This is a genomic window from Arthrobacter oryzae (genome assembly GCF_037911235.1).
Lineage (GTDB): Bacteria > Actinomycetota > Actinomycetes > Actinomycetales > Micrococcaceae > Arthrobacter > Arthrobacter oryzae_E.
In genome coordinates, this window is sequence record NZ_JBBLYW010000001.1 from 1 (window position 1) to 57,671 (window position 57,671).

At 63.1% G+C, this 57,671-nt stretch carries 50 protein-coding genes and 4 pseudogenes (1 of these 54 running past the window's edge); 23 read left to right on the forward strand and 31 right to left on the reverse strand.

All coding sequences use genetic code 11. The annotated features are described in order from the left end of the window. On the forward strand, positions 1 to 624 hold a 624-nt coding region (locus tag WMN78_RS00005; protein ID WP_340531267.1), incomplete at its 5' end, for a hypothetical protein. A gap of 542 nt (positions 625 to 1,166) precedes the next feature. Here the strand turns inward: WMN78_RS00005 and WMN78_RS00010 are convergent. After that, a pseudogene (locus WMN78_RS00010) lies at positions 1,167 to 1,852 on the reverse strand (aldehyde dehydrogenase family protein). A gap of 162 nt (positions 1,853 to 2,014) precedes the next feature. Here WMN78_RS00010 and WMN78_RS00015 point away from each other — a divergent pair. Beyond that, positions 2,015 to 2,989, forward strand: coding sequence for an amidohydrolase family protein (locus WMN78_RS00015; RefSeq protein WP_340531269.1), 975 nt, complete (start codon positions 2,015 to 2,017; stop codon positions 2,987 to 2,989). A gap of 377 nt (positions 2,990 to 3,366) precedes the next feature. On the opposite strand, the gene WMN78_RS00020 is transcribed toward WMN78_RS00015, so the two are convergent. The 6 genes from WMN78_RS00020 to WMN78_RS00045 all read right to left on the reverse strand — a co-directional run bounded on the left by WMN78_RS00020 (position 3,367) and on the right by WMN78_RS00045 (position 9,853). Then, a complete protein-coding gene (locus WMN78_RS00020) occupies positions 3,367 to 4,074 on the reverse strand; it encodes a VOC family protein (RefSeq protein ID WP_340531271.1) in 708 nt (235 codons plus the stop codon). A 636-nt stretch (positions 4,075 to 4,710) separates the two neighbouring features. Then, complete coding sequence (locus WMN78_RS00025) at positions 4,711 to 4,914, reverse strand: hypothetical protein (protein WP_340531272.1); 204 nt, start codon at positions 4,912 to 4,914, stop codon at positions 4,711 to 4,713. Between the two features lie 144 nt (positions 4,915 to 5,058). Continuing rightward, positions 5,059 to 6,072 (reverse strand): inositol 2-dehydrogenase, encoded by a 1,014-nt coding sequence (gene iolG / locus WMN78_RS00030; protein ID WP_340531274.1) that lies wholly within the window; start codon positions 6,070 to 6,072, stop codon positions 5,059 to 5,061. Between the two features lie 44 nt (positions 6,073 to 6,116). After that, the gene (locus WMN78_RS00035) at positions 6,117 to 7,001 is read right to left on the reverse strand and encodes a sugar phosphate isomerase/epimerase (protein ID WP_340531275.1); all 885 of its coding nucleotides are present in this window, start codon (positions 6,999 to 7,001) and stop codon (positions 6,117 to 6,119) included. Next, on the reverse strand, positions 6,998 to 8,080 hold the full coding sequence (locus WMN78_RS00040) for a Gfo/Idh/MocA family oxidoreductase (RefSeq protein ID WP_340531277.1): 1,083 nt from the start codon (positions 8,078 to 8,080) through the stop codon (positions 6,998 to 7,000). The genes WMN78_RS00035 and WMN78_RS00040 overlap by 4 nt, the downstream gene beginning before the upstream one ends. A 147-nt stretch (positions 8,081 to 8,227) precedes the next feature. Beyond that, the gene (locus tag WMN78_RS00045; RefSeq protein WP_340531280.1) at positions 8,228 to 9,853 is read right to left on the reverse strand and encodes an IclR family transcriptional regulator; all 1,626 of its coding nucleotides are present in this window, start codon (positions 9,851 to 9,853) and stop codon (positions 8,228 to 8,230) included. Between the two features lie 304 nt (positions 9,854 to 10,157). Here WMN78_RS00045 and chvE point away from each other — a divergent pair, with 304 nt between their 5' ends. The 8 genes from chvE to WMN78_RS00085 all read left to right on the forward strand — a co-directional run bounded on the left by chvE (position 10,158) and on the right by WMN78_RS00085 (position 20,059). Further along, a complete protein-coding gene (chvE, locus tag WMN78_RS00050; protein ID WP_340531282.1) occupies positions 10,158 to 11,315 on the forward strand; it encodes a multiple monosaccharide ABC transporter substrate-binding protein in 1,158 nt (385 codons plus the stop codon). An 84-nt stretch (positions 11,316 to 11,399) separates the two neighbouring features. Beyond that, complete coding sequence (mmsA, locus tag WMN78_RS00055) at positions 11,400 to 12,938, forward strand: multiple monosaccharide ABC transporter ATP-binding protein (RefSeq protein WP_340531284.1); 1,539 nt, start codon at positions 11,400 to 11,402, stop codon at positions 12,936 to 12,938. Positions 12,939 to 13,039: 101 nt separating this feature from the next. Continuing rightward, complete coding sequence (gene mmsB / locus WMN78_RS00060; protein WP_340531370.1) at positions 13,040 to 14,176, forward strand: multiple monosaccharide ABC transporter permease; 1,137 nt, start codon at positions 13,040 to 13,042, stop codon at positions 14,174 to 14,176. A gap of 79 nt (positions 14,177 to 14,255) precedes the next feature. Then, complete coding sequence (locus WMN78_RS00065; RefSeq protein ID WP_340531287.1) at positions 14,256 to 15,335, forward strand: maleylacetate reductase; 1,080 nt, start codon at positions 14,256 to 14,258, stop codon at positions 15,333 to 15,335. A gap of 133 nt (positions 15,336 to 15,468) precedes the next feature. Next, on the forward strand, positions 15,469 to 16,410 hold the full coding sequence (locus WMN78_RS00070) for an aldo/keto reductase (RefSeq protein ID WP_340531371.1): 942 nt from the start codon (positions 15,469 to 15,471) through the stop codon (positions 16,408 to 16,410). A 94-nt stretch (positions 16,411 to 16,504) separates the two neighbouring features. Further along, complete coding sequence (locus tag WMN78_RS00075; RefSeq protein ID WP_340531372.1) at positions 16,505 to 17,416, forward strand: intradiol ring-cleavage dioxygenase; 912 nt, start codon at positions 16,505 to 16,507, stop codon at positions 17,414 to 17,416. 182 nt (positions 17,417 to 17,598) lie between these two features. Further along, on the forward strand, positions 17,599 to 18,309 hold the full coding sequence (locus WMN78_RS00080) for a substrate-binding domain-containing protein (RefSeq protein WP_340531289.1): 711 nt from the start codon (positions 17,599 to 17,601) through the stop codon (positions 18,307 to 18,309). A 187-nt stretch (positions 18,310 to 18,496) separates the two neighbouring features. After that, positions 18,497 to 20,059, forward strand: a complete 1,563-nt coding sequence (locus WMN78_RS00085; RefSeq protein WP_340531291.1) for an IclR family transcriptional regulator — start codon at positions 18,497 to 18,499, stop codon at positions 20,057 to 20,059. A 167-nt stretch (positions 20,060 to 20,226) separates the two neighbouring features. On the opposite strand, the gene WMN78_RS00090 is transcribed toward WMN78_RS00085, so the two are convergent. Then, on the reverse strand, positions 20,227 to 20,589 hold the full coding sequence (locus WMN78_RS00090; RefSeq protein ID WP_340531292.1) for a hypothetical protein: 363 nt from the start codon (positions 20,587 to 20,589) through the stop codon (positions 20,227 to 20,229). Positions 20,590 to 21,463: 874 nt separating this feature from the next. Here WMN78_RS00090 and WMN78_RS00095 point away from each other — a divergent pair. After that, entirely contained in the window at positions 21,464 to 21,979 is a 516-nt protein-coding gene (locus tag WMN78_RS00095) for an SDR family oxidoreductase (RefSeq protein WP_340531293.1), read from the forward strand. A gap of 68 nt (positions 21,980 to 22,047) precedes the next feature. Next, positions 22,048 to 22,708, forward strand: a pseudogene (locus WMN78_RS00100) (aldo/keto reductase). A 257-nt stretch (positions 22,709 to 22,965) separates the two neighbouring features. Here the strand turns inward: WMN78_RS00100 and WMN78_RS00105 are convergent. The 7 genes from WMN78_RS00105 to WMN78_RS00135 form a co-directional block, all read right to left on the reverse strand. After that, positions 22,966 to 24,111 (reverse strand): alpha/beta hydrolase, encoded by a 1,146-nt coding sequence (locus WMN78_RS00105; protein WP_340531295.1) that lies wholly within the window; start codon positions 24,109 to 24,111, stop codon positions 22,966 to 22,968. Between the two features lie 185 nt (positions 24,112 to 24,296). Next, positions 24,297 to 25,436, reverse strand: a complete 1,140-nt coding sequence (locus WMN78_RS00110; protein ID WP_340531297.1) for a PQQ-dependent sugar dehydrogenase — start codon at positions 25,434 to 25,436, stop codon at positions 24,297 to 24,299. 56 nt (positions 25,437 to 25,492) lie between these two features. Beyond that, on the reverse strand, positions 25,493 to 26,767 hold the full coding sequence (locus WMN78_RS00115) for an MFS transporter (protein ID WP_340531300.1): 1,275 nt from the start codon (positions 26,765 to 26,767) through the stop codon (positions 25,493 to 25,495). Between the two features lie 48 nt (positions 26,768 to 26,815). Further along, entirely contained in the window at positions 26,816 to 27,355 is a 540-nt protein-coding gene (locus WMN78_RS00120) for a cyclophilin-like fold protein (RefSeq protein ID WP_340531302.1), read from the reverse strand. 102 nt (positions 27,356 to 27,457) lie between these two features. Beyond that, on the reverse strand, positions 27,458 to 28,219 hold the full coding sequence (locus tag WMN78_RS00125; protein WP_340531304.1) for a glucose 1-dehydrogenase: 762 nt from the start codon (positions 28,217 to 28,219) through the stop codon (positions 27,458 to 27,460). Positions 28,220 to 28,283: 64 nt separating this feature from the next. Beyond that, positions 28,284 to 28,922, reverse strand: a complete 639-nt coding sequence (locus WMN78_RS00130) for an SDR family NAD(P)-dependent oxidoreductase (RefSeq protein ID WP_340531305.1) — start codon at positions 28,920 to 28,922, stop codon at positions 28,284 to 28,286. Between the two features lies 1 nt (position 28,923). After that, complete coding sequence (locus tag WMN78_RS00135; RefSeq protein WP_340531306.1) at positions 28,924 to 29,820, reverse strand: helix-turn-helix transcriptional regulator; 897 nt, start codon at positions 29,818 to 29,820, stop codon at positions 28,924 to 28,926. A 475-nt stretch (positions 29,821 to 30,295) separates the two neighbouring features. Here WMN78_RS00135 and WMN78_RS00140 point away from each other — a divergent pair, with 475 nt between their 5' ends. Together WMN78_RS00140 and WMN78_RS00145 are read left to right on the forward strand one after the other, a co-directional pair. Next, complete coding sequence (locus WMN78_RS00140) at positions 30,296 to 31,024, forward strand: DUF6152 family protein (protein ID WP_340531307.1); 729 nt, start codon at positions 30,296 to 30,298, stop codon at positions 31,022 to 31,024. Between the two features lie 10 nt (positions 31,025 to 31,034). Further along, positions 31,035 to 31,517, forward strand: a complete 483-nt coding sequence (locus WMN78_RS00145) for a hypothetical protein (RefSeq protein WP_340531309.1) — start codon at positions 31,035 to 31,037, stop codon at positions 31,515 to 31,517. A 159-nt stretch (positions 31,518 to 31,676) separates the two neighbouring features. Here the strand turns inward: WMN78_RS00145 and WMN78_RS00150 are convergent, their stop codons facing one another. Then, on the reverse strand, positions 31,677 to 31,991 hold the full coding sequence (locus tag WMN78_RS00150; protein ID WP_425341089.1) for an aldo/keto reductase: 315 nt from the start codon (positions 31,989 to 31,991) through the stop codon (positions 31,677 to 31,679). Positions 31,992 to 32,470: 479 nt separating this feature from the next. Between WMN78_RS00150 and WMN78_RS00155 the strand changes: the two genes are divergently transcribed. The 4 genes from WMN78_RS00155 to WMN78_RS00170 all read left to right on the forward strand — a co-directional run bounded on the left by WMN78_RS00155 (position 32,471) and on the right by WMN78_RS00170 (position 36,906). Then, positions 32,471 to 33,163 (forward strand): histidine phosphatase family protein, encoded by a 693-nt coding sequence (locus tag WMN78_RS00155; RefSeq protein ID WP_340531311.1) that lies wholly within the window; start codon positions 32,471 to 32,473, stop codon positions 33,161 to 33,163. Between the two features lie 24 nt (positions 33,164 to 33,187). Then, on the forward strand, positions 33,188 to 33,742 hold the full coding sequence (locus tag WMN78_RS00160; protein WP_340531314.1) for a DUF3090 domain-containing protein: 555 nt from the start codon (positions 33,188 to 33,190) through the stop codon (positions 33,740 to 33,742). Further along, a complete protein-coding gene (locus tag WMN78_RS00165; RefSeq protein WP_340531316.1) occupies positions 33,742 to 34,509 on the forward strand; it encodes an SCO1664 family protein in 768 nt (255 codons plus the stop codon). Before WMN78_RS00160 ends, WMN78_RS00165 begins: the two co-directional genes overlap by 1 nt. A 1,383-nt stretch (positions 34,510 to 35,892) precedes the next feature. Further along, positions 35,893 to 36,906 (forward strand): DUF808 domain-containing protein, encoded by a 1,014-nt coding sequence (locus tag WMN78_RS00170; protein ID WP_340531318.1) that lies wholly within the window; start codon positions 35,893 to 35,895, stop codon positions 36,904 to 36,906. 2,079 nt (positions 36,907 to 38,985) lie between these two features. Here the strand turns inward: WMN78_RS00170 and WMN78_RS00180 are convergent. The 12 genes and pseudogenes from WMN78_RS00180 to WMN78_RS00225 form a co-directional block, all read right to left on the reverse strand. Further along, on the reverse strand, positions 38,986 to 39,630 hold the full coding sequence (locus WMN78_RS00180; protein ID WP_340531320.1) for a hypothetical protein: 645 nt from the start codon (positions 39,628 to 39,630) through the stop codon (positions 38,986 to 38,988). A gap of 78 nt (positions 39,631 to 39,708) precedes the next feature. Further along, positions 39,709 to 40,275, reverse strand: a pseudogene (locus WMN78_RS21090) (amidase family protein); the annotation flags it as partial. 102 nt (positions 40,276 to 40,377) lie between these two features. Next, entirely contained in the window at positions 40,378 to 40,596 is a 219-nt protein-coding gene (locus WMN78_RS21095) for a hypothetical protein (protein WP_425341090.1), read from the reverse strand. A gap of 1 nt (position 40,597) precedes the next feature. Further along, positions 40,598 to 40,960 (reverse strand): hypothetical protein, encoded by a 363-nt coding sequence (locus WMN78_RS00185; protein WP_340531322.1) that lies wholly within the window; start codon positions 40,958 to 40,960, stop codon positions 40,598 to 40,600. Positions 40,961 to 41,189: 229 nt separating this feature from the next. Then, the gene (locus tag WMN78_RS00190) at positions 41,190 to 41,519 is read right to left on the reverse strand and encodes a hypothetical protein (RefSeq protein ID WP_340531324.1); all 330 of its coding nucleotides are present in this window, start codon (positions 41,517 to 41,519) and stop codon (positions 41,190 to 41,192) included. Further along, complete coding sequence (locus WMN78_RS00195; protein WP_340531326.1) at positions 41,516 to 42,274, reverse strand: prolipoprotein diacylglyceryl transferase; 759 nt, start codon at positions 42,272 to 42,274, stop codon at positions 41,516 to 41,518. Before WMN78_RS00195 ends, WMN78_RS00190 begins: the two co-directional genes overlap by 4 nt. A 489-nt stretch (positions 42,275 to 42,763) precedes the next feature. Then, positions 42,764 to 43,009 (reverse strand): annotated as a pseudogene (locus WMN78_RS00200) (IS3 family transposase); the annotation flags it as partial. Positions 43,010 to 43,142: 133 nt separating this feature from the next. Continuing rightward, complete coding sequence (locus WMN78_RS00205; RefSeq protein ID WP_340531328.1) at positions 43,143 to 43,829, reverse strand: hypothetical protein; 687 nt, start codon at positions 43,827 to 43,829, stop codon at positions 43,143 to 43,145. 505 nt (positions 43,830 to 44,334) lie between these two features. Next, entirely contained in the window at positions 44,335 to 44,517 is a 183-nt protein-coding gene (locus tag WMN78_RS00210; protein WP_340531329.1) for a lmo0937 family membrane protein, read from the reverse strand. Between the two features lie 507 nt (positions 44,518 to 45,024). Next, complete coding sequence (locus tag WMN78_RS00215; protein ID WP_340531331.1) at positions 45,025 to 46,047, reverse strand: alpha/beta hydrolase; 1,023 nt, start codon at positions 46,045 to 46,047, stop codon at positions 45,025 to 45,027. A 299-nt stretch (positions 46,048 to 46,346) separates the two neighbouring features. Continuing rightward, a complete protein-coding gene (locus tag WMN78_RS00220) occupies positions 46,347 to 46,988 on the reverse strand; it encodes a hypothetical protein (protein WP_340531333.1) in 642 nt (213 codons plus the stop codon). Between the two features lie 409 nt (positions 46,989 to 47,397). After that, a complete protein-coding gene (locus tag WMN78_RS00225; RefSeq protein WP_340531335.1) occupies positions 47,398 to 47,814 on the reverse strand; it encodes an SRPBCC domain-containing protein in 417 nt (138 codons plus the stop codon). Between the two features lie 484 nt (positions 47,815 to 48,298). On the opposite strand from WMN78_RS00225, the gene istA reads away from it, so the two are divergent. Together istA and istB are read left to right on the forward strand one after the other, a co-directional pair. Beyond that, positions 48,299 to 49,516, forward strand: coding sequence for an IS21 family transposase (istA, locus tag WMN78_RS00230; protein ID WP_340531337.1), 1,218 nt, complete (start codon positions 48,299 to 48,301; stop codon positions 49,514 to 49,516). Continuing rightward, positions 49,516 to 50,304, forward strand: coding sequence for an IS21-like element helper ATPase IstB (gene istB / locus WMN78_RS00235; protein ID WP_340531340.1), 789 nt, complete (start codon positions 49,516 to 49,518; stop codon positions 50,302 to 50,304). The genes istA and istB overlap by 1 nt, the downstream gene beginning before the upstream one ends. A gap of 280 nt (positions 50,305 to 50,584) precedes the next feature. On the opposite strand, the gene WMN78_RS00240 is transcribed toward istB, so the two are convergent. After that, complete coding sequence (locus WMN78_RS00240) at positions 50,585 to 53,323, reverse strand: LuxR C-terminal-related transcriptional regulator (protein WP_340531342.1); 2,739 nt, start codon at positions 53,321 to 53,323, stop codon at positions 50,585 to 50,587. Positions 53,324 to 53,464: 141 nt separating this feature from the next. On the opposite strand from WMN78_RS00240, the gene WMN78_RS00245 reads away from it, so the two are divergent. The 3 genes from WMN78_RS00245 (at position 53,465) to WMN78_RS00255 (ending at position 55,093) form a co-directional block, all read left to right on the forward strand. Then, on the forward strand, positions 53,465 to 54,169 hold the full coding sequence (locus WMN78_RS00245) for a hypothetical protein (RefSeq protein WP_340531344.1): 705 nt from the start codon (positions 53,465 to 53,467) through the stop codon (positions 54,167 to 54,169). A gap of 54 nt (positions 54,170 to 54,223) precedes the next feature. Beyond that, complete coding sequence (locus WMN78_RS00250; protein ID WP_340531346.1) at positions 54,224 to 54,463, forward strand: hypothetical protein; 240 nt, start codon at positions 54,224 to 54,226, stop codon at positions 54,461 to 54,463. 132 nt (positions 54,464 to 54,595) lie between these two features. After that, positions 54,596 to 55,093 (forward strand): hypothetical protein, encoded by a 498-nt coding sequence (locus tag WMN78_RS00255; RefSeq protein ID WP_340531348.1) that lies wholly within the window; start codon positions 54,596 to 54,598, stop codon positions 55,091 to 55,093. An 824-nt stretch (positions 55,094 to 55,917) separates the two neighbouring features. Here the strand turns inward: WMN78_RS00255 and WMN78_RS00260 are convergent. Next, positions 55,918 to 56,346, reverse strand: coding sequence for a GlcG/HbpS family heme-binding protein (locus WMN78_RS00260; RefSeq protein ID WP_340531350.1), 429 nt, complete (start codon positions 56,344 to 56,346; stop codon positions 55,918 to 55,920). After that, positions 56,343 to 57,671, reverse strand: the 3' portion of a protein-coding gene (locus WMN78_RS00265) for a malate synthase G (RefSeq protein ID WP_340531352.1). The gene runs 852 nt beyond the window's last position; the window shows 1,329 of its 2,181 coding nt (coding positions 853-2,181); its start codon lies beyond the right edge, outside the window; it ends in the stop codon at positions 56,343 to 56,345. Before WMN78_RS00265 ends, WMN78_RS00260 begins: the two co-directional genes overlap by 4 nt.

The following is a 57,671-nucleotide window of genomic DNA, read 5'->3' on the forward strand; positions in this document are numbered from 1 at the left end:
AACCTCTACCAGGAGGGGGACTTCGTGCCGCAGTACACCTTTGAGTGGTGTGTGGCGGCGAGCATCCAGATGATGCACAACCTCATCGACGAAACGGGGACCGTCACGTGGGCTGATCGCGTTCACCAGGGGGAGCTGTGGGAGATGGCCCGGGCACGTTCGTTTAACTCGTTCAACGGTGCCAACCCTTTGGGTTGGGCGGAAGTGCTGACCGAGGTCGGGATGGGGCAGTACGCCGTCGTGAGCATCGCAGACTACGGGGAAGCGCTGCGGACCGCGGCGCGCGCCATCGCCGACACGGACCGGCCGGTCGGGCTAGTCATGTGGCGTGGTCGCCACGTTTGGGTGATGAGCGGCTTCGAATCACTCGGGGATCCCGCCCAGTTCCCGGAGTTCTCGGTCACCGGCATCCGCGTCCAGGATCCGCTCTACCCGTACGGCGACGGGCAGTGGGGCCCGTCCCCCGCGCCCAACGCCCTGCTCACACCCGAGCAGTTGGCGACGCAGTTCGTCGTCCGCGAGCCGCGACGCTGGAGCAGCAATCTGCCGACCGGCTACATGCTGGTGCTGCCCCTCGCCAAGGCTTCATCAGACCTTCGGACTAGTCGCGCGTTCGTGCATTAGCGCATCACTAGCTGCGCAGAAATTTCGTAGATCCCATAGCCGGGATTGCTGGCGAGCCGACAGCGGGACGAAGGCCCGGTACGAGGCGGAGCTCAGGTCCGGTCTTCTCTTCCGGGGCGCATTTGTGATCACTTACGTCGTGAAGACGGTTTGTGTAGCTGCCGTCAGGCGCCGCACGGCAAGTAGGGTTGCAGACGCTGGACTACAGCTCCTCCCTTGAGCTGCTTGGGTCTTTCGCGACTTCGCAGTCGAAGCCAGTATGGTTCCTCCGTGGCCCAGGCTTCGTAAAACTCAGCCTTCTCGAAGAGCCTGCGGTTCTGTGCCGGGGGCTGCAGCCAAAGGATTTTTCCGTTATCGGTGACCGCATCGACATGTCCGCTGCAGACGGGGGTCCCCTGCTGCCGGATCTCGACGCTGGCCCCGGTGAGGAGAGTCCAGTCTGTGACGCGTTTCAGTTCCATGGGCCCTGTCGTCCTTTTCTAGGTATAAATGACCGTGCACCCCCGAACCCGGGGTGCACGGTCAGCGGCCATAAAGCGACGTCAGCCGTGGTTGTACATCACGTGTTTCGTGCGGGAGAAGTCTTCGAGGGCGTAGGCGGAGAGGTCCCGGCCGTAGACGGTTTCGTTGGCCCGCGCCACGGCTTCCTCCTCGGTGCTGAACGTCTCCACCGACACCACCGGGCCGAAGATCTCGGTGCTGGTGATCGCGGCACCGGCAGGCACGTTGGTTACGACGGTGGGTTCGATGAAGTAGCCCGGACCCTCCACGGCTTGCCCCCGACGGCGATCGTCAGTCCGTCCTTGCGGACGTCTTCGAGCGCGGCGAGGACCCTGTCGTAGTGGGCTTTTGAGATCATGGAACCGATTTCGACATCGCCCGCGCCGGGCGTGCCGACAGTGATGCCGCTGACCTCCCGGACCAGCAGTTCAGTGAACTTCGCTGCCACTGATTCATGGACGAGGACACGGCATGCCGAACCGCACTCCTGCCCGCCGTTCCAAAACCCGCCCGAGCGGACGCCTTTCGCGGCGGCTTCCAGGTCGGCGTCGTCGAACACGACGACGGGTGCTTTGCCGCCCAGTTCCAGGTGCACGCGTTTGACGGTGGAGGCTGCGCTGGCGGCGACCTTCTGGCCGCTGCCCACGCTTCCGGGGAGGCGACGAGGTCCACACCGGGGTGCTCCGAGATCCGGTCTGCACTGGATGTTCGAGCTCAGCTGAATCACACTGGCTCCGCCCCCTCAGCGACCACTTGCACGTAATCCCTGTCACGCCCCGCGCCGGCAAAACCCGGTATGCGCCAGAGGCCGGATAAGCGAGTAGATTGTCCATATCCGCTGATCTTTGTCGCGCCGATCAGCGAAACGAACGCGTGGACAAGGATCCGCATGGGTCGGCCGTACCGCATCGACACTCACCAGCACATGGTTCCCCCGGGGTATGCGCGCTGGATACATGAAAAAGGCATCCGCCCCGGCGGTTTAGACCTGCCGTCGTGGTCCGAGCGCTCCGCGTTGAAGTTCATGGACAGGCACGACGTGCAGACCGGCATCCTGTCCCTGTCCACGCCTGGTGTGTATTTCGGGGACGCGGCGGAGGCGCGGCGGCGGGCGCGGGAGGTCAACGAGTACAGTGCAGAGGTGGTGGCCGCCCGGCCGGAGCGGTTCGGGTTCTTCGCGACGCTCACGCTGCCCGACGTACAAGGCGCTCTGGCGGAGGCCCGGTACGCCCTGGACACCTTGCTCGCGGACGGAATCGTGTTGTTGGCCAACAACGACGGCCGATATCTGGGTGATCCCGGCTTTGAGCCTCTGCTGGAGTTTCTGCACCACCGCCGGGCCGTGGTGTTCATCCACCCCGGTGAACTGCCCGCTCCGGCGGTGCCGGGCATACCCACCTTTGCCGCAGATTTCTTGCTAGACACCACCCGCACTGCTATCAGTCTGATCCTGTCCGGTGCGATGGAGAAGTTCTCGGGAATCAAGTTCATCCTGGCCCACGCCGGCGGCTTCGTGCCTTACATCGCCAATAGGATCCTGCTGACGATGCTCAACGATAAGGACCTGGCCCTCAGCGCGCTGGCGGCGCTGGGAGATAAGAAGCAGTCCATCTTGCGGCGGTTTTACTACGACGTTGCCCTGTCCGCGAGCCCGGCGACCCTGCCCAGTCTGCTCGAGGTAGCTGACCCGGGCCGCATTACATACGGCACTGACTTCCCATTCGCCCCCTCGGTGGCGATCGATTTCCTGAACATGCAGTATGAGAATTATCCGCTGGACCCCTTCGTGCGCACGGCGATAGACCGCGGCAATTCCGAGGCGCTGTTTCCCCGCCTGAAGCCTGATCAAAAATTAGGTCAGTAAGCGCCTTGGGGCCACATGGAAGGCACTTACCGGTACACCGTCCTGCACCGGGTTCGGTTATTGCCGCCAAGGTCCCGTGCTAAACATCCATCTCCGGATCGCCCCGGGCGTCACCGTCTGCAGCTACGGCGTTGCGCCACAGGCAGTGCCTATTCTGCACGACCCGTCCACCCCGAGCCGCGGAGCCGCAGTGCTGCGCGTGATGCGTCTTGCGCAACCTCGCCTGACGCCACCGATTCTGCAAGATAGACAGCGCGATGACGTGCAATCTTCACTGCATCTCGACAGCTGGCCAGCCCGGAGAGCCGTTCACCATATTCGATCCCGCGGGCCGAAGTGAACCGCGGCCGGGCGCCGCGGGTCAACCGAATTGGCGTTCAATCCTTCTTCGCAGCGGACACGTCGGTGCATACGATTCCCCTGTTGCCGTCCTGGTCGGCGATCACGGTGAGCGAGGGCGCGTTGCTGTCATCCACGACGGTCCCGCCCGCGGCGAGGGCGGCGGCGATCCGTTGCTCGGCCGCCTCGGGCGCCACATAGACCTCGATGTGGAACCGCTGACGCGAGGTCTCGTGCTCGTCGGCGTCCCCGAACCACAGGTTCGGCACCCGTCCCGTGGCGTCTCGGATTTCGTCGCTGGGGGACCCGCGGCCCTGGGCCTCGGCGCTCCCGGTCAGCAGGGCGGCCCACACTGGGGCGATGGTCGCGGAGCGCGCCGTGTCGAGGCCGAGCTCTATGTCGCTGACCGAGGCCGGGTCGGCGTCGACCTTGTGGTCGGCGGCGATCTCGGTGATTCGTCGCGCTAGGTCGACGTCCTGCTGGGTCACCCATTCAACGGCATGTTCGGTGCCCTCGCCGTCGCGGTAGATGGCGTCGTCTGTGATCAGCTTGAGATCGACGTACCCATTGCCGATCGACACGCGCGGGTGGTGTCCGAGCGGGTCGCCCGCCTCGCCCACCGCGGCGACGAACCGTGCGCCGGTGCCGAAGTCGTCGATCAGGTAGCGGGCATGCAGTCCCTGGGCCAGTTTGCGCCAGTCGGTCAGGTTGGCCGCGGCGATCTGTTCGCCCTTCAGCATGTCCATAGACGGGGATCCTACCAAGGTCAGTTCAAAGTTGGTACGGCTGTAACTGGTGTGACTCGCTTGTGATCCAAGAAGTCGGGCTCTCCGTAACCCCTGCCACCATTGGTCGCCGACGCACTCGGCTACTGCTGCCAAGTCGCCTTCCTCCACGCAGATGCCGCAGGAGAGGCCCGCAAGCCCCTGAACGTGGAAGACACGTGCCCGAGGTGGGACTCGAACAGCATTTCCTACCCCAGCCAACACTGGAGTCCCGCGGAAACATTCGGGATCCGGCCCGATCCGACCGGTGTACGGCCCAGTCCAAAGCCACGAGTGTGGACATTGTCCACACGCTCTTTTGCCCCATTCCAAGCAACTCCGAACGACCGCCGCGCTCCCCACAGAGGCAAACTGTTGGTGCAGGTTGTTGACGGCAGCGAGCCACATCACTGCATAGCCTGGTGAAATTAAGGGCCATCAGGGTCCGATAGGAGTAGCTAGGGTCAGCGAGAAAGGCAGATGAGGAGTTGCCCCCGCTTCGCTTGGAGTTATGCCGTCTCCAGGCCTTGGTCGGTCGTAATCAAGTCGCGTCTATAAAGAAGGCACCGCCCTGGCTCTTTCACCGACACCAACCGACATCCATCACCGGAGGCGTCACTAGTGGTCGCGCCACGATACTTCCGGGACGAGATCCGACATCAGAAGTATGCGTCGTTCCCCGAGTTCATTTTCGCGGATCCACACGACACCGATCTCCGGTGCTGCCTGCTCCACTTCCCCGCGAACCGTAGACCCGCCTTCTTTTGCGCTAGCAACAAAGTCGCCTTTTTGGACCTTGTAGGCCCATCCTTTGGCTGTCATGCGTCTCCTATATCTCAGATGCGATGCTGGGCCATCTTGAATGATGGGCGGTGATCTGATCGAACGTTCAATCCGTGGGACGGCGGCCTCCTGGGACGGAGGCTTCCCTTGCAGGGGCTCAAGGAAAGCCTCCGTCCGGCAGGACTAGAATTCCACGACGCTCACGGACTTTCCGGTGGCGGCAGACTCGGCCGCCGCGTTGGCCAGGAGCAGGGCGGACACTCCGTCCGCGAAGCTGGGTGAGCAGGGCGATCCCGTGCGGATGGAGTGGGCGAAGGCCTCCAGTTCCGCGTAATAGGCCTGGGGGTAGCGCTGGAGGAAGAACGGGAGGTAGGGGTCTGCTTCGTCTGTTCCTGCGGCACCGGACTTCCGCACGGTTGTCGGTGTTACGTTACCGGCGGAGAGCATGCCCTTAGCGCCGAAGGCTTCCAGCCGCTGGTCGTAGCCGAAGGCGCAATGGCGGGAGTTCGTGATGGTGATCAGCTCTCCACCGCTGCCGCGTAGTGTCACCACCGCGGAATCGAAGTCGTTGAGCTCAGCGATGTCTTCGCTGAAGACGTTCGATGCTACGGCCGTGACCTCGACGATGTTCGGGATGAAGGAACGTGCCATGTCCAGGTCGTGGATTGTCATGTCCCTGAAGATGCCGCCGGAGCCGGCGATGTAGTCGCGTGGGGCGGGTTCCGGGTCGCGGCTTGTGATGGTGAGCTGCTCGAGCTTGCCGATTTCGCCCGCCTCGACCCGGTTCCGTACGGCGGCGAAGGAAGGATCGAAGCGTCGGTTGAATCCGAGCATGATTGGAACGTTGGAGTCTTTGATCTGTTCGCGGCATGCCAGGACCGTGTCGATGTCCAGGTCGATGGGCTTTTCGCAGAGGACGGCGAGGCCCTTGGCGACCGAGCGTGAAATAAGGTCGACGTGTGTGCTGGTGGGCGAGCCGATGATGACACCGTCGAGTCCGGTTTCGGCGAAGACTTCCTCGGGGTCCTGCACCGCCCGCGCGCCGGTGTCCTCGGCCAGCCGGCGTGCCCCGTCAACGAAGGGATCGGCGATGAGGACGAGGTCGATGTCCGGGTGGGCTGCGATGTTGCGGGCGTGTACCTGCCCGATGCGGCCGGAGCCGAACAGGGCCAGACGCAGGCGTCGGTCTTTAGACATGGTGTGTAAACCTTTCAAGATGATTGGTGAGGCGAGCTGGGTTGTCAGCGCTGGTGCTGTGCGCCGGGAAAGCAGCCGATCGCGGTTTCGTAGGCCCGCTTGAGGCCTTCGGTGAGGGGGAGGCTGCGGTGTTCTGCCGAGATGATCTCAACGCCCCACGGACCTTGGTACCCGGCGTCGAGGGTCCGCTGGATGAACGTGCGGGTGTCGAAGTCACCCTCGCCGCAGTAGGCTCGGTTGTTGATTGTGTCCTCGAAGAGGGTGCCGACGACGTCCTTGTAGCCGTCGTCGATCTCAACAGCGGCAACCCTTTCCATGGGTACGACGTCCCACAGGTCGTTGTGCGACAGGCCGCCCCTGTAGGTGTGCCAAATGTCGATCATGAGTCCAGCAGCGGGGCTGTCGGACTGGGTGGCTACTTTGACCGCTTCCTGTGTGGTGCGCAGGTGGGAGAAGGGCGTCGCCTCCAGTGCCAGGCGGATGCCGGATTCGGCGGCCTCATCTGCGAGATCGGAGAAGGCGCTGGCAATGGTCGAGAGCGGAAGCGGGTCATCCGCCATGCCGGCGCCGACCTTGATGTGCCGGGCGCCCAGGGCGCTGGCGGCCTCGAAAAGCTCTGCACGGTGGATGTCGGATTCGGCGCGTTCAGCTCCGGTGGCCCACCAGCCGTTGAGGAACTCGACCTCCACGATGTCGATGCCTGCCTCCCGGATCAACCGCGAGAGTTCGGCGTACCCGATGGTGTCGCGGGCCTGGACTAGGTCTGCATGAACGAGTCCGACGCCGGACCATCCGGTCTGCGCGATCGAAGCGATGCGCTCGGCGATCGGTAGGGGGCTGCGTTCGTCGGGGCGCCCGGGCGCGGCATCGCCGGCGCTGATCCAGCAGGATGCAATCAGCTGCGGTGTCATCGTGTTCTCCTTGGTCATGCTGATTCCACCTCGATGGAGGCTCCCAGCTCTTTTTCCGAGCGGTAGCAGGCGTCGACAATCTGGGCGACGGCCAGTGCATCCGCGACAGGTGCGACAACCGGAGAACCGGTGCGGATACTGTCGACCCACCCGCGCATTTCGGGGTGGAAGTTGCTGATGTTCTCCAGCTCGGGCAGCTCGGAGAACTTATTCGACTCGGTGCGGGCAAACGGGGGCGTGAAGTAGCTTTCGGTCCATTCAGTCCAGCCGGCCTTCCATCCTGCTCGGTCCTGGTCGACATAGACGCGAAGTTTCTGGGGGAGGATGCCGATCTCGATCATGCCGGCGGTGCCGTACACGGAAATACGTGAGCTCTCGAACCACTCAAGACGATCGTGACCGTCGAAACTGAACGTCACGGACATCTCCGGGTAGTTCAGCAGGACAGCTGCGGAGTCCTCGCGGCTGGTTTCGTCGGAGAGGCGGGCTGACTTGTGCACGCGGGCGTTGACGGAGTCCGGGGCGCCGAACATGTGCACCAGGGAGTCGAGCATGTGGCATCCGATGATCCACAGCGCCCCGCCCATGTCCGCCGGCTGGTTGAGGTGTGCGGTGAGATGTTCGCCCACGAGCGCGGCTCCTCGGGCAGAAACACTGACCACATCCCCGATCAAGCCGGCCTCGATCAGCTCCTTTGCCTGGCCGATGGACCGGGCCAGCCGCACGTTGTAGCCCACCTGCACGACCAGACCGGGCCCGGCCTGCGCTTCGGCCTGGGCCAGCTGCAGAAGGTCCTCGACGGTACCGCCGCCGGGCTTTTCCACGACGACTGATTTCCCGGCTGCCAGTGCCCGGAGTGCATGCGGGACCATGTCTTTGCTTTTCGAGTGAACCATGACCGCATCGATGCGGTCATCCTGGAGCACTTCGTCGACGGTCCTGGCCTCCACGCCGTACTTCTCGGTGAAGTATGTCAGGCGCGGGTCGTCGTCGGCAGCGGCGACGACTTCGACTCCTTCAATCTCTCGCAGGGCACGAACCCTGGCTGAGGCGTGCGGGTGAGTTATTCCCAGAAGTCCTACGACAATCGGTTTCACGGCATTGTCTCCTGTCGATTGAGCCCTAAGGCCCGGTCGGGATTTTGTGTGGTTGTGCTTGTTGGCCAGCGCTGTCCCTGCTCCGGTTCAAGAGATTTACAGAGTACCTAGTTGGTGTCATCTAATGGACAAGCTGTCCAGATCATGTCACGCCGGGGATGCGTGGTCAACTATGGCGCGAAACACATCGGCGTGATTCGCAGCCGGGAGGGGCGGTGCCCCCAGGTAGTCTGACAGCGCCCGCGCTCCGCGGAGAACGAGCTCAGCTATGGGGTCTCCGTCGGGGCGCGCGAGGAGCCCCTCGCGCATTCCACTGACCGACAGCGAAGCGGCCACTTCACCGCGGTGGTTGAAGATCGGCGCGCCGACGGCGGCTATGCCCGAGGTCACCTGGTTGTCGCTGCGCACGAAGCCCTGCACCTTAATCCCTTCGAGCTCCGCGTAGAACTCAGACCGGGATCGGCCCCGGAGCCAGGGTTCACCGGTGTTGGCTGCGATCGCGGCATATTCCTCCCAGGATTCCCGCCCCTCGAACGCAAGAAGTGATCGAGGGGCAGCACCAACATGCAACGGAAGTGACTCCCCTAACTGCAGGACGCGGCTGTTAACACGAACCCCATCGATACGCTCGATGCAGACAGCCCGCGTGCCACGTCGGATGCACAAGAAGGTTGTCTCTCCTGTTGCTTCATGGATTTCCCGAAGAATCGGGGCGGCAGCCCGCCGGATATCTGCCCGACGGGAGAACTCACCCGAGAGCGCAACAAGCTTGCTGCCAACACGGTAGGCTCCACGGTGACCGATCTGCTCCACCCAGCCAGCTTCCGCCAAAGTAGCAAGCATGCGGTAGACCGAACTTACGGGCTCCTCGAGGAGTTCGGTCAGCCGGGCCGAGGTAGCGATCCGCTCTTCCGCCAGCGCCGCCATCAGGGCACTGGCCTTGGCGATGACGGCGGGGGCCCGCGGGGCTTCCCGCTCGGACCCCTGAGGCTCTTCCGATCCGGCGGTATCCCGGGTGTCATTTGCGCCATCTTCGGCCGTAAACGCAGTGATGGCCTGCGCGGCTGCATCCAGCGTTTGCTTGGCGATCGCCTCCTGGCCCAGAACACTTCCCCGAAGTCCGGCAACGGCTATGGCACCCAGCAGGCTGCCGTTGCGGTGGAAGACCGGGACACCAACCGACGCAACACCTTCTGTTACTTCGCTGTCGTCGACGCTCCACCCGCGCACGGCCGCCTGCTCGATCTTTTTTCTCAGCGCATCGGCGGTGAGGGGCGTCTGTGATGCGATGCGCCCATAGGGGCCACCCTGCAACACGGCTGCCTGAAATTCCGCGGAAGCCGAGGCAAGAAGGGCCTGGGACGCTGCCCCTGCATGAAGCGGAATGGTGCGCCCCGGGGCCAGGTCAAGCAAGTTGACGTCGGAACCCTCAACTTGGTCGAGGCACACCGCTCCGTTCTCGCGCAGGACACAGAAGTACGCGCTCATGCCCAACTGCCCGCGGACCCAGCGCAGCTGGGAATGTAACTCGGCCCGATCGACGAGGGCGTCGGCCGCCGCATCGCCAAGCTTAAGGATGGCCGTACCGAGTTCAAGCCTGCCGTCACCGGCCGAACGGACCAGCTTGGCCTGTTCCAACGCAGCGACGATGCGGTAGACGGTCGGCCGCGGCTCCGAGATGACCTTCGCCAATTCCGCCGGCGTAGATTGCCCGATGCGGGCAAGTTCGTCGACCACCTGGCCGGCCTTCTTCAACAACTGAATGGTGCTCATTGACCGTCTCTTCCATTGCCCCCGAAGGGCGCTAGCGCTTGTACTCCCCGGCCACGCGGCCGCCCCGGCCCGTGGTCGAAATCCCTGTTCCACACGGCGGCACCACTTTGTATCACCCTGATCGCGGCTGACGCGGCCCGAATGTAATGCAGGACGCCACTAGCTTTTCTAGGTAGTACTGTGCGAACATGTTGTCCATTGTACGGCACTAAGTGCTCGCAATCACAGATAAAACTTAGGCGCGGCAAACCACGACGCGCGGAACTGGCCCCAGGGGCCACTCGGGCTCCAAAGGAGGAGAACGGTGCAAAAGAAAATTTTCCTGATCGCTGCAACTACGGCGGCTTCACTGGTACTGGCGGGGTGCGCCGGCGGCGGCGCGGGCGGCGGCAACGGGTCCAACGGATCTCCCGCAGCGCCCAAGGACACCCGGATCGGTGTTTCCCTGCCGAGCCAGGACGAGGAGCGGTGGATCACCGATGGTTCTGCCATCAAGGAGGGCCTGGAAAAAATCGGGTACCAGGTGGATTTGCAGTACGCCAACAACGACATCCCCACCCAGCAGCAGCAGGTTGACCAGATGATCACCCAAGGCGCTGACCTTCTGCTCCTCGCTCCTCTGGACGGGACCGCGCTGACCCCCCAGCTCCAGGCAGCTGCCGGCGCCAACATCCCGATCGTCTCCTATGACAGGTTCGTCAGGAACAGCGCTGACGTGGACGTCTACGTCACCTTCGACAACTTCAAGGTCGGCGCGCAGCAGGCAACCTCGCTCCTCATTGGTCTGGGCGTGCTCAACAAGGATGGTTCGGAGGGCAGCGCGAAGGGCCCGTTCAATATCGAACTGTTCGGCGGCTCGCTGGACGATAACAACGCGACGTTCGTCTTCAACGGCGGCATGTCCGTCCTGCAGAAGTACATCGATAGCGGCACGCTCGTCATCACGTCAGGGCAGAACAAGCTCGCCCAGGTCGCCACGGAAAACTGGTCCCAGCAGAAGGCCCAGGAACGTATGGATAACCTGCTGACCGCCAGCTACACCGGAGGGCCCGCGCTCCACGGAGTCCTCACGCCCAACGACAGCGTGGCCCGTGGCGTCATCACCTCGTTGCGCAACGCCGGCTATGGCCCGACCCTTGGCTCCGGGCAGAAGCCCATGCCGGTAACCACCGGTCAGGACGCCGAGGTCGCTTCCGTGAAGCTGATCAATGACGACGTCCAGTTCTCCACGGTCTTCAAGGACACCCGCACCCTTGCCGCGCAGGCGGTAAGCGCGGCTGAGGATCTCTTGGCGGGCAAGGACCCGGAGGTAAATGACACCAAGTCCTACGACAACGGATCCAAGATCGTCCCCTCGTTCCTCGTGCCCATTCAGCCGATCTACAAGGACAACATCAAGACCACCCTGATCGACAGCGGCTACTACACCGCTGCGGAGGTCGAGGCCGGGCGCCTTCAGTAGCACCCCGGGAGGGGTGCCGGGCCTTCGCCGGTGCCCCTCCCCCAAAACCTTTCCCTTCAAGACCCCTGAATAGGACGGCGTGCCATGGTCGAACACATCCTGGAAATGCAATCCATTACCAAGTCCTTCCCCGGCGTCAAGGCGCTGTCCGGCGTCTCCCTCGCCGTGGAGCGCGCCGAGGTCCATGCGATCTGCGGCGAGAACGGCGCCGGCAAGTCCACTCTGATGAAGGTGCTCTCCGGCGTCTACCCGGCCGGGAGCTACGGCGGCGAAATCCTCTTCAAGGGGCAAACCTGTTCCTTCTCGGGTATCCGGGATTCCGAACACGCCGGCATCGTGATCATCCACCAGGAACTGGCTCTCGTGCCCCACCTGTCCATCGCCGAAAACATCTTCCTGGGCAACGAGCGCCGCGGCAAGTCCGGACTCATCGATTGGCACAGGACGAACGCCGAGGCCGGCGTGCTGTTGGACTCGGTGGGCCTCCGCGAGGAACCCACTACGCCGGTCGGGCAACTTGGTGTCGGCAAACAGCAGCTTGTCGAGATCGCCAAAGCCCTGTCCAAAGAGGTGCAGCTGCTCATCCTCGACGAACCCACCGCAGCTCTGAATGACAACGACTCCGCCCACCTGCTGGGCCTTGTCCGCGACCTGCGCACCCGCGGCATCACCTCGATCATCATCTCCCACAAGCTCAACGAGATCGAAGCGATCGCGGACCACACCACCGTCATCCGCGACGGAAAGACCGTGGAAACACTCGACATGGCCGACCCCGACGTCAACGTCGACCGGATCATCCGGGGAATGGTTGGCCGCGACCTCGAAGCGTTTTACCCCTCCCGAGACTCGAAGCCCGGAGAAGTTGTGCTCCGGGTAGAGGACTGGACAGTGAAACACCCCACCCAGGACCGCCTGGTAGTAGACCAGGCGACCTTCGAAGTCAGGGCCGGAGAGGTCATCGGGATCGCCGGGCTCATGGGGGCAGGGCGCACCGAACTGATGATGAGCATCTTCGGCCGGTCCTATGGCCGCTACATCTCGGGGCGGGTGTTCATGCACGGCAAGGAAACCAGGACCCGCACCGTGGCGGAAGCCATCGAAGCACGGATTGCCTACGCAACCGAAGACCGCAAGGCCTTTGGCCTCAACCTCATCGACGACATCGCACGCAACATCTCCGGCGCCGCACTGGGCAAGCTGTCGAGCTGGGGCTTCGTCAATCATCACGAGGAGGCCGCCGCGGCCGAGTTCGCGATGAAATCGATGAACATCAAGGCACCGAACGTGAAATCCATCGTCGGGAAACTCTCGGGCGGCAACCAGCAGAAGGTCGTGCTGTCCAAGTGGCTGCTCACCGACCCCGAGGTACTCATACTCGACGAACCGACCCGCGGCATCGATGTCGGCGCCAAGTTCGAGATCTACACGCTGATCAACAGTTTCGTGGACGCCGGGAAAGCAGTGGTGGTCATCTCCTCCGACCTGCTCGAACTCCTCGGCACCTGCGACCGCATCTATGCCCTTTCGACAGGCCGGATCACCGGGGAACTGCCGGCGGCCGATGCCTCCGAGGAACGCCTCATGACACTCATGACCAAAGACAAGGAACTCATCGCATGACCATGACAGCCCCCAAGGGATCCCAAAAGGGGAAAGCCTCGCCTCCCGCATCAGTTGTCACCGCAGGCACCAGCGAGATCCGCGAACTGTTCACCCGCAACATGCGTACCAGCGGCATCTACGTCGCACTCATAGCGCTCGTCGCGCTCTTCGGTGTCCTGACCGGCGGAGCCTCGCTCGGACCGGGAAACATCACCAACATCGTCCTCCAGTACTCGTACATCCTGATCCTGGCGATCGGCATGGTCATCGTGATCATCGCCGGCCACATCGACCTCTCGGTCGGTTCCGTGGTCGCCCTCACCGGAGCTGTCTCGGCGGTGGTCGTCATACAATACGGCCAGCCATGGTGGGTGGGCGTCATCGCCGCCCTCGTAACAGGCCTGCTCATCGGGGCCTGGCACGGCTACTGGGTGGCCTACGTCGGGATCCCGGCCTTCATCGTCACCCTCGCAGGCATGCTCCTGTTCCGCGGCCTGACCCTGGTGGTCCTGGACAACGTCTCGCTCTCCCCGTTCCCAGCCGCGTACGGCCAGATCGCCTCGGGCTTCCTCAACGGGCTCCTGGGCGGCGCCGGCTACGACGTCTTCACCCTGGTCATCTTCGCCATCGCGGTGGCCGGTTACGCATTCAGTCAGTACCGCACCCGCAAGGCGCTCATCAGCTACAACCAGCTGGTCCCCTCCTTCCCGCTGTTCATCGCGAAGATCGTCGTCGTCGCCATCGCGGTCATGACCTTCGCCTGGCAGCTGGCCACGGCCCGCGGCATGCCGATCGTCCTGATCATGCTGGCCATCCTGATCCTGGCCTACAGCGTCGTAATGCAGCGAAGCGTCTTCGGTCGCCAGGTGTACGCCATCGGCGGCAACGTGGTCGCGGCCGCCCTCTCAGGCGTCAAGGTCCGCACCGTCAACTTCTGGATTTTCGTGAACATGGGACTCCTCTCGGCCCTGGCCGGCATCGTGTTCTCCTCGCGCTCCAACGGCGCCCAGCCCGGTGCGGGCAACATGTTCGAACTTGATGCGATCGCCGCAGCCTTCATCGGCGGCGCCGCCGTCACTGGCGGCGTCGGCAAAGTGGCCGGGGCCATGGCGGGCGGCCTCATCATGGCCGTCATGAGCAACGGCATGCAGCTGATGGGCATCGACCAGTCCGTGCAGTCCGTGATCAAGGGCCTGGTGCTGCTGCTGGCCGTCGCATTCGACATCTACAACAAGCGCCGCGCCGGCTCACGCTGACCGCCCGCCCCACCCTTTCAGGGACACCCCGCCTGCGCACAATGTTCACCGAAATGAATTTACAAAGGAGCTCACCCCTATGACTCGCCAGTTTGTTTACGAAGCCCTTCCCATGCGGGTACGGTTCGGCGCCAACTCACTCTCGACCCTCCCCGAGGAACTCGACCAGATCGGGCTCAAGCGGGTCCTGGTCCTCTGCTCCCCCGAACAGGAGGAGACCGGCCAGCGGGTGGCCGAGGCACTGGGTGACCGCTGCGTGGGTGTGCTGCCCGAAGCCGTCATGCATGTCCCCAACGAGGTCGCCCAACGCGCCAGCGACGAGGCGGCAAGGGTCGGCGCCGACGGCTGCGTCGCCGTCGGCGGTGGATCAGCCATCGGACTCGGCAAGGCAATCGCGCTCAAGCACGGCCTTCCGATCGTCGCCGTGCCCACCACCTACGCCGGCTCCGAAATGACCCCCGTGTGGGGCCTCACCACCGACGGGCGTAAGGAAACCGGCCGCGACCCCCGGGTACTGCCCCGCAGTGTTGTCTACGACCCCGAGCTGACCGCAACACTGCCAGCCTCCATGTCGGTGACCAGCGGCATCAATGCCATCGCACACGCCGTCGAGGCCCTTTATGCCCCGGACGCCACGCCGATCATCTCGCTGATGGCCGAGGAAGGCGTCAAAGCCCTCGCGGCCGCTCTCCCCGCGATAGTCGCCGATCCCTCCGACCCAGAGGCCAGAAGCAACGCCCTCTACGGATCCTGGCTGTGTGGCGCGTGCTTGGGCGCCACCACGATGTCCCTGCACCACAAGCTGTGCCACGCGCTGGGCGGAACCCTCAACCTTCCGCACGCCCAAACCCACACGGTTGTGCTCCCCCACGCCCTCAGCTTCAACCAGCCGGCAGCACCTGAGGCCACCGCCGCCCTTTCACGGGCTCTGGGTGGCGCGGCCGACCCGGCCGAACGGCTGTGGGAGATCGCCGGCGAACTTAACGCGCCACGGTCCCTCGCCGAACTTGGCATGCGGGAACAGGACATCCCCCGAATCGCCGAAGAGGTAACCAGCCGCTCCTACGGCAACCCGCGCCCAATCACGTACGACGACGTCGTGGGAATCCTGAACGCCGCCTGGGCCGGAAAGCCGCCAAGCTCCAATCCCTCCGCCTGAGGCACGGAAGTTGGCCTCCGGAGACGCCTGAACGGTGACCCGCCGGAGGCCCGCTGGCCAGCCCAACCCCCTGAACCTCGAACATCCGGAATTTCGTTCCGCAGAACTACCTAGGAGATCGACCTTGCCCACCATGCGGACCATCGCCCCAGGAATCGAAGTATCTCCTCTGGCGCTTGGCACCAACGTCTTTGGCTGGACCGCCGACACCGCGACCTCGCACTCGATCATTGACGCCTACGTCGAAGGTGGCGGGAATTTCCTGGACACCGCCGATTCCTATTCCTTTTGGGGAGAGGGAAATTCCGGCGGCGAGTCCGAAGCCATCATCGGCAAGTGGCTGGCCGGCCGTTCGGACCGGGATGACCTCGTGTTGGCCACAAAGGTCAGTCACCACCCCGATCTCCAAGGGATGGCTCCCCAGACAATCCGTGCCGCCGTCGATGGCTCCCTCACCCGCCTCGGTGTCGACACCATCGACATCTACTATGCGCACTTCGATGACCCGGGGACACCCCTGGCCGACAGCATCGCTGCGATGTCCTCGCTCGTGGATGAAGGAAAGGTGCGGTCCATCGGGATCTCCAACTACTCAGCAGAGCGGATCGAGGAATGGCTGAGGATCTCCGAGCGGGAGGGATTCCATACGCCTGTCGCGCTGGAGCCCCAATACAGCCTTATGGAGCGGGCCATCGAAGCAGACATCCTGCCGCTGGCGAGCAAGCACCGCCTGGCGGTCATGCCCTACTACTCCCTGGCACACGGCTTCCTGACGGGAAAATATGCCGGCACGGCACCGATCGAGGGTCCTCGAGCCGCCGACGCCTCGAAGTACCTCACGTCTCAAGGACTCAGGGTGCTGGACGTTCTGCGTCTCGTGGCATCGAACCATAATGTCCAGCCCGCCTCCATCGCCCTCGCCTGGTTGGCTGCACAACCCGGGGTCGTCGCCCCCATCGCCAGTGCGCGGACCACGGAGCAGGTCCCCCCGCTGCTGGCGGCCATGGACATCAGACTCACAGACCCCGAACTTCAGGACCTCGACGACGCATCCCGGCCCCTGGTCCGCGCCTAGAGAACCGACCCATCGACACCCCTCCTGACAGGCACCACCGCCGACGCCCACCACCTACAGCTAGGAACCCATCGTGACCAACCAGACCCGAGTCATGGAAACCGGCTCTCATTCAGGCCCGCATCCCGTCTCCGAGGCCCAGCAAAGGGTCGAGGAGAATTTGGTCCAGAATGTGTTGGACTCCTTCGAGAGCTGCCAGGACCCGAGACTCAAGCAACTCATGCAGTCATTGACCCGGCATATCCACTCCTTTATCCGTGAAGTGCGCCTGACAGAAGCCGAATGGAACGCCGCAATCAGCTTCCTGACGGCGGCCGGCCACATCACTGACGACAAACGGCAGGAATTCATCCTGCTCTCCGACGTGTTCGGAGCATCGATGCAGACGATCGCCGTCAACAACGAAACCATCGACGACGCGACCGAGGCCACAGTTTTTGGGCCCTTCTTCGTCGAGGACGCACCGGAAATCGACAACGGCGGGGACATCGCCGGCGCCGCTCCCGGCCAGCCATGCTGGGTCGAAGGCAGTGTCAAGGACACCGCCGGCAACCCCGTCCCAAATGCGAGAATCGAAGTATGGGAAGCCGACGAGGACGGCTTCTATGACGTGCAGTACTCTGACCAGCGAGTGTCCGGCCGCGCCCATCTCTTCAGCGACGCGGACGGTACCTACCGGTTCTGGGGGCTGACCCCCACCCCATACCCGATCCCTCATGACGGACCGGTGGGGGAAATGCTGGAGGCCGTCGGACGGTCACCCATGCGGGCCTCGCACCTTCACTTCATGGTCACCGCACCGGGCCTGCGGACATTGGTAACGCATATCTTCGTCCGCGGCGACGAACTGTTGAAGCATGACAGCGTTTTTGGGGTCAAGGAATCCCTCATCAGGAACTTCGAAGAACAGGCACCCGGTACGGCTGCGCCCGACGGACGCGACCTCGGGGGCCTGTCCTGGGCCAGAACCCGCTTCGACATCGTCCTCGCCCCGACCGAGAGCTAGACCGCTGCTCCTGCCACCGGTAAATCCGTGGGTGCGCTGCACCCACGGTCCGGGCAGCGCACAGCTGCCAGTGGTTCACGAGCTGACCGTATTCACCAAGGGAATGACAGCACCTCCTGCCTCCCCATCCCACATACCCGTCGGGCATTACCTCATGCCCGACCCTGGATAAGGACAGCCACATGAGCTCCGATGACAATGGCAGCCCGAGGGTTTCACTCTTCTGCGCCGCCGCACTGAAGTCGGCCGTAAAAAGCCTCGGTCTCGAATCCCTCAGCACCGAAATCGGTGCCACCGTGGACATCATCTATGCCTCAACCAACGTGCTGGTGCAACGGATCGACGACGGCGCACTACCGGACGTGATGATCGGCATGTCGGGCTCGCTCCAAGCTCTGGCAACCTTGGGCATTCTGGTGCCCGGCACAATCGTCCCGTTAGCGAAATCCGGAATAGGCATCGCGGCATCCCCCGACAGGACACAGCCGGACATCTCCACTGTCAGGACGCTGGCGCGAACCCTAACCGCCGCCGGCTCCGTAGCCTATTCACGCAACAGCCCCAGCGGGCTGTACTTCCAGACCCTGATCACGAAGCTCGGCATTGCCGGCGAGGTGAATTCGCGAGCCACGCTTATCGACCACGGACCCACCGCGGCAGCCGTCATCGACGGACGCGCAGACCTCGCCGTCCAGCAGATAAGCGAACTCCTGCACATGCCCGGCGCACGGGTCATCGGCCCACTGCCCGACCCCGTCCAGCACTACACCAGCTTCTCACTGGCCCTCGCAGCGCCGGCGGCCGGGAAACCGGCAGCTGAAGCACTCACCCGCATCCTCACCGGGCCGCGTGCCAGGACCGCCTATGCCGATGCAGGCCTGGAAGTTTCATAGCTTCCGGCACTAAACCCTTCGGCGCTCCGATGTGGCATTAAGGGATCGCGGCGAGATGGGCGCAGCGCGGTCTCCCTCGACTGCAAGTCGCATATACTGGACAGGTTGTTCATGAAAGGCGACATCCTGCCCGGTCCCTCGATTAAGGTCGCTTGGCGCGAGGCAGTTCGATTCGAGGGGTGCAACCATGACGCAGACAGCCAAGCTCATTCAGCTGGTGCTCAAGGCTACACAAGTGGTTGATGAAGCGTCCGCCCTCGGCCCCTCGACTCCGGCGGACCTGGCGAAAGCTGTTGACGAACCGCGGCCGTCCGTCTACCGGATCATCAGCTCGCTGGAACACTCGGGGATTCTCCGCCGCTCCCCGGGCGGGCTCGTTGAATTGGGCGTTGGGATCTTGCGGTATGCGGAGGCGGCAACCGACGCCCTCCTCGATCATGAAACCCTCAATACCGTGCTCGAGGGCATCCAGTCCGAGCTTGGTCTAACGGCGGCATTCTGGATACCGCGCAACGGCACCGCCGTCTGCTTGGAGCAGGTCGACTCCACGGAAGTCGATCTCCACGAGCTTTCATCCGGGCGGATCCTTCCACTCCATGCCGGCGCCGCATCCCATGTGCTGCTGGCATGGCAATCCCCCGAAGTACTCGACGAGCTCCTTGCCCAAGCCCCCTATACGCAATGGGCGTCAAGGACGCCCGTTGACGCCGAGACACTCCGCCAACTGGTCGCCGACACTAAACGCGAGGGCTGGCGAATGGAATCCAATGAGGTTGTTGACGGGATCGCGGCCTTGGGATTTCCCGTATTCAACGCGGACGGCAGCATCTTCGGTGCGCTGACAGCAGCGGGTCTGGTCGACCAAGTCGTCAACCAGCAGGAAGGAGCAAAAACCGTTCTCGCGGCTGCCGCGCAGGCCCTGACCGATCTCATGGCGGAATTCAAGCCGGTCCCGACCGCCCATGAGTTCAATGCCCCCGCATCGAACGATTCGGTATTGGCCAAGGCCAGCTCCCTCATGGATGCGCTGGCTGTCGAACGCGTCTCAACCTCCGCGAGACTCGCCGACCTCATAGGCGAACCCATCAGCTCCGTCTACCGCATGTTGGGAACCCTTGTTGAGACCGGTTGGGTAGAACAGCTTGGCCACCGCGGTTCCTATCGAATCGGTAGTAAGATGATCTCCCTCGCGGGGAATCTGTTGAACCAACTGGATTTGCGGCGGGCTGCGCTCCCCGTGCTTCGCGAAATCCACGATGCAACCGGGGAAACGGTATTCCTTTGCATCAGGAGCGGTACCCGTGCTGTATGCATCGAGCGGATAGACGGTAAGCGAGTGAACAGTCGCCGCCTGGCCCTTGGAAGCTCGTTGCCCCTGCATCTCGGCGCCGCACCCCGCGCTTTGTTGGCTTTCGACACCCCCAAGTCATGGGAAGACTACGCTGCCGTCGTGGGCCAGAGCTCGGACTTCAGTCTCGGCGCGCGTTCCCGAGCAGAATTCTATGGAAAGCTCAAAGAAATCCGCGATGCCGGCTTCGCCCTGAGCGACGACGAAGTAACCATGGGGATGGCCGCCGTCGCTGCCCCAATTTTTGATCACCGCGGCCATGTGATGGCGTCCCTATCGGTCAGCGGCCTACGAGACGGCATCCTCCATCAGCCGGATTCCTCACCCAGCATCATCGACTTGGCCTGCGATGGGGCACGACGGCTTTCAACCTATTTCGGTGCCCCAGAATCATGCATCTAGCGGTCCGCCCCGCCCTACGCCCTGGAAAAAGCGAAACTGCCCCGGCTTTGGTGATATTCGCCGAGGTCCTAAGCTGACCACCGCGCTAGCCACACCACCTCCCTTCACGGAGCGGCTGGCCGGGGCCGGGCAGCGCCTGCCGCGAAGAGAACGGTGACGGATTCATCTCAGACCTCGCCTCTCATCTGTGCGAGGTATCCGACGCAGATCCCGCCGCCGAGCAGGGTGAAGACTCCAAGGCCCATGAGCAGCCCCGCACCCAACCGGGATGTGCGTGGCCGGACCGCCAGCACAATCGCCACCACCAGATAGACGGCGATTGGTATGAACGCTCCAGGCCCGGCGAGGAAGGTCTTGTACCCTTCATCCGGAGCGATACCCCTTGTCGTCCCAAAATAAAGGGCATAAAGGGCAGGAGCCCCCAACAGGATTCCTAGCATCACGAGGCCGAGCCCTGGTTTAGAGGGCTGCTCCTCTTCTCGGGGCGGTGGCAGTGGGCTCCAGGCTTCTTCGGGGTTGTCATCGCTCATGCCACTCTTCTTTCCAACTTTGGGCGGAGTGGTTTCCCGAAGACCCGCAGCATCCGCCAGAGCCGCAGGGGGAGAATCATCAGGAGGAACCATTGGGGTCGGTTCATCCCCAGCCAGAGCACCTCGTTGCCGCGCACGAATTCGACGCCGAACCGAAATGCGGTCCCCGCGCAGAATCGCTATCGCCAGATAGCCGGCGATTGGAACGAAGGCGGAAGGCCCCCGTCAGGAAACGCATGTGCAATTCCGCCCGCCAGTGGTGCCCGATATTCACCGTGCACAACAGAGCCCGGATCATGACCACTCCTCTCCGAGAATGTGTCGCCCAGCCCGATTCCAATAATGTTCCTGAAACCTCTGCTTGGATCCAGGGACGGGCGTGGACGGCGGATGTCATGGCAGAACGTGATGGCAGGCGCATGGCCTGGGAGGTTCAAGTTGTCACGCCAGGACGCCGGGGAGCTCAGGCGCCAACAAGAGCGCTTTGCCGCTGACGGCGTTAAAGCATGCACGGGCCCTGGGCCCTTCGGTGGAGGGGGATGGCAAATCAGTGCGTTAGGTAATCTCCGCGCGTGCTGGTGCCGGCTGAGCGGTCACTACCTGGGTATTCGGATCGTGCTCTATTGCCGGCCTTCCGGCCACGATCGCTGTGGCGCGCGCCCATGGCCGATCTTCAAGCAGGAAGGGAATTTCTTGTTCTTCCCACTCCCTGTGCAGGTCTACTTCTTCCTGGCCATCGCGTGCCAGGAGACGACGTCGGGCTTCAAGGTTGTCGCACTGCACCCAGATTGAAGCGTCGATGAGGTCCGAGAGCGCTCGGCGTGATGATCCGCTCCCTTCCACCCACACCACGGAACGCGCCGCGGGTAGAGCTATGGCACCTGGACGTTTTCGGGAAGAATTCGGCCGGGTCATCGCTCAAGGTGGTTCCGGCGTCGTTATTTCCAGCATGGCCGGCCACATGGGCGAGGGTTATCCGCGCGAGATCGAACACGCGCTGGCCTTCACCCCCACCGAGGAACTGCTGGACCTGCCGTTCCTCGCTGCCGACAAGGTGGACGATTCAGGCGCTGCCTACACATTGGCCAAACGCGGCAATGCCCTGCGCGTCCAGGCAGCAGCCACCACCTGGGGCGCGCGCGGTGCCCGCATCAACTCCCTGAGCCCGGGCATCATTTCCACGCCCCTGGCCCAGGACGACATGTCAGGCCCGTTCGCCGAAGGCTACCGGAACATGATCCGCACTTCAGCGGCCGGCCGCATGGGCACTCCGGCGGAAGTGGCAGCCATCGCCGGGTACCTCCTCGGACCCGAAGGTGCTTTCATCACCGGCTCAGACCTCCTCATCGACGGCGGCGTCATCGCAGCAATGCGCGCCGGCCAACTCTGACAACAACGACCAATACGAAGGAGAAACCCGCTGTGGTTGAACTCATCACCCTGAATAACGGCGTCGCCATGCCCCCGGTCGGGCTCGGCGTCTACCAAACCCCTCCCGAAGAGACCGTCGCCGCCGTAGAGGCCGCCATCGAAGTTGGGTACCGCCACATTGATACGGCCGCGGCTTACGGCAACGAACGCGAGGTCGGGGAGGGCCTTCGCCGCTCCGGCATCCCCCGTGAAGATGTCTTCTTGGAGCACGGTCCGGTCGATCGGTGTCAGCAACTTCAACCCGATCCGGCTCGAGGCGCTCCTGGGCGAAACAGACGTCATGCCGGCGGTGAACCAGATTGAGCTGCACCCATACAACACCCGGCCTGACCTCCAAGCCGCCAACCAGTCCCACGGCATCATCACGCAGGCATGGTCACCCATCGGCGGGATCCGGCACTACAGGGGTGACGCCACCACACCTCTGACCGATTCGACGATTCGGGCCATCGCAGACAGTTACGGCAAGACGACAGCGCAGGTCATGATGCGCTGGCACATCCAGCAGGGCCGCTCCGCCATCCCCAAGTCGGTGCGCCGGGACCGGATCGCGGAGAACTTCAACGTGTTCGACTTCGAGCTCACCGCAGGCAAGCTGGCCCGCATCGACGCCCTCCACATCGGGGACACCATGGATCCCGACCAGATCGACTTCAACAGCTTCGGCCTCACCATCCCCGAAGCCTGAAAGGCACGAAGGACCAATTCACGCATCTCGACGCCAGCGGTAGCCCCTACGCAATCGTGCGGCCCGGCTGGTTCGACTACAACGACACGAAGCAATCCAGATCACCATCCCCAAACTGGACGGATATGCGACTGCCGGTCGTGCAAGAATCGCGGCATGGGATGAGGATGAGCGGCAGACGAGATACCGTATTTGAGACTGGACAAATGGTGAGGGAGGCCCGCGGACCAGGGACTGCCGCGGGCTCCCCTGCCTTCCTAGAGCTTTGTCCGGAAGAAGTCCGTGAGCTTGTCGAAGGGGATGAGGCCTACGCGGTCGTAGAGGTCGACGTGGCCGGCACCGGGGACCCAGAAGAGTTCCTTCGGCCCGGTGGCGAGCCGGTAGGCCTCTTCGCTGAACTCCCTCGAATGCGCCCGGTCACCGGCGATGAACAGCAGCGGCCGCGGCGAGACCAGCTCCAGGTCGGAGAACGGGTGGAAGTTCATGAACTTGGTGTTGGTGGCCAGCGTGGGATGGGTAGTGGTGTTCGGGTGGTATCCGCGTGCCGTGCGGTAGAAGTCGTAGAATTCCCGGTCCACCGCGCTCGATTCCGCGGTGAGCTCTTCCGGGGTGCCGCCGGTGTACTGGATCTTTCCGCCGGCGAACTCGACGTCCCGCTGCCCGGCCGCCTGCGCGATCATCGCCTTGCGCTGTTCCAGGGTCACGGATTTCCGGAGCCCGTCACGGTTAGCGGCGCCCATGTCGTACATGCTCACCGTGGCGATTGCCTTGATCCTCGGATCGATCTTTGCCGCGCTGAGAACAAAGCTGCCGCTGCCACAGATCCCGATCGCCCCGACGCGTTCCTTGTCAACGAACGGCTGGGACCGCAGATAGTCCACGGCGGCGCTGAAATCTTCGGCATAGATGTCAGGTGAGACCGCGTTCCCCGGCTTCCCTGCGCTCTCTCCCCAGAACGAGAGGTCGAAGGAAAGGGCGACATATCCCTGCTCCGCCATTTTAGTGGCGTAAAGGTTGGCGCTCTGTTCCTTCACGGCGCCCATGGGATGCCCCACCACCAACGCCGGGTTCGTGGTCCTGCGGTCCAGGTTATTGGGGACGAACAGGTTGCCGACGACCTTCATCTCGTATTGGTTCTTGAACGAGATCTTCCGGACCGTGACCCGGTCGCTGGTGTAAAAGTTGTCTGCGCCGTTCGAGGTGTCCCCCGGCTCCAGATCCTTCCGCGAAGCGGCAGGGGCCGCGAACGCCTGGTCGGCTCCAGCCAGGCCCGCCGCACCGGACAGCCCGATGACCGCCGCACCAGCGCCAGTCAGCTTGATCAGGTTGCGGCGTGATACGCCCTCCTCAGCCCGGGTTTCCCGAGTGCCCGTGCTGTTGCTTCCGTCGATATTCGTGCTCATGTGTTGTCTTCCTCTTGATGGGTCGCTTACGGATTCTGATGGACTTCTTCGTCATTTCGAGCACACCACAGCTCAACTGTCAGAGGGAGTCTCTGTTGAGGGTGGTACTGCGAGGGCCCCCGTGAAGGACCGCTCAGCTCACAAAATGCACACGCCGTTTTCGCCCGGTGGCACATTCGCCTGGATTACTGCCGGGTCGGCTCCACGCTGAGGATGCGGTCGTCCTCGGGACCGGGTGTACCTCTGCCGTCGGTGTTGTTCGTGACGAACCAGAGCTTTCCGTCCGGGGACTTGGTGACGTCACGGATGCGGCCGTACTCGCGGGTGTAGTAGGTGGTCGAGGTGGACGGGTTGTCGGCCGGAACGGCCCGGAGGACCTGCCCACGCAAGTTGGCGATGAACAGGGTCCCGTCGATGTGGGTCATACCGCTGGGACTGGCGGCAGCGGGTTCCCACTGCTGTACGGGGTCGGTGAAGCCCTCGGCATTGGCGATCCCTTCCGCGGCTGGCCAACCATAGTTGGCGCCCGGGGTGATGATGTTCAGCTCGTCCCACGTGTTTTGCCCGAACTCGGTGGCGAACATGGTGCCATCGTCCGCCCATGCCAAGCCTTGGGGGTTGCGGTGCCCGTAACTGTAGACGAGGGAGCCAGGGAAGGGGTTGTCATCGGGGGCGTCTCCGTCCGGGGTCATTCTCAGGATCTTGCCATTCAGGGAATCAAGGTTCTGGGAACTGTCGCGCCGTCCCGCGTCGCCAATCGCGACGTAGAGCATGCCATCGGGCCCAAAGGCGATCCGGCCGCCGTCGTGATAACTGGCGGAGGCAATCCCGTCGAGGAGCGTTTCGGGCTGTCCCAGCGCCAAGGACCCTGGTTCTCCGGTGACGTCGAAGCGCTGGAGCCTGTTTCCGTCCGTCCCGGTCGAGTACACGTACAGGCGGCCTTGCCTGTCCACGGCCAGGCCCAACAGCCCGCCTTCCCCGGTGCCCGCCACGCCGGGGATATCTCCAACGGTGCGCGAGGTCCCGTCGGGGCTGAGTTCCAGGATCCGCCCGTTGTCCCGCTCGCTGACCAACGGGGTGCCGTTGCGGAACACCACGGACCAAGGAGCCTCCAGGCCGGTGGCTACGGCCTGGGGCGTGCCCGTCGGGGTGGCATTCCCGGCGGACGGCGTCGCCCCTGCTGAGGGCGGGGCCGTGGACGGAACCGTCGTCGTCACCGGCGGTGGGGATGCCGCCGGCGGCGTAGTGGTGCAGGACGCCAGCAGCAGGCTGGCCCCGAGGGTAGCGGTCAGCAGGGCCGACCGGCGCATGGGGACGGTGTTCATGAGTCTCTCCTCGGAGCTTCAGGGACGAGTGCGCGACGGCGGGTGCCGCCGTCTGGCTACGCGGGGAATGCTGTGCGGCGTCCGGCAACAGCCAGTAAGAGCGCGACGGCGGCAAGCCCCACCAGGGCAACGGGCAGGACCAGCCCGTCGAAGCTGCTGATCACCATCGCACCCGCCACGCCCGCAGCGAAGATGGCGAGGTTGAATGCGACGCCGAGCATTGAGTTGGCCACGTCGGCGTTTTCGCCGCTGGCGGCACTGATGGCCGTTTGCAGCTGCGCTGCCGCGCCGCCGAAAGCGATACCCCACAGGATGATGGCTGCAAGGACTGCCACTGTTGACGCCTGGCCAACGATAAAGATCACTCCGGCCACGGTGAAGCTCCCGAGGCTGAGCAGGACCAGGCGCCGAACGCCCTTATCGATCACCGCAGCGGTCAACGCGATCCCGGCGATGGCGGCCGCACCAAACGTCAACAGTGCGACGTCGACCGGGATATCCAGGCTTGCCGCGCGGAGATACGAGTCAATGTAGGTGTACATGATGTTGTGCCCAAGCATCCAGCTGACGATGACGCCGAGGATGACCGCGACGCCCGGGACGCCGAAGAGGCGGACCAGCGGCACACGTGTCGCGGCCCGTTGGCCGGGAGCATCCGGGACCAGGAAGGCCGCCAGCAGCAAGGTGACTACCGTGAGGATCGAAAGTACGCCGAATGACCAACGCCAGTCGAACGTCGTGCCGAGCCATGCACCGAAGGGCGTTCCCACTGCCAGGCCCACGGGGGTTCCAAGGGACGCGACGGATAAGGCACGCCCGGCATGTTCAGGGGCCGTGATACGCCGGGCGTAGCCAGCCAGCATTCCCCACAGCAGGCCGGAGAATGCACCGGCCAGGAGGCGCGCTCCCAGGGAGAGGACGATGTCAGTTGAGAAGGCTGCCATGAGGTTCGCTGCCAGGAAACCGAGGATCCCGACAATAAAAACGGGCTTCCTTCGCAGGCCCCGTGTCATGGCGATTGCGGGCATTGCCGCAATGACTGTTCCCAGGGCGTAGGCACTGACAAACTGTCCCGCGGTCCCCTCGGTGACGTCCAGACCCGAGGCAATCTGCGGCAGCAGGCCGGCGGGCATGGTCTCGGTGGCAATCAGGAGGAATCCCATCAGGGCCATGACCAGCAGGGCGGCCCACGGAAAACGCCCGGCCGGGGCGGAAGGATCGCGCTCCGGTGCCGCAGCCTTCGGATCCTCATAGGTGCCGAGGTCTTCATGGGGCAGGCTGTCGATGGGCGCTTGGCCGAGGTCATCCTGGAGGTCTGCTCGAGTCAACATGGTTCCGTTCATTGGTGGAGAAATCTTGGTGTTGCTGCGTTGTCAGGCTCAGGTCGCGGGAGCCAGGGTGGCTGTGAAATCGTCCCTCCGGTCCCGGATCGCGGCGAGGTCATCGAACGATCCGATCCGCACAATTCCGCGGGAGTACCCGACGCTCTCGTAATAGAGGACGAGGGCCTGGTCTGGCGCGTAGTAGCCGATGGCCAGTGGATCAGCGCTGTCGCCGGCGGGCACGCCGTCGAGCGAAAGTGGCTCCGGCAGGTCAGCTATTTTCTCCTGCCTGCCGTAGTCCCTGAAGGAGAGCGTCAAGGGAAGCTGCTCGATCAGGGAGCGTGCAGTTGCGTTGCTGGACAGGGTACCTGTCACGGTCTTGCCGTCGATGTCGATGGTGATCGGAGTGCTTTCTGCCGCTGTAGCGGCGGACGATCCTTGCGACGGCTGGGACGACCCGGCCGCCGTCGAAGATGTTTCCGGCGGGGAGGACGGCGACGCAGCGCCGGAGTCAGTGTCATTTGAAGGAGTGCTGCACCCGGCGAGGGGCAATGCCAGCACGATCATCGCAGCCAACGTCGGTATCTTCAGGCGCATGGAAGGTGGTTCCCTTCAATCAGAAAAGGTTTGTCCATTCCAGCAAAGCAGCTGGCAAGGCCGCGTGGGAGCCCCTGTTGTTGGGGGTACTGGGAGGGACCCTTAGGCCGTATAGCCGCCGTCAACCGGAAGTGCGACGCCGGTGACATAGCTGGCGGCATCACTGCAGAGCCACAGGACGGCTGCGGCTACTTCCTCGGGCATTCCGAGCCTGCCCAGCGGGATGGACGAAATCGCGGTTTCGGGATCCAGCTCTCCCCCAGCGGTCATCCTGGCAACCATCGGCGTTTCAATCGTCCCGGGACATACAGCGTTGACCCGTACTCCGAGCGGCGCGTACTGCAGCGCGACGCTCTTGGACTGTCCGATCACGCCGTGCTTGGTCGCGTGGTAGGTGGCCCGGCCGTTGCCTCCAACGAGCCCTCCGAGCGACGAACAGTTCACTATGGCGCCGGATCCCTGCTTCCGCATCTGCACCAACTCGTGCTTCATCGACGCCCACACGCCGCGCAGGTTGACCGCGACGATCCTGTCGAACGCTTCGGCCGTCTCCTCTGCAGAGTCCACCGGCGGAAGCATGATCCCCGCGTTGTTGAACGCCATGTCGAGCCTTCCGAATGCCTCCACCGTACGGGCGACGGCCTTTTGCACCACTGCTTCGTCGGAGACATCACATGCAATGGCGAGCGCACGGTGCCCTGCGGCATTGAGTTCAGCCGCGAACCGCTCGGCAGGGCCGCCGTCGAGATCGACAATCGCGACGGCGGCACCGGCCTCGGCGAACGCCCGCGCCGTTGCTGCGCCCATCCCCGCACTCCCGCCCGTGACGAAGGCGACCTTGCCGTTGAAGTCATAGCTGACCATGGTGATTGTCCTTTCATTTCCTTGTGCAGACGCTGCCCAACCCTGCGGTTGAGCCTCGTGAAACTCAGTCGAGTGGTGTCACGAAAGTACGGAAGCCCGTTCCCCCGCCGTAGATCCGCCAGAGCGTTTCGGACAGGGCGGCCGGTTCGTGCGCAGGGTCGCCTCCGCCGATGCCCAACGGGATAATGAGCTGCGCTACGTGGATACCTTCCGGCGCCAGGTCGTCATGGAGCATCTGGGCGTACGCGGATTCTGCGGCGAAGGCGGCGGAAGTGCCGGCGTAGTTGTGGTTGGGCCGGACGGCGCTGGAGCCATTGATAAACAGGGCGGTTCCGCGCCCCAGGGCACGCATGCCGGGAAGTACCGCGTTCATGGCAGCGGCAGCGCCGAGCGCGGAGAATTCAAGCGCCGAGCGCAGCTCTTCGGACGTTGTTTCAAGAACGGGCCGGAGATAGTTCTTGGACGGCACGGGGCTGTACTGGAGGATTTCGATAGGCCCCAGTTCGTCGGCGGCCTGGGCAAGGGCGGTTTTAAGCGATTCGTGGTCACGGACGTCCGTGGCGTACCCGCGGGCGGCGATCCCGGCGCTGGCCAGTTCAGCGGCGAGTGCGTCAACGTGTTCCTGCGTTCGGGACAGGAGGGCAACGTTGAAGCCTTCGTGGAGGTACGTGGGCGTTGTGCGCCCGGTGATCCGGGCTGGCACGTCAGCTTTCTGTCCGGGTCCGCCCAGGTTCAGCCTGGAAGGCATTCCCATACTCGCTGGCTGCCCACGAGGCGAGCAGCTGCATGCGCTCAGCCGACGGCGACCCGGGCTCTGCTGTGTAGATCGTGAGCGTCAGCCCCGGCTCGGCGGCCATCTCCAACCCCTCGAACGCCAGGGTCATCTCGCCCACTATGGGGTGGTTGAAGGTCTTGAACCCAGTGCCGTGATGGCGGACGTTGTGCTCACCCCAAAGCTTGCTGAACTGCTCGCTGCGGGTACCCAGCTCACCAATGAGGTCATGGAGCTCTTTGTTGCGCGGATCCCGGCCGGCCTCCGTCCGCAGGATCGAAACGGTCACCTCCGCGAAGGCATCCCAGTCCGGGTAGAACTCGTAGGCACGTTCATCCAGAAACGTAAACCGCGCGATGTTCGGTGGCTGGCCGGGCATGTCATAGCAGTCCTTATAGAAGGCCCGCATCAACGGGTTGCCGGCCAGCAGGTCCATCCGGCCGTTACGAACGAACGCGGGCCCGGCCGTGACCGCATCAAGGGCCCACTGCAGGCTCTGGTGCGGCACATAGGACTTCGAGCTCCGCCGCCGTGGCGGCCGCGCGGCCGGGCTGGCCGCTTGGGCAAGGTCGAACAGGTGCGCCCGCTCGGCGTCGTCCAGGCGCAAAGCCCTGGCGATGCTCTCCAGCACCTGGCCAGAGGCGCCGCTGATCACCCCTCGCTCGAGCCGCGTGTAATACTCAACGCTCAGACCGGCAAGGGTGGCAACCTCGCTACGGCGCAGACCCTTAACACGCCTGTTCGACCCCGCAGGCAAGCCAACTTCCTCCGGAGAAATCTGGGCACGCCGCGAGATCAGGAATTCGCGTACTTCCGCTTGGTTGTTCATGACGTCCACGCTAGGCCAACACTCGCGCCACAGGGAGTCCCTTCCAGGGCCTCTCATAGCGGGCACCCCAGCACGAGCTCAGGGGCGACCCTGCGGTCTCCTTCAGAAAATGCTGGCTTAAGGGGTACAGCCTGAAAACGGCTCGTCCGGAACCTGGATGACCTGGCCTACGGCCTCCCACGCAGAGGAGTCCTGATCGATTCCCTCAAGGAGAACCCTGGTCTTCACCGGTGAGGACTCCCCCGGGACCAACCTGATGCTCCCGGCATGGGGAGCGTTTGGTCGGCGATTCACGATCCGCACGTACAAGACGACCTGCCCGATGCCCGTGCCGAACCCACGGGCGTCACGCGGGTATGAGAGCCCGGCCCATTTCTCAAGGTGACCCTGTCAGTACCCTTCATGACAGGGTCTCCCTCGTCCCTGCGAGATGGGGTTTGCTGGAGCGGACCACTCTTGAAAGGACCGACTCGACATGCGCATCGGCACGATAACCGGAACACTGGCCCGCACCAGCGCCCATCCTCTCCAGCTGGCGAGTGCATCCTTAGTCTCGGCGACCATGCTTCTGGTGTTCTCCGCTGGTACCGCGCAGGCGCATCACGGTTTCGACGACTTCGACACCGCTCGCCCCTACTACATTGCGGGTACCGTCTCAGAAGTCCGGTGGGGCGAGCCACATTCCTATTTCACGGTGACCATCGAAGGCGACCTTCCAGCTGACACCCCTGAGCTGCCCCTGCCGGAGCAGCTTCAAGCTCCGGAGGACAGCGGCCCGATCAACCAGGCTCCGTCCTATAGCGGTTCCCATGAAGCACTGGAGGTCACCATCGCTCCGCCGAGCTTCACGGGCAGATGGGGTCTTGACCGCCCGCTCGTTGACGGTGAGAGGGTCGAAGCGGTCGGGTACATCGGCCGGAGCCACAACGACGAGTTTCGTCCGGTCGTTTTCTGGTTCGAGGACGGTCGTCCGGTCAACCAGGTGCTTGGTAGCCAACTGCCGGCGACGCCGCTGCCAGCCCCCTATCCCGACGCCGGCCCGGCTGCCGCGTCAGCCGCAGAGGAGCCCAACAACGCCAATTCGGACAGCTCGGATTCCGACAGCACATCGCCAATTGCCGTGTGGGCGGTTCTCGGCGGCACGTTGGTGGCCATTGTCGCGGGCGGCGCCATCTACCTGCGGGCACGCTCGCGCCGGGCATGAGGCGGTCGTCATGAACGGCGTCTTCTCCTGGCTGGAGGACAGCTGGTTCGCTGAGGCCATCCGTGGCACGGCCTATCTGTATCCAATGCTCGAAAGCGTCCACATCACCGGTATCGCCCTCCTCATCGGCCCGGCCGCAGCTTTTGATCTGCGGCTGCTTGGGCTGGGCCGGCAAGCGCTGCGGGTAACGACCGCGGCCAAGCATCTCCTTCCACTGTCACACCTCGGATTCATGATTGCTGCGAGCACCGGGGTGATGATGTTTCTGTCCAGCCCGTCCCTTATTGCCGACCGTGGCAGTGCTTTGTGGAAACTCAGCCTCATTGTGCTCGCCGGTGTGAATATCCTGATCTTTCACCGGCGCACCTACCGCTTCGTTGCCAACTGGGACATGGGTCGGTCGGCGCCCATCGCCGCCCGTGTGGCCGCTGTTGTCTCCCTCACGTCGTGGTCCGGCGTCACGGTCGCGGGCAGGCTCCTGGCCTACACCTGACGCCACAATAGAGAATATGCAACCGCCCCAGGTCAAGGGCCCCGCCCGCGCGAATCACCCGCACCAACCCGCGCGTCCGACGCCGGAAAATCAGCAGGCCGAGGACCTTCGGCGCGGTTGGTGCATCTTGTGAATCCGCGCCATCCGGTTGACGAAAGGCTAGCGTCCCACGAGTGCGAGGTGATGGGGGTTGTAACGGTCACCGGCGACGCCGAGGCGTCGCGCGAGGGAGTCAAGATCGTGAAGGTTGTCGGCTGACAGCGCCACCGTCGTCGAGGACGCGTTCTCTTCGATCCGCGGGGTCCGGCGGGTTCCGGGGATCGGGACGATCGACGGATTCTGGGCGAGCAGCCAGGCGAGGGCGATCTGCCCGGGCGTGGATTCTCTGCTGCGCGCAAGCTCAGCGATGAAGTCGACGAGAGCTTTGTTGGCGGCTCGGTTCTGTTGTTGGAACTTCCTCGTAGAGTGGTTCAACCACCGCCGTCTCCACGGCGAGATTGGCCCTATCCCGCCACCCGAATACGAGCAGCTCCACGCGGCCACCCCGCCCCGGGACTGCTCTCAATTTCCAACTAAAAACGTCTCCACAAAACCCGGGGCTTGACAAAGAATGCCATACCCTGGTTCTGGGCGCACAGCGCGGGGTAGGTGTGGTCCATCTCAACCAACGGCACACGACCCGCTCTGAGAGGGCGGGAACAACTGGATCCGACGCGGAGCGGGTACAGGACGTCCTCCATGCGGGGGTCGACTTTCGGCCGGGGGTTCTGGCGGTGCCGGTTCTTCCGGTTTTGCTGCGTCAGCCACGAGCTGGTCAATGCGTGCCGAGCCTGTCTCGGCGGCTTTGAGCGCGTCGGCGCGCTTGAAGGGTTCCGCCAGTGCTTTTATCTGCTTGTTCGACGCGCCACCCTGTAGGTTCATACCGCCCTCGAGCGGGTGGTTAGGCTGGGTGGATGGCGACAGTCATTCTCGTGCGGCACGGCCGCACCACAGCCAATGCCACTGGACTGCTGGCCGGTCGGGCCGTCGGCGTCAGCCTGGACCAGATCGGGCGCGACCAGGCGGCTCTGACCGGTGACCGGCTCGCGGCCGTGCCCTTAGTCGGGGTGGTGTCGAGCCCACTCGAACGTTGTCAGCAGACCGCCCAGCTCATCCTCGATCGCCAGGCTGGCTCGCCTGACGCGCCAGCCGATCCCGATCTCACCGAGTGCGATTACGGCCAGTGGCAGGGCCGCACGCTCAGTGATCTCGCGACCGAGGATTTGTGGTCGGTTGTGCAGTCGCAGCCGTCCGCCGTCGTCTTTCCCGGCGGTGAATCCATGGCCGCGATGCAGGCTCGGTCGGTAGCGGCAATCCGGCGACACGATGCAGCCTTCGAAGCCGAGTACGGGCCGGGAGCCGTGTGGGTGGCGGTGAGTCACGGTGACATCATCAAATCAATCCTCGCCGACGCGCTCGGCATGCACCTCGACCTGTTCCAGCGCATTAACGTGGGCCCCGCCTCCGTATCGATCGTGCGCTACGGCGCTAGTCGGCCGAGCGTCTACGCGACCAACACCGACGCGGGGGATCTGTCGTGGCTGTCGAACGGCATCCACTCTGGCGACGCGCCGGTGGGCGGCGGTGCAGGGCAAAAGGCGCCATGAACCTCATGTGCCTAAAATACAGACATGCCTACACGTGTTCACGAGTTTGCCTGGCCTGATCGGGTCGTCGTTGGGACCATTGGCCTTCCGGGGGCGCGCACGTTCTACCTGCAGGTGCGCGCAGGGACGCAGATGGTGAGTATTGCCCTGGAGAAGCAGCAGTCGGCTCTGCTCGCGGAGAAGATCGACGAAATTCTCGACCAGCTCATCACCGTCGAGGGCAACCCCTTCAGCGTTCCCACGAGTACTCCCATTGAACTTGTCGACAATGACCAGCTCGAAGCGGTCACGGAGCAGTTTCGCACCGGGGCCATGAGCTTAGGTTGGGACCCGACCACGGCGCAGGTCGTAATAGAGGCCTACCCCATCACCGATGTCGAGGCTGATGACAACGACGAATCGCTTGACGAGGACGGCGCTAACGAGTCCGAAATGCTGCTGGTGCGAATGCCGGTCGGCACCGCCCGCGCGTTCGCCAAGCGCACCCGTGAGATCGTGGGTGCCGGGCGTCCGACGTGCTCGCTCTGCGGTTACCCCATAGACGCCGACGGGCATATCTGCACCCTTCCCGAGGTCTGATGCCGGCGCTGGACCTAGTGACTGCCGAGCTGACGCTCACCGGCCGCATCACGACGGCATCGAACGCCACCTTCCTGGGCAGCATCGGCGACACCACGGTCGTTTATAAACCGATTGCCGGGGAGAAACCGCTGTGGGATTTTCCCGACGGCTTCCTTGCCCACCGGGAGGTCGCCGCCTACCTGGTTTCTGAGGTCCTCGGCTGGAACGTTGTGCCACGCACATGGCTGCGGGACGGTCCATTAGGTAAAGGAATGGTGCAGCTGTGGCAGGAGTCAGACCCCGACCAGAACGCAGTGGACCTCGTTGCGGCGGACGACGTACCGGAGACCGGGTGGAAACAAGTCCTTGAGGGTCAGGATGAGTACGGACGGATGGTCGCCCTCGTTCACGAGGACTCTCCGGCGCTCAGGCGCATGGCGGTGTTCGATGCGGTCGTGAACAACGCCGACCGCAAAGGCGACCACATTCTTGCCATGACGGACGGACACCGGCACGGCGTGGACCATGGGCTCACTTTTCACCGTGACCACAAGCTGCGGACAGTGCTGTGGGGGTGGCTGGGAGACGCTCTGACCGCCGAGGAACGCGACGGCATCGATCGTGTCACCGAAGGCCTGCACGGTGGGCTGGGCCGAAACCTGGCGGACTTGCTCAGCGCAGAAGAAATCGCATCGCTCGCCACGCGCTGCGCCCGGTTGCGCTTGGCAGGGCGGTTTCCGGCTCCGAGCGGTGAGATGTCGGCGGTGCCCTGGCCGCTGTTCTAAGGGAATTACGGCTACGGGCTTCGCAGGCTGTGTCACGTTGATGGCATGTCTCTTGAAGTAGCGACGAAGCTCATCATTCCTGAGCGCGAGCTGGGCTGGCGATTTTCCTAGGAGCCAAGCCCCGGCCGACAACACTCTGTTCCGAAGGTTTGGGCAAAGGGAGAGACATCAACTGTCACCGGGAATTCGCTGCCCAAACGCCAATAACAGCGCATATGAAACCCAGAACCCGGAGAAGCGCACCCGATGCGATACGCAGAGCACCGACCGACATATGGAGTTCCTAATGGCCAAGGGGTTCTTCGCAGCATCATGTACTCCGCGCCGAAGGCATCCATGAACGAATAGCAACGAAACAACCAACGACGCAGGAAAGAATCTCCACCCGATTGTCTTAGGTCACGTTGCCCCGACCAGTCACGTCCATGAACAGGTAACAAAAAACAAAACCGCCGACCAGGGAAGCAAGGAGGCCGCCGGCCACAGCAACGGCCACCAAGAAACAAGGCCCCGTAGGAGCCTCGCGTAAACCAGTTTGTGCACACTCAGAGCCTCACAAACCCCGGAACAGGGAAAACACGTGCCCGAGGTGGGACTCGAACTGCATTCCAATCCTTGCAAACACCGGGAAGCCCCGGCACATGCGGAATCCGAGCCAGTCCGGGAGCTGCAAAGCCCAGTCCGTGATCCAAAGTGAGGACATTGTCCACACTCCGATCGCCCGCCTGAGCACTCCGAACGCCAACCGCGCTCCCCGCTGAGGGAACGCGGATGTCTTTGCGCCGGCAAAAAGTGGGACGACGGAGTGTTCGCGCAGTCCCACGTTCTGGATTATGCCCCCTGCGACGGACGAAGCACCCAAATGACCGGTAGAAACCATCCAACAGTGAAGGCCTGATGTGGCTACACCTCCTTCACCCATCTCATGAGCCTTTGGCCATATACCCGCATGTCCACCAACCGGCCCCCCGCCGAGCAAGGAGCAACCACCCCATGACACTTTCCGTCCACGAAGTCGCCGCCTTCTTCCTCACCCAAAGTCCGGGGCACTTGAGCATGTCACTGATCCACCGGCTCGCGTACTTCGCCCAGGGCTGGCACCTCTTCTGGATCGGGACTCCCCTGTTCAACGAAGCGCTCCGTATCCGGGCGTCCGGCCCCGTCGTCCACCGGACAGGCGGCAGCAATCCTTGCGGTCGTCTTCGAGCCGTATGGGCACAAGCGGAATCCATCCGGGGGAGGTCACCCACAGGCACGCCCCCTTATCCGAGCCCTGGGGCGGAAAACCGCCGAGGAACGCTCATATAATCTGAGCATGCCCTTAACGCGCCCCACCCAAGACCTTCACGTCCAGCATGCCCACGAGCAGTGCGGGAGCGACCTGTGAGCGGCGGTCTTGTCGCCCTGCTGGACGACATCGCAGCCATAGCCCGCATAGCCGCCGCATCCGTGGACGACGTCGCTGCCGGCGCTGCCAAAGCGGGGGCAAAGGCTGCCGGCGTGGTGATTGACGACGCCGCCGTCACCCCGCAGTACGTGTCCGGCGCGGACCCCTCCCGCGAACTGCCGATGATCAAGAAGATCTTCTGGGGTTCGCTTCGGAACAAGCTACTGATCATCCTGCCGGCGCTGCTGGCCGTCAGCGCATTCGTTCCGGGCGCCGTCCCGTTCATCCTCATGCTGGGCGGCACCTACCTCTGCTACGAGGGTGCCGAGAAGGTCTGGCACAAGCTCCGCGGCCACCACTCCGCTGAAGAAGATACGCCGGCGGTCGAGCGGGGACCTGCGGCGGAAGCCACGGTCATCAAGGGCGCCATCACCACCGACTTCATCCTGTCCTGCGAAATCATGGTCATCTCCATGAACGAGGTGGCCGCCGAGTCCCTGTGGGTCCGGGCGCTCATCCTGGTCGTCGTGGCTCTTGTGATCACGGTTGCCGTGTATGGGGCCGTCGCACTCATCGTCAAGATGGACGACGTGGGCCTGCACCTGGCAGCCAAGGATGCCGCCGGGTCCCGACGCGTCGGCGAACTGCTCGTCAAGGGAATGCCTTCGGTGCTTGCTGCGATCACCCTCGTTGGAACAATCGCCATGCTCTGGGTTGGCGGGCACATCATGCTGCAGGGAGCCCACGACCTCGGCTGGCACGCGCCCTACGACCTGGTCCATGTCCTCGAGCACCCCTTCGTCGGGATCGCAGTGGTGGGCGGCTTCCTGGCCTGGCTCGTGAACACTCTGTGCTCCGCCGTCCTCGGAATCGCCTGGGGCCTGGTCGTCATGGCAGTTGTAGGCCCACTGCTGAAGGTGCTGCCTTTCGGCAAAGAGAAGAGCGGGCACGAAGGGGACGACGTTGCGGGGCATCGTCCAGTGAAACGCGGCGCCGATTCCGCCTCGTAGCGCCGCCGGAAGGGGCGGGGTGAATGTGTCTTGAATCCGCACACATGAGCTCCATCAGTCACTCCCTTGGAAGGCACACTCGTGGCTCACGCCCAACTCACCCTCAAAACTGTCGGTGGCCACTCTCTCAGGTCAGCATCGAAGGCCTGCTCTAGCTGACCGTCCTCGCCGACGGCTCTGTCCAGATCGACCTGGCAGGCAAGCATGTCGAGGTGGAGCGGAACGGTGTGCAGTATGTGGTCCGTCACGAGGTCAGCCCGACGCTGAAAGCGGCCTTCCTGCATAACGGTTGGCACCGCCAAGTAGTGAAAGAGGAGAGGGACGCCACATGCACCACGCCCTCCAGCGGTAGATACGGGAACACAGCTGCGGACCCGTATCCGTGGTTGACGGCGATGCACCGATTTGTCGGTAGCATTCACGCCAGAGCACCGAATCAAACAACAGGCAGAGGGCCGAGAAGTAACAGAAGTGCCCGTTCCAACCCACAAGTACTCAGGTATCCCTCTAACGCCGAACGTTGCTGATCTCGCCAGGAACCTTATGCGAAGTCCGATGTTGCGCCGATCAGAGCTCATAGAAGCGGTCCAGGAGTACCACAGCGCCAACGGAGGTCTGCCAGGCAGCGCAGACCTCAAAGCGACCGCCAAGAAGGCGCTCTCCACTCTGACCGTGCCGAGGACCTGCACGACGGACTCATCACGGCGTTCAAACCGCTGCCGCCTGCGCTGCGAACCTCGCTGACCTGGGACCAGGGAAGTGAGATGACCAAGCACGCCGGATTTACCGCAGCCACCGGGATTCCGGCAGAAAATGCTCGCTCTCGCGGTGCCGGTCGAAGTCTTCGGCGTCCTGTTAGGACTCCAAAATCACAATCTGCGTCGGGTCCTCGACGCCGCGATTAAAACTCATAGCTGACGTTGCCAGGTTCCCGGCGGGTAGCGACGGCCATGTCCGCAGGCAGATCAAGGACCCCCTCGGCCATTCCCGGCCTAATGCCGCACGAAGCGACTACGTGGAACAAAAGACACTCTCCTTTGAGCGGTACACGGACAGGGACAAGGACTTTCGGTCCACTATTCCCAATGTATGAGGACCGGATCATTCTTTGTAGACGCAGTTTCGCAAGATTCAGTTCTCACAGGCAGAACGTAGTGGTCTCGACGCCAGCCATACGGTGCTCCCCACACCGACAGGCTTTGCCGTCAGGGAATCCCGGGCCTCAGGCAGAGCCGATCACGTCCGCCCTGGGCGCCTGCGCTGCGGCAGTCCCGTCTCTCGTGGACCTGTCTCACTGGGAAGTCCCGGGAACATGCGGAATCCGGCCCGATCCGACCTCTGTACGACCCTGTCCGTTGCTCAAAGTGTGGACATTGTCCACACGCCCAAATCGACCTTCAAGAGCACTCCAAATAAGAACCGCGCCCCCTGTTGTCCTTCGTAGTGCGCCTTTCGCGTCCTACCCTGATGCCGTGGAGACACGGCTCTTGGACCAAGTTGTTGGAACCGACTACGGACAGTTCGACCTCGTCTGGACTCAGGACGGCGGTTTCGACGGGGACTTCGATCGTGTCTTTGCCGGTCAGGTCAACGGCTTGGTCGGTGCTGCCTACCTGACGGGGCTTAAATCAACCCTGGCCCGCCGGTCAGCAGGGTCGCCGGTACGCATTGTTCTGATGGACGGACCTGCAATGAATGATCCCTCTTGGGAGGACGTCGTCGAAGTGTCCTTTGTCCTCCCCGAAGGACACGAGATGCAGTGGAGCACCTGGGCGGGCGCTAACCGGGGAACTGGAAGGTCTTCCACCGGGCACTTACCGGTTGCGGGTCAGCGCCACGGGAAGAGACCCGGGACACGCGATGTTCGCCGACCACCCGGTTGATGCCTATTTCCTCCAGCTGTGGCCAGCACCTCCGCAGTCAGACATCATTCTGCGGACAGGAAGCGAGGACGGACGGTACTGGCACCGCGAAGTAGGCACCGTCGATAACTAATGAGCGCAACGACAAGCGAGACAAACGCTAACGTCTTATCTCGTTTTTCAGAGGTCGTGCGGACAAATTTCAGTGCCCGCCAGCTCAGGCCTTCCCTGTCCGTACGAGGGGTCGTCGTCTCCTCCGGCCCCAGACGACACCACCTCCGGGGCAGGGCATCACATCGAAGGCCCGGCCATCACGGTGCGCCCGCAGGTGGCGCCCGTCATCCTCCACCACTTCCCAGCCCGCCGCTGGCAACGCAGCACGATAGTGCTGCAACACATCGACGTCTCCTGAGAGCGCAAACCCGCGGGTACAGCCGCCGACACCACTCATGCCGCCACCGCTGAAATGGCCGATATGACTGATGGAATCGAACGCCTGCTGGGACTCACGATCGGCGGTGGCCATGGGCTCTTCAGTGCCCTCGATCACGCATTGGGGAGTCGAATCGAACTGCACCTCAAGCCGGTGCCCCAGTGCAGCGGGGGTGACAGCGAACATCCCGATCAGCATGAGGACCGGGATGGCCACGGCCGTAAGCCGCACCCACCGCCTTGTCGAGAGCATCCAGCCGATCACGGCAACGACCGCGACCAGACCGAACGCCAATCCGGAGGGACCGGCCGTCATCCCCCAAGTGAGCCCCTCGAACGCGGTACCGCTGACATCACCGTAAATTCTCATGAATTCGTAGTGGACCAGCACAGCCAACACCGCCAGTCCTGCCCCAATGACGAGCAGCACCGCGGCAGAGGCGACTCGGCCAGCCACAGGCATGGCTCATTGTATTCCGATTGACCACGTGTCAGCAGGTGCCGATCACTACATTAGTTGCGGGTCAGTCGGCCTACTACATGTTCGATGCGTCGGCCGACTTCGATTGCGGTCCGGTCCTCGAGAGGGGGCGACTACTTGAACGCCTGTCGGCAGATTGCTGGTCGTTATTCCTGCCGGGACAGCGACGGCACGAAGGTCGGCTACGGTCGCCAGACCACTCCAGATGGACTGGCTCAGGTAAGGCGTAGATTGTCCGTTGACCAGGATCGTCCGCCGGGAAGGTTCGGGACTGTCGTCATGGGATATCCCAGGGACATTTGAGACTGGACGCAGGAGGGCGTCGTACTGGTTGAAGAACTCCGCCCAGCGGGCCTTGAGTTGGGCACGGGCTTCCCTGGCGAACGACCAGCCCCGAACTGTTTGCAGGTTCCACCAGGCCCACTGAGTCATTGGATTCGTGTCGGCGGAGTCAGCACGGGCGATCATGCCCTCGTAAAAGTCCATGACCTGCGAAGGCTGGAATGCGGCGGTGACGCCGGCCATCGTCTGCTGGTACAGGGGGTCGGTCTCGGAAAGCAGCGGCGGTGAAATTTCCTCGATGGTTGCCCCGGCAGTCCTGAGTGAGCGTGGCGATCAGCGAGGTCAGGACCGCGACCACGGTTGTGTCGGCGGGGCAGTAGGGGTCGTCGAAGAGGACAGCGAGCCGGTAGCCCCTCAACGTCTCGTGGCGCGGTCCGGGCAGCCGCGTTCGAGCCAGACCCGGTCATCGCGGATCAGCAGTACGCCGGAGAGGCGGCGCACCTGCGCGAGCGGGGGGTTGGTCTCGTGGCAGCGGGGGCAGAAGGCTGTGACGTACCGGTGGATGCGGTCCCCACGGAGCGGCTGGCCGGGGCCGGGCAGCGCCTGCCGCGAAGAAAACGGTGACGGATTCATCTCAGACCTCGCCTCTCATCTGTGCGAGGTATCCGACGCAGAGCCCGCCGCCGAACAGGACAAAAATTCCAAGGCCCATGAGCAGCCCCGCACCCAACCGGGATGTGCGTGGGCGGACCGCCAGCACAATCGCCACCACCAGATAGACGGCGATGGGTATGAACGCTCCAGGCCCAGCGAGGAAGGTCTTGTACCCTTCATCCGGAGCGATACCCCTTGTCGTCCCAAAATAAAGGGCATAAAGGGCAGGAGCCCCCAACAGGATTCCGAGCATCACGAGGCCGAGCCCTGGTTTAGAGGGCTGCTCCTCTTCTCGGGGCGGTGGCAGTGGGCTCCAGGCTTCTTCGGGGTTGTCATCGCTCATGCCACTCTTCTTTCCAACTTTGGGCGGAGTGGTTTCCCGAAGACCCGCAGCATCCGCCAGAGCCGCAGGGGGAGAATCATCAGGAGGAACCATTGGGGTCGGTTCATCCCCAGCCAGAGCACCTCGTTGCCGCGCACGAATTCGACGCCGACCCGGAATGCGGTCCCCGCGCAGCGGCTGGCCCGGGCCGGGCAGTACCTGCCGGGCAGAGAACGGTGAGGGATTCATTTCAAGTTCCCATCTGCGCGGCGAGGGTTCCGACGCAGACCCCGCCGCCGAGCAGGGTGAAGATTCCCAGGCCAATCAGCAGTCCAGCACCCCACCGGGACGTGCGTGGCTGGACCGCCAGCACAATCGCTACCAACAGATAGACGGCGATGGGAATGAAGGCGGACGGCCCGGTCAGGAAACGCATGGAAGCGGGTCCACCGAAAGCAATCGGTACCCCGACATAGATGGCATAAAGGGCAGTAGTCCCGAACAGGATTCCGAACCCCATGGGGCCGAGCGCTGGTTCTGGGGGTTCCTCCTCTTCTTGGCGCGAATTGTCCTTGCTCATGCCACTCTTCCTTCTAGCTTAGGGCGGAGGGGTTTCCCGAAGACCCGCAGCATCCGCCAGAACAGCAGGGGGAGAATCATCAGGAGGAACCATTGGGGACGGCTCATCCCCAGCCAGAGCACCTCGTTGCCGCGGACGAATTCGACTCCGAACCGGAACAAGGCGTAGGACGTCACGTAGCAGATGAAGAGGTCGCCAGGACCAGGCAGGCGGTCCCGATACCGCCACATGAGCGCGAATGCGGCCACATGGAACACGATTTCATAGGCAAAGGACGGGTGGAGCCCCACCCCGGGAAGCCCGCCCAACATCGCAGCCTGCCCGGGAGTGAGCGTTATCCCGCAGGCTCCCCCCGTCGGGGTGCCGGGCAGTTCCGTAAGGAGACAGCCCACCCGCCCGATGACCAGCGCCAAGGCGACCGCGGGCGCAAGCAAATCGCCGGCGGGTTCGCGGTAACCTGTCAGCCGTTTACCCAGATGGACGCCGAGCCATGCGCCCACAAGGCCCGCCAGGATGCTGCGGTCGCCGTTGCCCCACCAGTCCGCCAAGGAGACCTGCCGGGAAAAATCCCACGTGAGGACCCTTGAGCCGATGGCCCCGAAGGCGATAGCGAAACCGGCAATGGGCCACAACCGCGGGTCGGACAGGCCGCGCCGGCGCTTCTCAAAGGCGTAGAACAGCAAGGCTGCGAGGATTCCCAGCCCTAACAGGCCGGCGTGCACCAGCCCGTCTCCCGCGAAGGGAAGCCCGATCATGAGCAGAGTGTAACAGTGGCCGGCCAGGCTTCCAGGGAGCTGCAGCCCCGGTAACTACATATGGATGTGGAGACGCCACGCGGCTTCAGAGACGGAACCGCTCAGCGACGGGTACACGGTGAACACGCTGGCGCGGCCGGATTCTGTTCCTGCAGCCGCATCGCGCGGCCGCGTTTGTCGCGCAGGTGTCCCGGGGTAGATTCCGGGCCGTCCACTCCCCGGCCATCCTTCCTTCTCTGCACGTCAATCGACCGATGCTTTGAAGAGCGGCAAGAGAAGCCCAAAAGATCGCCTGTGCTGCGGGTGGATGTAATCCGAAGCCACTTCACCCGAGCCGCCGTCTCCGCTTCATTACCCGGTCCCACGAAACATTCAGCATCCATAGGACACGGAAACACACGTCAATCGCTATCAAACGTTTGCCCGTTTCCCGGGTGCGGTGCGGAGTGCGGTCGTCAAGTTCGTGAGACAGCTCATCGTTTGTTTTGGTTAGGCGGCCAGGGGTTTCTGGGCGCTGGTCTGGTAGGTGATGTGGGCTGTGACGGGTGCAATGCCGCCGGCTCTGCGGTTGGGCCGGCGGCGGTTGTACCAGCCTTCGATGTAGTCCATCACAGCGGTTCGGGCAGCGAGCCTGGAACCGAAGCGTTCGTGGTGGTAGAACTCGGTCTTGAGGTGCGAGAAGAAGTTCTCGGCGACGGCGTTGTCCCAGCACACACCGACCTTGCCCATGGACTGGGTGGGAGGTTCAAGTTGTCACGCCAGGACGCCGTGGAGCTCAGGCGCCAACAAGAGCGCTTTGCCGCTGACGGCGTTAAAGCATGCACGGGCCCTGGGCCCCTTCGGTGGAGGGGGATGGCAAATCAGTGCGTTAGGTAATCTCCGCGCGTGCTGGTGCCGGCTGAGCGGTCACTACCTGGGTATTCGGATCGTGCTCTATTGCCGGCCTTCCGGCCACGATCGCTGTAGCGCGCGCCCATGGCCGATCCTCAAGCAGGAAGGGAATTTCTTGTTCTTCCCACTCCCTGTGCAGGTCTCCTTCTTCCTGGCCATCGCGTGCCAGGAGACGACGTCGGGCTTCAAGGTTGTCGCACTGCACCCAGATTGAAGCGTCGATGAGGTCCGAGAGCGCTCGGCGTGATGATCCGCTCCCTTCCACCCACACCACGGAACGCGCCGCGGGTAGAGCTATGGCACCTGGACGTTTTCGGGCCACCCAACCCGGCGGACGGTAATGGACTGCCTCGCCTTGGAGCAAGGGTTCGAGGACACCGTCACGGAGTTCATCGGCCCAGTCAAAAAACGAGAGATGCCACGCAACATCGTCCGTGTGAACGACATCTGAGTCCGGCACTCGAGCCAGTAGGCGCTCGACCAGGGTGGTCTTGCCTGCCCCGCTCCTGCCATCTACCGCTACAATCCAAGGGCGGTTCGGACGATGTCCTGCTGCCGGCAGTAGCCGCCGCACCAACCCTTCCAGTGACTCCGCTTGCCAGGGTCCCGCATCGGGTTCGCCGACCTCAGGTTTCACATCCATGGTTACCTCGACTTCGATCATCGGTCCCGTCCAAAGCCACGGTATGGAGTACCGGGAGTTGCCGTGAATAGCACGCTACTTTCGGGGCCAAGGATAGCTGCTGTACGTCAAGCTATGCCGGCCTGCCGTGACGGGTGTCCCGCTGGTTCAGTGCGAAAAAAGGACCCGCGGAGAGTCAATGTCCACACATTAAAGCAAAAACCCCTCTGACGAAGGGTTATGCGTGCCCGAGGTGGGACTCGAACCGGACTCCAGCCCTGGCAAATCCGCCGATCCGCTGAAAACATCGCCAATCCGGCCCAGTCCGGCACCGGTACGAACCAGTCCGAAGCCCAAGGTCTGCACATTGTGCACACCCCTTCTGACTTGCGGCGGCAGCGCCGAACGGGACAAGAACCTTGTGACGGAATCTCCATTATCGGCGTTCGATGATGGCCGTCACTGGATGGGAAATTCGCCCACCTGGCGCCAAGAGATAGCCTCCTATAGATTTCGGAGTTCGCCGCGGCAGAACAAGGTTTCGACTCTAGGCGCGGGACCTGCCGCGGACAAAGTGGAAAATAAGGACGACCACGGCAATAACCAAAAGCAGGTGAATTAAACCGCCGCCGATGTTGCCGAGCAGGCCGAGAAGCCAGAGAACTGCGATAATGATGGCTATCCAAAGCAACACGAGATTCTCCTTCGATTGGCGGACGGAAATACTCATTTTTGCGTCCCGGCCGCTCTGCGTATGCTGCGGGCAGGAATGACATGACTGCCAGACGGTCGGCCAAGGCCGCTGCCGGTAAGGATCATCCTCGTACTCATGGCGCCTACTCCGCATCTCCAACTGTGGTGCTTTCAGCCTAAGTCAGGATCAGGTTGCCGGAAATAGCGATGCCGCTCTGATTGTCCAGAGAACTATGGACAATCAGAGCGGTTTACCCCGAACTCCGGCGCTTAGTGACCGGCGCCCCATGCCTCGTGCCATACGGCAATATTGGAGATGCAGTTTTGGTCAACCGCTATTTCGCCGGAGTTTCGCCACCTCGGGACGCGGCGCTTGATCGGCCAACGACTGGCTGAATCAGTTCAGGTGCCCATCCCGTGCACAGGTCGGCCTCTACCCTCCTCCCCCTCAGCTTGACGAAGGGTCCGTTATCGGCAGCGAAAATAGCCGGGGCAGGGCCCCGACAAGGGGTTACTATCCGACCGTTGTCCGCTTCCTTCTAGGTCACTGCACCTGAGGGGGTGTGGACTGCGCCTGAGATGGGGCACTGTCCTGAAGGAATTGTGTAATCTTCTTAGCCATGGCCGTTGACTGCGTCCAGTGCAGGTTATGCAGGCCCTTGAGTTCGACGATTTCGTGGCGGTTGACGCTCTTAAGCTGGTTCTTGTGTGACTCGAGCCAGTCCGGAAAGGTGGTCACGCTGTCACTGGCGAGGAAGTGAAGAACGGGTATGTTCTCCGGGTAGGTCAATCCGTGGAGTGCTGCGGCATTGCTGGCGACTCGGGCGCTTTCGTCGGCGACTGCCGCGTTGCCGAAGTTCCAGATTGTCATTTGGCGCATGCGTTCCAATTCGGATGTGGTGAAGTCGTCGCTTGTCGGGTCTACCGCGCCGGGAGCAACCGAGACCACTGTTCGGACCAGGCCAATTGCGGACAGTATCCCGATGATATTGATGCCGCCGCTAGCCGCGGAATGCTTCTCCAGCTGGGTGGTGGCCACGGTGGGGTCGATGCCGATAACGGCGGATACTTCGCTCGGGTACCGGTTCGCATAGTCGAGTGTGTAGAAGCCGGCGATCGAATGTCCAGCCAAAACGTATGGCTTCCCGATGTCGAGTGAGGAGAGGGCCTCGTGGAGCTCAGTGCTGATATTCTCCACGGTCCGATCACGTGCGCTCATGTCGCTGTAGCCGTACCCGAAGCGCTCGACGACGATGACGTCGTAAGCATCGAGTTCCCTGATCATAGGGGCGAAGTCCAGCGCCGGAGCTATCGTGCCCAGGCCGCTGAGCAGGACCAGGGGCTGCCCACCTTCGGTGCCAGCTCGAACGACGTTCAGTGAGCCTCCCGCGACCTCCACAAGTTCACCGTACTGGGCAGTGCTTGACTTCTCCTGCTGTTCCAGGAACGCGTTGGCCGCTGTGGATGCAAGCGTTATGCCCAACGCAGTGATAGCGACAACGCCAAGTATTTTGCGCGTGCGACGGAATGGCCAGCGACGTTTTGTATGGTTTGTAAGCGAACTCATTGCTACTCCTAGTACAAGAGCCGGGCCAATACCCGGCATTGGTTGATTGCAGCGGTTATTTCGATCCCAAGCGCCCGTTAAGACTCGGGGCACCCTCGGGTAAGCGAATGAAGAAGTGGGGTGGCTGGACAGGTGCGAATGGCACGTATGAGTCTGAGGAGCACTGGGCCGGCTGACAGAAGGTCAATCGGCGTTTGGAAAATTGCGGGTAGCGGCTTTCTCAGCGTGTTCTGGTCACCGCTGGACGCGCCCCGCCGACCGCAAAGCGTCGGCGGGGCCCTTCGGGCAGTTACGGCTGTTTAGGGTGCAATCACCGCTGCTGACTGCACCCTATTTGCGACCCCGTCGCCTGCTGTTGTACGAGGAATGTTGCGAAGCATCCAGGTTGCAAGGAAAGCGGCGGCTACGGCCAAACCAATCAGCCCCAGTTGCAGCACGGTTTCCGGAAACACCGTTCGCAGGGCGATGGGAAGTGAACTCGCCGTGTAGAGGATTATGGCGCCTTTGGGAACGCTTGAAGTGCGCCACAGTGCGAGCATGAAGATCACGGTACCGAGGAGGAAGAGCATCGATACCACTGTGAGGGCGATACCCAAGGGACCTGAACGCAGGACGGCAACTACATCTTGGCCAATGTAGGGAAAGACGAGATTGAGGACGAACTCAACCCCCACGAGGCCGGCCAGCGACGTTACGGAGATAACGGCACCTGATGCTGCGAGGGTCCTGGCCTTGCGGGAAACCAACAGATACATCCCGATCACCAGTCCGATGGCCGCGATTTGAGCAATCGGTGCAGCGAGCTGGGTGAAAGGTGATGTGGGAATGATCCCTGCTCTCTTTGCCGCGTTGACCAGCAGGATTGCTGCTGAGATAAATCCGGCGAAGGCGAAGATCCTGATGAGTGCTGCAGGGAGGAGTACTTCGATTTTGGATGACATTTGGAGCTCTTATCTAAAGGGTTCTGCGCGAATAACGAGTGTTGAAGGAGGCGTCATGACCGGGGGTGCCGGGATAACTTGAAGCTACGCGGGCGCTTAGTGACTGGGCGTCACCACTTGTGGTGATTGATGAGGTGGTTCGCCCTACATCTCCCGATTAACCGGCGTCGGTGTTCTTTCTTCTGGAGCTTTGCTGCCTGACCGACTCCGCAGTGGATGAGGGGGCACTGTGCCCTCGTTCTGGGTGGGCCCCTCTGGGTGGGCCGTCCGGCAATCGAGGCAGGCGATTATTCCGGCGCCTCAGGCTGTCTTGACGCTGAGGGCCATGAGCCAGCCCGGCTGAGCAGGGCATTGTCCATGTTCTCGAATCCCTTCTTTGTCCGTTGAAGTACTCCGGTCATGAGTGGCACTAAAGACCAGAGAAGGTTTCCGTTTGAGTAAGAGTTGTGCCGCCTGCCGTGGGTTTGAGGACGAAGGCGTGGCGGCCATCGGAGAGCCCCTGCATTCCGAGTGTTCCGAACCACTCGAGCAAGTGCTCGGGTTCCACCGCGGTCACGCGTGGACGGAACGTCATTCCGCCCCCACCAGGTGGGACTATCCTGATGCTGAATTTGTGGCCAATTTTAGGATCCCCGCTGGCCCGGGTGATGAACGGGTTCCAGTTGGCGTAGGTTGGGAAGTCGGTGAGGATCTTCCACACGACGTCCGGCGGTGACGGGATGTGGGTGGTAACTGAGATGGTTTTCAACCTTTCCTCCTGATTAGACACGGGGATGCGGGTTTGGGTGAGGGGCAGATTCCGCGCTGCCTTCTCCTGCAGGGTCATTGGGTGAAATCGGAGGTGTGGCCGCTGCTTGCCGAGCGCCGGATCTTCGTGGTTTTGTCCTGGGGTCTGGGTCCTCCAGGAGATTCACGGCTATCAACGTCGCGCCGATGTCCCGAACTTTTGCGAGCAGGCCGTGCAGCGCTGCCTGATCGAGGACCGGTCCGCACAGGCTGGTTGTTCCATCGTTTTCTTGTGTGAGGGCCATGCCTTCGAACCAATCGGTCCAGGAGCTGTCGAGGTGTCCCCGGATGCGGAGTTGGTACTGCCCGAGCCCGTGGTGTTCTGCCGGCATGTCTTTCATCCCCTGTCTTGTTGCGCATCAGGCCGGAGCGTGGGAGGACTGGGGGCTTCCCTAAACCAGTTGGCCGCCTGCGTTTTTTCGTTCTCGGGACCAAAGGGAATAGCCGAGCCTGTCGGTGACGGTCGAAAACTGAGCCATTATGACGGTTGAAAACTGAGCCACCCGTTCCAAACGATTGGGTGGGTGATCACAGTGGAGGATTGGGCGCTTATTCGGCAGTTGCATCTTGCCGAGGGTGAATCGATGAGGTCGATAGCGACGCGGCTGGGTATTTCCCGGAACACTGTCGCGAAAGCGGTCAGCGCCGATGGTCCGGCGACATATGTGCGTGCGCCGCAAGACTCCGGGATCAAGGAGGTGGAACCAGCGATCAGGGCTCTGCTGAGGGAGAACCCGCGGATGCCGGCGACAGTGCTGGCGGAGCGTGTGGGCTGGTCCGGTTCCCCGGCATGGTTCCGTGAGAACGTGGCCAGGATCCGGCCGGAGTACGCCCCCGCGGATCCCGCTGACCGGATCAGCTACGAACCCGGGGACCAGGCGCAGTGCGACCTGTGGTTCCCCGAGGTGCGGATACCCGTCGGGACCGGCAAACCCAGGGTTCTGCCCGTGCTGGTGATGGTGTCCTCGCATTCACGGTTCATCATGGCCCGGATGATCCCGTCCCGGATGACCGGGGACCTGCTGGCCGGGATGTGGGAGCTGATCGGGTCCCTGGGTGCGGTTCCGCGCCGGCTGATCTGGGACAACGAAACCGGCATCGGTCGGCGGAACAGCTACTCCGCCGGCGTCGCGGCGTTCGCCGGGGTCCTCGCCACCAGAATCGTGCAGGTCAAACCATACGACCCGGAGAGCAAGGGCGTTGTGGAGCGGGCCAACCAGTTCCTGGAGACCTCGTTCCTTCCTGGCCGGACCTTCACTTCGCCGGAGGATTTCAACGCCCAGCTCGGCCAGTGGCTTCCCCTGGCCAATGCCCGTCTGGTCCGGCGGACCGGAGCCCGGCCCGCGGAGCTGATCCGCCAGGACAAGGCGGCGATGCTGGGACTGCCGCCGGTTCCGCCCGTGACCGGATTCGCGACCAGGGTCCGGCTCCCGCGGGACTACTACGTCCGGATGGGATCCAACGACTACTCCGTGCACCCGTACGCCATCGGCAGGTTCGTCGACGTCACCGCAGACCTGAAAACAGTCACCATCACCCTGGACGGACGATGCGTCGGAAACCACGCAAGGTCCTGGGGCGCCGGGTTAACGGTCACCGATCCAGACCATGTCGAGGCCGCCCGGACGTTACGGAAAGCCTTCCAAAACCCCGCACCATCCTTGGACACGGCCGGGCTGCGGGACCTGGCTGATTACGACCGGACCTTCGGTGTCGTCCTTGATGACGGGCAGGTCGCGTGATGGCCCAAGCGAAGGAAATTGCCGGGCAGATCGAGTACTACTCCCGGGCCATGAAGGCGCCGCGGATCCGGGAAGCCGCAGCCAGGCTCGCGGACCAGGCCCGCGAGGCCGGCTGGACCCATGAGGAATACCTCGCCGCGGTCCTGTCCAGGGAAGTCGCCGCCCGCGAAGCATCCGGAGCCGAAGCCCGCGCCCGGGCAGCCGGGTTTCCTGCCCGCAAGTCGCTGGAGGACTTCAGCTTCGAGCATCAGCCCGGCCTCAAACGCAACACCATCGCGCACCTGGCCACCGGCGCGTTCCTCACCGAAGCGTCCAACATCGTCCTGCTCGGACCGCCCGGAACCGGCAAAACCCACCTCGCCACCGGGCTCGGGCTGCGAGCCACCCAACTGGGCCACCGGGTCCTCTTCGCAACCGCCATCGACTGGGTCGCCCGCCTCCAAGCTGCGCATCAGGGCGGGCGGCTGCCGCAGGAACTGGTTCGGCTGCGCCGCTACGGGCTGATCATCGTCGATGAAGTCGGCTACATCCCGTTCGAACAGGACGCCGCGAACCTGTTCTTCCAGCTCGTCTCCTCACGCTACGAACACGCCTCGCTGATCCTGACCTCGAACCTGCCATTCGCCCGCTGGGGAGACGTCTTCGGTGACCAGGTCGTCGCCTCAGCCATGATCGACCGCATCGTCCACCACGCCGAAGTCGTCACCCTCAAAGGCTCCAGCTACCGGCTCAAGCACACACGGACAGACTCCCTGCCCTCGACAAGACCGGAAAATACGGCAGAATAACCAGCGTCAACGTGGCTCACTTTTCAACCCACGAAATGGCTCACTTTTCGACCAGCGCTGACACGAGCCACATCATCGCCAGCCCCACCGGTACGGCAGGGCGGATATACCGGCGGCCTGAGAAAGTTTGCCCGGCGTGATGCTCATGGTCCGCGTTTTCTGCTCTGAGTTGGCCCGCAACGGATGCCGCGAACAACCTGAAGCTACCGAGGCGTGGGGTGATTCCGCGTCACCATCCGTGGTGATAGATGTAGTGACTCCCCGAGGGCTGCGCAGGCCCTCAAATCAGGCCCTGCTCCTTGCCATGGCGCACCGCTTCCCGCCGGTTGTTGACCTCGAGCTTGGTGAAGATGCGTTTGGTGTGGGTGCGCAGGGTATTGACCGAGACAAAGAGCTGTCGGGCGATCTCCGGTCCGCTCAATGACGAGCCAAGTAACCTCAGTACCTCCAGCTCGCGCTTGCTCAGGACCTCCAGCTGAGGTGCGGTAGTCCCCCTGATGGCCGTTCGAGATTTCACGGTTTCCAAGGATCTGAGCAAGGCGGTGTGGGCCGGGGCGGTGCCTTTGCCTGCTGCCTCAGCCAGCAGCGGCGCCAAGGGCGCTCCTTCATCCAGAAAGAGGCGGACGTAACCCTCCGGTCCGGCTTCCGCCAGGGCACGTTCCAGGGGCACCAGCGCCAGCGCGCGTTCGCCCTGGGCTTCCAGTGCGAGGGCCTGCAGCACGAGGATCTCGTAGGTGCTTCCTTTGCGTCCGGCTGCCTCCGCAGCCTTGAGCAGGCGCGCGAGCAGGTCCGCCGCCTCCTGGATCGTCTTTTCTTCCGGCAGGACCCTGTACTGGGAAATGAGAAGACGCGCCAGCGTGAGGTGCTCAAATTCCCGCAGGTAGCTCAGCTCCCCCACCGCCAGCAGGCCGGTGCTGCGTGCCCACGCCCAGCCCTCTGACAGCCGCCCCTGCCTGATCGCCATGCGCGCCTTCAATGCGGGGATGGGGCGGATCTCCGGAAAAAAACCACGCAGATACAGGAGCTGGGCCTGGTCAAGGGACTCAATGGCCCCGGTCATGTTCCCCTCGGCTTCCCTCACGCCTGCCATCGCAACGAACCACCGGTAAGAGTGCTCCGTCAGGGGAGCGACATGCTGGCCCAGCACATTACTTCTTTGAAGATGACGGGCTGCGCTCTCCAGGTCCCCAAATTCACGGCAGAGCTCGCTGTAGCCCACATGCAGCTCAGCAGTGGCACGGGGTGCCGGTCCCCCTTGGGCGGCCGCATGGCCAAGAGCCCTTTCGTAAAGCTTTCGCGCTTCCTGAAGCTGTCCCCGCGCGACCTGCATATCTGCCAGCAGGATGGTGCTGCTGAGCTCATCGGTGAGGTTTCCCGCTTCATGGAGGCTCACGACTGCATCTGAGAAGGTGTCGACAGCCGTATCAACGTCGCCTTGTGCCCAGGAAGCCAACCCCAAAAACGCTGCTGCTGCCCCACGGGCGAAATGGTCTTCCGGTCGGGCGAGTTCGAATGCCTCCCGCGCGTGGTGTGCAGTGGTAGCGACGTCGCCCCTGGCCTGAGCCACTGACGCTCGGTACATTGCGATGGTTGATGGCAGCATCCGGAGCTCTTGCCCGCGGACTGATGTCGGGGCGGAGACGCCTGGACCCTCGCCCTCTGCTGCTGCGGCTTCCAGTCCCTGTTCAGCGGCCCAAAGCCAGGGCTCGACGGCGTCGAGGTCGCCGGAGACGAGCATGCGCCAGGCGTAGAAGACACTGAGCATGGGGCGGGTACGGACCACCTCGTCAGGAAGCGCCGTCAGCCAGGCCAGCATCATTCCATCCTGTCGGGTCCGGCGCATTTGCGGCAGAACCGCTTCGATCAAGTTGGCGGCCCGTTCAAAGTCCTCGGCCGCCAATGCATGGTGAACCGCGTCCTCTGTCAGGTCATTCTGTTCGTACCATTCGCTTGCCAGTCGATGCAGCTCGGGTATACGGCCGGGCAGTTCCTGCCGAGCCCGTGCACGCAGGACTTCGGCGAACAAATGATGATAGCGATACCACTGCCGCCGATCATCCAGTGGAATAACGAACAGATTGTCCCGCTCCAGCGCATCAAGCATGGCCTGGCCCCCGCCCACGCCTGTGAGTGCCTCACACAGACCTCCTGTCAGGTGGTCCAGGAGAGCTGTGGTCACCAGGAAGTTGCGGACTTCTGCCGGCTGACGCTGCAACACCTCCTCCACAAGGTAGTCGATGACGAAGCGATGGCTTCCCGTGAAAGCCCTGATAGACGCGGAGGCGTCGTCGTGCTCCCGTAGGGACAGCCCGGCCAGCTGAAGTCCCGCGATCCACCCCTCGGTCCGGGTCGCAAGAGCAGCGATGTCATCCGCTGAAAGACCCAAGTTCATGACCTGGTTGAGGAAATCAGCCGCTTCGTCCGGTGTGAAGCGCAGGTCGGCGGCCCGGAGCTCGGTCAGCTCGCCGCGGCTCCGTAAGCGGGCAAGCGACAGCGGCGGATCCGATCTGGTGGCGATGGCCAGGTGCAGCTGTGGCGGCAGATGGTCCAGAAGGAACGCGAGGGCTTCATGAACCGGTCGTTCTTCAATGACGTGGTAGTCATCGAGCACGAGGATGAACTCTTTCCCGGACCGCGCTATGTCGTTGATCAGGGACGTCAGCACTGGTTCCGCCGCCAGGACCTGACCGCTGTGCCTCATGCCGGTAATCTCCGCGCCGATTTCCGCGTCAACGCCCTGCAGGGCAGCAACAAGGTAGGCCAAAAAGCGTGACGGGTCGTTATCGTGCGCGTCCAGGGACAACCACGCGATACATACGCCGGGGTGCTGCCGTCTGCGCTGGATGATCCATTCGCTGAGCAGGGTGGTCTTCCCGAAGCCCGCCGGAGCGCAAACGAGTGACAGCTTCCGGCTTGCGCCCAGTTCATCGTTTAGACGCTTGAGCAGCCGGGGCCGGGAAGTGATCTGCGGGCGCGGTGCCGGAAAAAAGAGCTTCGTAGCCAGCACGGGCGTCGGCATGCCCCCAGTATAGAGGGCCGGGCTGCCCGGATCTCACCCCGTCAATCACATCCTTGGGTGACGCCTGGTCACCCCATTGGTTCCTACATTTGAGCCATCCGTAGCGCTTAGCCACGGACACGCAAAAACAAGGAGCCGGACATGTCCATCACCGCCACCAAGCTCACCCGGGCGGCCGGCCTGAGCGCCATTGCCGCAGGATTGCTGTTTGCTGCCGTCCAGATCAACCATCCCCATCTGGATGCCAACTTTGTAACCACAACCGAATGGACGGTCCGGCAAGGGATGAAGGTGCTCATGGCCGCTTTGGCGCTCGTCGGGATCACAGGAATGTACCTACGCCAGACCAAGGAGACCGGGGTCATTGGCCTGATCGGGTACGTCCTTTTCAGCGCAGGCTACGTCACCATGCTGAGCGTCGAAACAATTGGGATGGTCGTCCTCCCATCCATCGCCCACGGTGCGCCCGGCTACGTCAACGACGTCCTTGCCGTGTCCACAAACGGCAGTGCGGCCGGTGACATCGGCCTGATGCAGCCACTCATCTCGTTCATGGGAATCGGCTACCTGGGCGGCGGCCTGCTCTTCGCTATCGCCCTCTTCCGCGCACAAATCCTCGTCCGTTGGACTGCAGTACTGCTCGCCGTTGGCGCCGTTGCTCCTATCGCGATCCTAGTGCTGCCGCAGATCAACTTCAGACTGTTCGCCTTGCCCAACGCAGTCGCCCTGGTCGCCCTGGGATTCTCCTTGTGGCGCGAGCAGCGCACGGTCACCGGTCAGTCCCTGCGCAAGGTCGCGAGCTCGTCGCTCGACCCAGCCGGTGCCAAGCGACCATCCACGCTGTAGAAGGCCTTACCCGGTCAACGCCCGACTCCGGGACATAGCTAAGGTGGCGGCCTGATGGTCCCGCCCCACGGGCGACAGGTGCCCAGTCGCTGCAAGCTTCCGGTCGACGGGCACCTCGACGACCACTGGTCTGACTGGTTCGACGACCTTACCCTGACCCACGAAGGCGACCGCACGACAAGCCTTTGCGGTTTCGTCTCTGACCACACGGCGCTGCATGGGCTGCTCATGAAAATCCGCGACCTCGGCATCATTTTGATCTCCGTTGGGGTCATCGACCCGCGATCTGAGTAATGCCCTTCTCACTCCAGCCCGTGGCCTCACGTCCCACCGCGGCATCACCCGCACACTCCTACCGGCCAGCTTGCACCCTACAGCCGCGCTTTTCATCCGGATCCCGGCCCTAACCACTACGACAGGAAAACCATGGAATCGCTCTTGAAAGCCCAGTCCGCAACACGAGCATTGATGTGGACCGAGGCCATGACTGTGGCCACGGTTGTCCACCACGTTTACAGACTGGGCATGGAAGTGCTCATCCCATCAGTCATACTTTTAGCGTTGCCGGTGCTGTTGATGTGGTGGTACAGCCGTCGCGCGAGCCCAGCGGCTCGCTGGGCCTGCACAGTAGGCGCCGGTTTAATCTTCTTGTACTTCGGCATCATCGATGGCTTTCTGGACCACGTGCTGAAGGCGATCGGTCTGCAGAACACCACGTTCTTGCCCGGCAGCGACGCTGACGTCATCGAGACGGTCTACCACCTTTGGTCGCCCGAAGCCGGCCATCTCTTCTACGAGTCCACCGGCATACTGACCTTTGCAATCGGTCTAGGAGCCATCTACTTCAGCTACAGGTTCCTGCGGACCGCCGGGACCAAGCCTTCGGCAGCCAGGAGAGATTCCGCTGAGGCAGCCTCCCTCTGAGCCCTTTGGCTGTTTCATCTCCAACGAAGTCAACCCGGGCGATATTGACGTATCCCCGTTTATGACGAGGGCGTACTCAGCAACCTTGCCGGCAACCAAGGAATCGGTCAGGTAAAGGCTCTTGTCGGCCACTGCAAAGTGCTGGTCGATAAGTACAAAGTAACCAGACGCCAAACCCACGAAATGGCTCATTTTTTCGACCAGCGCTGACAGTGCGCACGACGTTTGGCTCAGCAAGCACACGGATTCCTAACGAATAGCCAGGTGCTTGGATATTTGGCAGGCGCATCTCTGCAACTCCGTCACTCCCGCGACCAGACCCACAACAAAGCGGAGCGTTCGTCTGTAGTGAAGTAATAGCGGTCTGCGTTGATCCATATCATCACCCTGAGCTTCCACGCGGTGCGCTTGTTGCCGTCAATCAGCGGTGGAAACGGGCCACCGACTGCGAAAGGGCCGCAGCCTACATTGCCATTTCACGACAAGCCTCAGCGCCCATTATCGTAATTGCCGACGGGTCCAAACCCAACGCAAGCAATCGGCTTCACGGAAATGCGCCCCGTACCTGGCGATTTTATCCCCAAAGGACCTCGGAAGCCGGAGCGATCGCAACGGCCCGGGACGGCATTACCGACCTGACGTGGGACTTGACGCCCACCAAGGTGGCAGGCGAACGTCAAGAAAAATCCCGATGATGAGGTCTTTTCGGCGCAACCGGCGTGGAGATCGATGTTCCGGCGGCTCGCATATGTTCTTTGCATGCAAGGAGCCGCCGGGCTCACGCGGGCTGAGCGTGCGCCCGGCGGGTCAGATCACTTGGGCGGTCAGGCTACCTGCGCCGTCAGACCGGCTTCCTTGATCGCCGCCACCGCCGCGGTCTCGTCGTTGTCGGAGCTGTCCCCGCTGATGCCGACGGCACCCGTGATCGTGCCGTCTTCATCGCGCACGAGGACGCCACCGGGCACAGGGATCAGGCGGCCTGCGAGGGCGGCGGTCGCAGCAGCGATGAAATATGCCTGCTGCTCGGCGCGCTCCATGAGGGCCCGCGAGCCCATCCCGAGGGCGAGGGCCCCGTAGGCCTTGCCTTGGGCAATCTCAAAGCGGTTATTTGAAGCCCCGTCCTGGCGAGCGACGGCGATGACGTGGCCTCCTGCGTCGAGCACGACAACGGTTAGCGGTTTGAAGCCGTGTTGCTGACCCGTTGCGAGGGCCTTGGCGATGATGGACTGGGCAGTCGCTAGGTCAATGTTCATGAGGTGCTCCTGGCAAGGTCGTCGATGTGTTTCTGCGTTGCTCGGCGCCGGTGTAAAGCGGGTTCGGTGTATCCGGACGGCTGCGCGGCACCGTCAAGTACGAGTTCGCGGGCGGCTAGGAACGCGTGGGTGTCAAACGTGGGGGACATTGGCAAATAGTCCGGATCTGAGGCGTTCTGCTCGTCGACGACCTTGGCCATGCTGCGCAGGGATTCTTCTACCTGCTCCGTGGTTACAACGCCGTGCCGAACCCAGTTGGAGACATGCTGCGAGCTGATGCGGCAGGTGGCTCGATCCTCCATAAGGGCCACGCCGTGAATATCGGGGACCTTGGAGCATCCAATGCCGGCGTTTACCCAGCGCACGACGTAGCCCAAGGTGCTCTGGATATTGTTGTCCAGCTCGTCGCGTCGAGTGTCGGCGTCCCAATCGGAGGGGTTCCCGGCCGGGATGGTGAGCAGCTGCCGCAATGTGGATCGGCGTGCCCTACCGAGCTCGGCCTGCCGGGCGTCCACGTCGACGTGATGGTAGTGGATGGCGTGCAGGGTCGCTGCGGTCGGCGAGGGAACCCAAGCGCAGTTGGCGCCGGCGAGCGGGTGCGCGATCTTCTGGGCGAGCATGTCCGAGAGGTTGTCCGGTGCCGCCCACATGCCCTTGCCGATCTGGGCCCGTCCGCGGAATCCGCACTCCAGTCCAATGTCGACGTTGGCGTCCTCGTAGGCGGCAATCCAGCTGGAGGTGCGCATGTCGGCCTTGCGCACCATGGGCGCCGCGAGCATCGAGGTGTGGATCTCGTCGCCTGTGCGGTCCAGGAATCCCGTGTTGATAAATACGACGCGATCGCGTGCCTCCCAGATGCACGCCTTGAGGTTGGCCGAGGTGCGGCGCTCCTCGTCCATGATTCCGATCTTGAGGGTGAGCGGTTCAAGGCGCAGCACGGACTCTGTGCCCGCGAGTAGAGCGCAGGCCACAGCCACTTCGCGCGGTCCGTGCATCTTTGGCTTCACGATGTACACCGAGCCTGTCCGCGAATTGTGCCGGGCGTTCGGACCCTTCAGGTCGTGCACGGAGCCGAGACCTGTAAACAGGGCGTCGAGGATCTCCTCCGGCACCGGGTCACCGGCTTTATCACGAACGGCATCACTTGTCATTAGGTGGCCGACTTGGCGGATGAGCAGCAGCGAGCGGCCTGAAAGGGCCAGTTCGGATCCGTCAGGTGCGGTGTAGAGGCGGTCGGGGTTCAGTCGTCGGGTATAGGTACCCCGGCCCGTGGCGACCTCGGCGGTTAGAGTGCCCTGCATCAGCTGCAGCCAGTTGCGGTAGCC

Coding starts and splice junctions, on each gene's coding strand:
- WMN78_RS00250 (WP_340531346.1), top strand. CDS start 54,224: ATGGTCCCGCCCCACGGGCGACAGGTGCCCAGTCGCTGCAAGCTTCCG.
- WMN78_RS00155 (WP_340531311.1), top strand. CDS start 32,471: ATGGCGACAGTCATTCTCGTGCGGCACGGCCGCACCACAGCCAATGCC.
- WMN78_RS00065 (WP_340531287.1), top strand. CDS start 14,256: ATGACTCGCCAGTTTGTTTACGAAGCCCTTCCCATGCGGGTACGGTTC.
- WMN78_RS00165 (WP_340531316.1), top strand. CDS start 33,742: ATGCCGGCGCTGGACCTAGTGACTGCCGAGCTGACGCTCACCGGCCGC.
- WMN78_RS00185 (WP_340531322.1), bottom strand. CDS start 40,960: ATGAGCGATGACAACCCCGAAGAAGCCTGGAGCCCACTGCCACCGCCC.
- WMN78_RS00085 (WP_340531291.1), top strand. CDS start 18,497: ATGACGCAGACAGCCAAGCTCATTCAGCTGGTGCTCAAGGCTACACAA.
- WMN78_RS00160 (WP_340531314.1), top strand. CDS start 33,188: ATGCCTACACGTGTTCACGAGTTTGCCTGGCCTGATCGGGTCGTCGTT.
- WMN78_RS00075 (WP_340531372.1), top strand. CDS start 16,505: ATGGAAACCGGCTCTCATTCAGGCCCGCATCCCGTCTCCGAGGCCCAG.
- WMN78_RS00215 (WP_340531331.1), bottom strand. CDS start 46,047: ATGAGTTCGCTTACAAACCATACAAAACGTCGCTGGCCATTCCGTCGC.
- WMN78_RS00045 (WP_340531280.1), bottom strand. CDS start 9,853: ATGAGCACCATTCAGTTGTTGAAGAAGGCCGGCCAGGTGGTCGACGAA.
- WMN78_RS00205 (WP_340531328.1), bottom strand. CDS start 43,829: ATGATCGAAGTCGAGGTAACCATGGATGTGAAACCTGAGGTCGGCGAA.
- WMN78_RS00135 (WP_340531306.1), bottom strand. CDS start 29,820: ATGAACAACCAAGCGGAAGTACGCGAATTCCTGATCTCGCGGCGTGCC.
- WMN78_RS00240 (WP_340531342.1), bottom strand. CDS start 53,323: ATGCCGACGCCCGTGCTGGCTACGAAGCTCTTTTTTCCGGCACCGCGC.
- WMN78_RS00220 (WP_340531333.1), bottom strand. CDS start 46,988: ATGTCATCCAAAATCGAAGTACTCCTCCCTGCAGCACTCATCAGGATC.
- WMN78_RS00035 (WP_340531275.1), bottom strand. CDS start 7,001: ATGACCAAGGAGAACACGATGACACCGCAGCTGATTGCATCCTGCTGG.
- WMN78_RS21095 (WP_425341090.1), bottom strand. CDS start 40,596: ATGAATCCGTCACCGTTTTCTTCGCGGCAGGCGCTGCCCGGCCCCGGC.
- WMN78_RS00105 (WP_340531295.1), bottom strand. CDS start 24,111: ATGAGCACGAATATCGACGGAAGCAACAGCACGGGCACTCGGGAAACC.
- WMN78_RS00115 (WP_340531300.1), bottom strand. CDS start 26,767: ATGTTGACTCGAGCAGACCTCCAGGATGACCTCGGCCAAGCGCCCATC.
- WMN78_RS00015 (WP_340531269.1), top strand. CDS start 2,015: ATGGGTCGGCCGTACCGCATCGACACTCACCAGCACATGGTTCCCCCG.
- istB (WP_340531340.1), top strand. CDS start 49,516: ATGGCCCAAGCGAAGGAAATTGCCGGGCAGATCGAGTACTACTCCCGG.
- mmsB (WP_340531370.1), top strand. CDS start 13,040: ATGCGTACCAGCGGCATCTACGTCGCACTCATAGCGCTCGTCGCGCTC.
- WMN78_RS00125 (WP_340531304.1), bottom strand. CDS start 28,219: ATGGTCAGCTATGACTTCAACGGCAAGGTCGCCTTCGTCACGGGCGGG.
- WMN78_RS00190 (WP_340531324.1), bottom strand. CDS start 41,519: ATGAGCAAGGACAATTCGCGCCAAGAAGAGGAGGAACCCCCAGAACCA.
- WMN78_RS00245 (WP_340531344.1), top strand. CDS start 53,465: ATGTCCATCACCGCCACCAAGCTCACCCGGGCGGCCGGCCTGAGCGCC.
- WMN78_RS00080 (WP_340531289.1), top strand. CDS start 17,599: ATGAGCTCCGATGACAATGGCAGCCCGAGGGTTTCACTCTTCTGCGCC.
- WMN78_RS00210 (WP_340531329.1), bottom strand. CDS start 44,517: ATGAGTATTTCCGTCCGCCAATCGAAGGAGAATCTCGTGTTGCTTTGG.
- WMN78_RS00140 (WP_340531307.1), top strand. CDS start 30,296: ATGCGCATCGGCACGATAACCGGAACACTGGCCCGCACCAGCGCCCAT.
- iolG (WP_340531274.1), bottom strand. CDS start 6,072: ATGTCTAAAGACCGACGCCTGCGTCTGGCCCTGTTCGGCTCCGGCCGC.
- WMN78_RS00120 (WP_340531302.1), bottom strand. CDS start 27,355: ATGCGCCTGAAGATACCGACGTTGGCTGCGATGATCGTGCTGGCATTG.
- WMN78_RS00145 (WP_340531309.1), top strand. CDS start 31,035: ATGAACGGCGTCTTCTCCTGGCTGGAGGACAGCTGGTTCGCTGAGGCC.
- WMN78_RS00255 (WP_340531348.1), top strand. CDS start 54,596: ATGGAATCGCTCTTGAAAGCCCAGTCCGCAACACGAGCATTGATGTGG.
- WMN78_RS00195 (WP_340531326.1), bottom strand. CDS start 42,274: ATGATCGGGCTTCCCTTCGCGGGAGACGGGCTGGTGCACGCCGGCCTG.
- WMN78_RS00110 (WP_340531297.1), bottom strand. CDS start 25,436: ATGAACACCGTCCCCATGCGCCGGTCGGCCCTGCTGACCGCTACCCTC.
- WMN78_RS00020 (WP_340531271.1), bottom strand. CDS start 4,074: ATGGACATGCTGAAGGGCGAACAGATCGCCGCGGCCAACCTGACCGAC.
- WMN78_RS00260 (WP_340531350.1), bottom strand. CDS start 56,346: ATGAACATTGACCTAGCGACTGCCCAGTCCATCATCGCCAAGGCCCTC.
- WMN78_RS00070 (WP_340531371.1), top strand. CDS start 15,469: ATGCGGACCATCGCCCCAGGAATCGAAGTATCTCCTCTGGCGCTTGGC.
- mmsA (WP_340531284.1), top strand. CDS start 11,400: ATGGTCGAACACATCCTGGAAATGCAATCCATTACCAAGTCCTTCCCC.
- WMN78_RS00225 (WP_340531335.1), bottom strand. CDS start 47,814: ATGACCCTGCAGGAGAAGGCAGCGCGGAATCTGCCCCTCACCCAAACC.
- WMN78_RS00025 (WP_340531272.1), bottom strand. CDS start 4,914: ATGACAGCCAAAGGATGGGCCTACAAGGTCCAAAAAGGCGACTTTGTT.
- WMN78_RS00090 (WP_340531292.1), bottom strand. CDS start 20,589: ATGAGCGATGACAACCCCGAAGAAGCCTGGAGCCCACTGCCACCGCCC.
- WMN78_RS00095 (WP_340531293.1), top strand. CDS start 21,464: ATGGCACCTGGACGTTTTCGGGAAGAATTCGGCCGGGTCATCGCTCAA.